Source organism: Lamprocystis purpurea DSM 4197, from assembly GCF_000379525.1.
Classification (GTDB): domain Bacteria; phylum Pseudomonadota; class Gammaproteobacteria; order Chromatiales; family Chromatiaceae; genus Thiodictyon; species Thiodictyon purpureum.
Genome location: NZ_KB902514.1, coordinates 1 through 48,696, shown reverse-complemented (window position 1 = coordinate 48,696; position 48,696 = coordinate 1). Strand labels below are relative to the sequence as shown.

The window sequence follows — 48,696 nt, the reverse complement described above, 5'->3', positions numbered from 1 at the left end:
ACACGATTCCGGCAGGTCACGTCGCCCGCAAGCGGGCTCCTACGGAGCTTGATTCTTGATAGCGTCTTATTCGGAAATCGCCTAAAGTCCGACAGGCTGCTAGGCCACCGAATTCTGCGCCGCCGCTGGTGGACTGCGCTACGCTTGTCCATTCGATGCCCCGTGACCGGAACCGTGCTCAAGGCCCGCGGTCCTATCGCGGCGGGAAGGGGCTTTCAGGCCGCCATGGCCAGGCGCAGATCGGCCTGGGCGTCGCTGCCGGTCAGACGCAGGTCATAGCGCTCCTGCAGGATCGCGAAGACGTTGGGCGTGATGAAGGCCGGCGGGTTGGGGCCCAGGGTGATCCCCTTGACGCCGAGGTGCAGCAGGGTCAGGAAGACCGCGATGGCCTTCTGCTCGAACCAACTGATGACCAGGGTCAGCGGCAGGTCGTTGACACCGCAGTCGAACGCCTTGGCCAGAGCCACGGCGACCGCGATGGCGCCGTAAGCGTCGTTGCATTGACCCATGTCCATCAGCCGCGGCAGACCCAGGTGCTCGCCGTAGTCGTGGTCGCGGATGCGGTACTTGCCGCAGCCGAGCGTCAGGATGAATGAGTCGGGTGGAGTCGCCTGGGCATAGTCGCTGAAATAGTTGCGCCCCTTCTCCGCCCCGTCGCAGCCGCCGATGACGAAGAAATGGCTGATCTGGCCCGCTTTCACGGCATCGACGATGGTCTGGGCGCGGTCCAGCAGCACGGTGCGGTGGAAGCCGATGGTGGACTCACCGACGATCTGTTCCTCACAGGGGGCGCCTTCCAGTGCGGCGGCGATGACCGCGGAGAAATCACCGTCGACCAGGCGCTGACCATTGGGTACGGCCGTGGTGCGGGTGGTGAAGAGCCGTCCGCGATAGCTTTCGGGCGGGATCAGGACACAGTTGGTCGTACCCAAGACCGGCCCCGGAAAGGCGGCGAATTCACGCTTCTGATCCTGCCAGGCGCCGCCGTAGTGGCCGGCCAGGTTTGGGTGGCCGCCGAGTTTGGGGTACATGTGGGCCGGCAGCATCTCACCATGGGTGTAGACTTTGATGGCGGTGCCCTCGACCTGCTGCAGCAGGTCCCATAGGTCCATCAGGTCGTGTCCGGTGACCAGGATGCCGGGGCCGGCCTGGGTGCCCTCCTTGACCTTGATCGGTGCCGGCTTGCCGAAGTTCTCGATATGGCCCGCGTCGAGCAGTTCCATCACCCGCAGGTTCATTTCACCGCACTTCAGACAGAATTCCAGCAGGGATTCGATGTCGAAGTTCACATTGGTCATGGTCGCGAACAGGGCTTCCTCGATGAAGGCCGAGACCGCCTCGTCGCTTTTGCCCAGGCGCCGCGCGTGGTGGGCGTAGGCGGCCATGCCCTTGAGTCCGTAGAGCAGGGTCTCCTGGAGTGACTGGACATCCGCGTCCTTGCCGCAGACGCCGGGTGAGTTGACGCAGGCGGTCTGCCGAAAGGTCTGTTCGCATTGGTTGCAGTGCATGGACTCTCTTCTATCGCGTGGGTTCAGGAACAGGTGCGTCGGCGATCCGCGGAACGAACCGTGGATAACGGGTGACGCTGGGCCGGCAGTATCCGGGGGCCTGGACCAATGAGCCTTGACTCAGGTCAAGCGGGTCGGTGCCGCGATGGAGCGGTCCGCGTGCGGCGGACTCAAGATGATCAGCTGCGACCGCGCAGCCGCAGCCACTGCTGGTGCAACCGATCGACCACAAAGGGCCAGAGCCGTCCCTTCTCCCACAGGATGCGGGCGAACATCCGGCCGCGGTTCTTGGGCGGGGTCCTGGGGTCGGGGCGCGGGATCAGGTGGATCGCGCCTTGCTCGCAGGCTTCGATGCAGGCTCCGCAACCCAGGCAGATGCTGGTATCCACCCCGGCATAGCGCGCGTCCTTGGGCAGGGTGCGGGCGTCCGCGGCCAGCCCAATACATTTCACGTTGCAGGTCTTGAGACAGGCGCCGCAGTAGTTGCAGCGTGTTTCATCCACCTGCGCCAGGAAGGGCGTCTTGGCGATGCCGTCGCTGAAGCCGGCCTGGACCCCGCCCATCAATTCGCAGCAGCAGCGGCAGCAGTTGCAGATGAAGGAGGGCTGCTCGCGGACGTTGTCGGTGACGTGCGTCAGCCCCAGGGCGCGGGCGCGCTCCAGGGTGGCGAGCATGGCGGCCTTGTCCAGTTCATGCGCAAAGCCCCGGCGCACCAGGAACCGCGCCCCCTCGCCCAGCACCATGCAGATGTCCTCCACCGGGGCGCCCTTGCGGCAGGGCTGGTTCTGGTGTTCCTTCTTGTGGCGGCAGTAGCACAGCGTGACGGCACGGTAGTCGGCCTCCTCGATGATCCGCCGGGCGTCCTCATAGGCGGTGATGCGTGAACTGACCGGGATGTGTTCGGGGTAGACCAGGGCGCGCGTCAGTTGCGTCGGGCTGCCGAAGAACTCGCCGCGTTGTCCCGCGCGACCATTCTCGTGCAGATAGTCGGACATCAGCCGGGCCAGATCCGCCACCGGGACAGGCGCGGTCAGGGTCGGTTTGCGGCGCATGAAGGTGAACTCCATGAAGCCGATGAGCCCCGGTACCAGCAGGTAGAAGGTCTGGTCGGCATAGGGCAGGTCCATGACCAGCCCCTTGTCGGCCATCGATTCCAGGATCGCGTGCAATTGCGCGGCGGGCAGCCCGGTCAGGTCACCGAGTTCGCGGGCGGTCGCCTCGTGCAGCGGGAAGCGGGAGGCGACGAAAGCCTCCTGCTCGGTGAACAGCAGCGTCAGGATTTCGCGCAGTTTGGCGCTGTCGACCAGCCCGATGGGATAGCGGTTCAGCCGGTCGATCAGTGGAACCAGGGAGGACTTGGTGCTCAACAGATGGCCCATGGGACCCTCGGGCGTGGCAGTGGGCAGGTGATGCCCGGTGGACTCACCGCTGACCCTTCAACGGGGTCGATTCCTGTAGGATGGGTAGCGCGCGGCGAAATCGGCCTTGATCACGGTTCCGCCCACGGGACATCGTAGGGTGGACAAGCGCAGCGCAGTCCACCAGCGACGGCGCGGGATTCGGTGGACTGCGCTAGCGCTTGTCCACCCTACGGCCGGAACGATGATCAAGGCCGCGAAACCCATCCTCCAGCTCAGTGTATACCGGTCAGCGGCGAGCGGTGAAATATCCCCTCGTCAGCCAGCGGATGCACCACGGCAATCCGAAAAAAAATAGAGTTTTATCAAATCTCTCTAAACCGCGTCCAGCGCGAAATGCGTAATCTAGAAATACACAAAACGGGGTGTCCTCATCTTCGTGATCGAATCCACTATCATCATAACCCAGACAAAAAAGTGGCTCGCCGATGTCGTGATCGGATGTTATTTTTGTCCTTTCGCCAAGAAACCATTCAAGGGTGACAGTATCCATTATGAGGTCACCGACTCCTCCGATGCGGAATCCTGCCTGCGGGACTTGCTGCTGGAATGCCAACGGCTGGATGAGCATCCGGAAATCGAGACAACGCTGCTGATCTTCCCCGATGCATATCCCGATTTCGACGATTATCTGGATCTGGTCGCCATGGCGGAAGATCTGTTGATTGCGCAAGACTATGACGGGGTTTATCAGGTTGCCGGTTTTCACCCGGATTACCGCTTTGGGGATGCGCCGGTGGATGATCCGGCGAACTATACCAATCGGTCCTTGTATCCGATGTTTCATCTGATCCGCGAAGAGAGTATCGACCAGGCGTTGGCCAGTGATCTCGATCCCGACTCGATTCCGGAGAAAAACGTGGCGTTCGCTCGTGACAAGGGGCTGATCTATATGAAAGTGCTGCGGGACGCCTGCTTTTGACGGTGTTGCGGTGTTGGCGTGATTCGGACGTGATTACCGGACGTAGGGGCGGGTTTCAAACCCGCCCCTACACGAAAGTCTGTCTGGATATCAGGTGCGAACGCTATGCCATCAATTACCCCGCAATCATCGGGTCCCGCCTCCCGACACCCGCAGAATCACCCAATCCATCGCCCGGCTGGACAACACCCGTTTCAGGAACCCGAACAGGTGGGTGGGGAAGGTCACGTAGTAGCGGGGCCGCGGGCGGCGGTGCTCCAGGGCATGGATCAGCTTGTTCAAGACTGCCTCGGGCGGCAGGGTGAAGGGTTGGGCCGGACCCTCCTTGAGCAGCCGTGTCTCGGCGCGGCGGTAGGCTTCCCGATGGACGCTGTGCTCGGCGTCGATCCGGGCCTTGAATGCCCGGTGGGCGTTCTCGCGAAAGCGTGAGAGGATGGGGCCGGGTTCGATCAGTGAGACCTGAATGCCGCTCCCGGCCAGTTCCAGACGCAGGGTGTCGGTCAACCCCTCCAGCGCGAACTTGCTGGCCACGTAGGCGCCGCGGTAGGGCAGGGGCATGAGTCCGAGGATGCTGCTGTTTTGGACGATGCGTCCGTGCCCCTGACGGCGCATGATGGGGATAACCCGGCAGGTCAGGTCATGCCAGCCGAGCAGGTTGGTCTCCAACTGGGCGCGCAGGGCCGTCCGGGTCAGGTCCTCGACGGCGCCCGGCAGGCCGTAGGCGCCATTATTGAACAGCGCGTCCAGGGTCCCGCCGGTGTGGACCAGGGTCTGCTCCACCGCCTGCTCGATGGAATGCGGATCGTCCAGATCGAGCTGAAGCGCCGTCAGCCCCTCGTCGCGCAGTCGCGCCACGTCGGCGGCCCGGCGGGCCGAGGCGATGACGCGCCAGCCGCGGCGGGCTAGTCCGTGGGCGCAGGTGTGACCGATGCCGCTGGAGCAGCCGGTGATGAGCACCGAGCGGGAGGCGGTTTGACCGATTCCGGGCATGGATTTCTCGCTGTCGTGATGCACGCGGCGGCGCCTTGACGCGCCAGGGCGCGGCCGGTGCAAAGGTCCCCGGCCGCGGACGACCGGGTTTGATTTCCGCGCTCAAATCCTATAAAGCGCACCCATATCTTTACGGTGATTTTAAGGAGTTCTCGATGCCGATCTACGAATATCGCTGCACGGCCTGCGGCCACGACCTGGAAAAGATGCAGAAGCTTGCCGACGCGCCCCTGACCGACTGTCCGGCCTGCGGCCAGCCCACCCTGAAGAAGCAGATTTCCGCCGCCGGCTTTCGACTCAAGGGCAGCGGCTGGTATGAAACCGATTTCAAACAGGGTGAGAAGAAAAAGAACCTGCACGGCGACAGTGAAAAATCCGACGGCGGGGGCGCGGCGTCCAAGTCCGACACCACGAAGCCGGACACGACGAAGTCGGATACCCCTAAGCCGGCGGACAGCGGCAGCAAGCCGACGCCGCCGAAGCCTGCCGCGAAGTCCGACGCGGCCTGAGCTCAGGTCCATCCGTGATTCCCGCGGTGTTCGTCGGTGCGGCAGCCCCCGCGCCGGGTCGGCAGCGACCGGCGCACCTGCACCAGCAATTCCAAATTTGGGCGGCATCGCGCGACCCCTGGTGGATGCGGCGCGCGCGACCGCCGTGCCGGGTCCCTGACACCGAGCGGCGCGCCTTATCCACCCTACAGCGGTGCCGGTTTTGTAGGGCGGATAAGCGCAGCGCATCCACCGTCAGCCTCGCCGCCGGCGGCCGCCACCCAAATTTGGAACTGCTGCACCTGCACATTGCAACTTGCGCCGCCGGTTTGGGGTCAGTATTCTGATCGGTTTTATCCGGGCGACTCCTGAGCGCTCTGGGCGGTTATTTACGGATTCTGCAAACGGGGCGATCGGCTCATGCGCACGCATTACTGCGGGGAATTGAACAGCGGCCATATCGGACAGACGGTGATTCTGTGCGGTTGGGTGCATCGGCGCCGCGACCACGGCGGGGTCATCTTCATCGATCTGCGTGATCGTGACGGTCTGGTTCAGGTCGTGCTCGATCCCGACCGGGCGGAGGTCTTCAAGCGCGCCGAGCAGGCCCGCAGCGAGTATGTCCTCAAGATCGAGGGCCGGGTCCGGCCGCGCCCGGAGGGGACCATCAACCCCGATCTGCCGAGCGGCGAGATCGAGGTCCTGGGCGCCGAGCTTGAGATCCTCAACGCGTCCGAGACCCCGCCGATCCAGCTCGATACCCATGTGGCCGACGCCTCGGAGGAAGTGCGCCTGCGCTTCCGTTATCTTGACTTGCGACGGCCCGAGATGCAGGAACGCCTGCGCACCCGCAGTCGGGTGACGCGCATTCTGCGCGGTTACCTGGATGACCAGGGCTTTCTGGATATCGAGACCCCGATCCTGACCAAATCCACCCCCGAGGGCGCCCGCGACTACCTGGTCCCCAGCCGGACCCACCCCGGCGAGTTCTTCGCCCTGCCGCAGTCGCCGCAATTGTTCAAGCAGTTGCTGATGATGTCGGGGATGGATCGCTATTATCAGGTCGCGCGCTGCTTCCGTGACGAGGATTTGCGGGCGGATCGTCAGCCCGAGTTCACCCAGCTCGACATCGAAGTCTCCTTCATGACCGAAGATGCGCTGATGAATCTCATGGAGGAGATGATCCGGCGGGTGTTCAAAGAGGTGCTGGACACCGAGTTGCCCAATCCCTTCCCGCGGCTGCCCTACCACGAGGCCATGAGCCGCTTCGGCTCCGACAAGCCGGATTTGCGGGTGCCCCTGGAATTGATCGACTTGGGCGACCTGATGGCCGGGGTCGACTTCAAGGTGTTTGCTGGTCCGGCGCAGGACCCGGCGGGCCGTGTGGTCGCGCTGCGCCTGCCCAAGGGCGGGGAGCTGACCCGCAAGGAAATCGACGAGTACACCAAGTTTGTCGGCATTTACGGCGCCAAGGGTCTGGCCTACATCAAGGTCAACGACTGGTCCGCCAAGGGCCGCGAGGGCTTGCAGTCGCCGATCGTCAAGAACCTGACCGACGCCGCGATCGACGGGATCATGGCCCGCACCGGGGCGCAGGACGGCGACCTGATCTTCTTCGGCGCCGACAAGGCGACCGTGGTCAACGAGTCTATGGGCGCACTGCGCGTCCGGTTGGGCCATGACCGCGGCCTGCTGGAGGGGCAATGGCGCCCGCTGTGGGTGGTGGACTTCCCCATGTTCGAGCACGACGCCGCCAACCAGCGCTGGGCGGCCCTGCATCATCCCTTCACGGCCCCCAAGGAGGAGCAGCTCGCGCTGCTGGAGACCGATCCCGGCGCCTGCCTCTCCCGCGCCTACGATATGGTCCTGAACGGCAGCGAAATCGGCGGCGGTTCCATCCGTATCCATCGCGATACGGTGCAGCGACAGGTCTTCAAGCTCCTGAATATCAGCGAGACCCAGGCCGAGGATCGCTTCGGCTTCCTGCTCAAGGCGCTGCGCTTCGGCGCCCCGCCCCATGGGGGGATCGCTTTCGGTCTGGACCGGTTGGTGATGCTCATGACCGGGGCCGTCTCCATTCGCGATGTCATGGCTTTCCCCAAGACCCAGACCGCCGCCTGCCTACTCACCAGTGCCCCCTCCCCGGTGGACGAGGCCCAGCTCAAAGAGTTGGGTCTGCGGCTGCGGGCGCGGGCCGACGCCGAGGTTTGAGCAATGGCACTCGCGTCCGACGATCATGACCAACCGGCCGGTGCCGCCGCGTCCGGATTGGCGCTGCACGTGAGTGCCGAAACAGCGACCACGCCGCAGGAGATCAGCACCATGACCCCCGCCGTCTACAAGCGTCCCCAGTCGGTGCTGGTGGTCATCTGTACGCGCGGCGGCGAGTTCCTGATGTTGCGCCGCACCCACCCCGGCCAGTTCTGGCAGTCGGTGACCGGCAGCCTGGCCCCGGGCGAGAGCCCCCGCTCCGCGGCCTTGCGCGAGGTGTGGGAAGAGACCGGACTGCGCGTCGGCTCCGCCCTGATCGATCTCAAACACTCGGTCCTGTTCCCCATCGTGCGCGCCTGGCGGGCGCGTTACGCACCCAACGTTTGCTTCAATCGGGAATACTGGTTCGCCCTGGTGCTGGAAACCCGCCGGATGATCCGGCTCAATCCGCTCGAACACCTGGAGTACCGCTGGCTGTCAGCCGAGCGGGCGGCGCGCCTGACCGGCTCATGGACGAATCGAAACGCCATCCGGGCCCTGGCGGCCTGCTGAGCGGGCCTTACGGAAGCAGCGGAGCTGATACTGATGGCTGACCGCCCGGACATCGTGATCGCCGGTTTTCCCAAGGCCGGCACCACGGCGCTCGCCACCCTGCTTGCCGGGCACAGCCAGGTCGCGCTCATCGAGCCAAAGGAACCGCATCGCTTCTCCTGGGGGCTGGAGCCGGATCTCCCCGCGCGGGCGCGGGCCAATGCCCTGAGCGCCTCGGACTATGCGGCAGCCGTGGCGGCGGCGCGCCGCCGCGGGCGCCTGGTCATCGACGCCAGCACCAGCTATACCCACCCCGCCGTGATCGAGGGGACCGCCCGGCGTCTCAAAGAGGCTTGCCCGAACCTGCGCGTCATCCTCACGGTGCGCGACCCGCGCAAACGTCTGGTGTCGGACTGGCGCATGCGCCACGCCGAGGGTTGGGCCGAGTCGCGTCTGAGCGCCGAAGTCCGCCGGAATCTGACCGGTCTGTCCGCCGCGGTCGGGGCCGCGGACGATGCGGACCTCATCGCGCGGCTGGCCGCGAGTCGGGATTGGATAGGACCGGACCGTCCCGCCGGTCGGGGGACCATCACCGTGGTTGCCGGCGGCTTCTATGATCCACTGATCGGGGTCTACCGTCAGACTTTCGGAGACGCCTTGCTGGTCATCCCCCAGGAAGCCCTGCGCCGTCAACCCGAACAGGTGCTGGCGCGCTGCTTCGCCCATCTGGGGCTCGACCCTGAACCCGTGTCCGACACGGATGGTGAGTTCAACGTCGGCGATCACCGGGTCGAAACCGGGCTCTCGCGGCTGCTGCGCCGCACCGGTGTTGCCTGGGCCGCCCGCACCCTATTGCCGCACGCGCTGGTCGCCCGCGTCCGGCACGGACTCACCCGCGCCCCCGAGCCCGGCATTGACGATCTGGCCGGCAGCCCGGAGGCCGCCGTGGTCGAGCAGCTCTACGCGCTGCTCAGTGCGCAGACCGAGACTCGCATGGCGGCCGAATTCGGGGTACGTTGGGGCCTTGGGAACTAGATCAAATCCGGCGTAGCGGGTGCCGTCGGTGAGGTGGGCACCAGTCCGATCTCATCGCCGTCGTGGAGCTTGGTGAAGCCCTCGGTGAACTGCTTGTTCACGGTCACCCGCACCCGTTCCGGGGTGAACAGTACCGCGGCGCCTTTCTTGCGCGCCCCCAACCACTTGAGCAGGCCGTCCACGTCCGCCACCGATGCCGGTACGATCACCTGATCGGACTCCTTGCGCATCTTTCTTGCCAGCCAGGAGAAGTAGAGCAGCCGCACCCGCTTGTCTCCCTGATCCGGTTCCTTGCGCTGGTAGCCGATCTGCTCCAGCCGCGCCAGATAGTCCGCCCAGTTCTGCGCCTGATCCCGGCCCAGGGTGTAGAGGGTGTCCCACGAGTAGATGCTGGTGTCGTGACCGTCGTCGAAGCGGATGCGCACGGCGTACTGGCCTTGCGGCTCGATGGCGCTGATGTTCACGCCCTCCTTGCCGGTGACGGGTTGCGGTGCGCTGCGGACCTCCGCGGCGCGGGAGAAGACCCGCAGATATTCACAGGGCAGTTCGAACAGGGCGCCGTCGTCGAAGCCGATGGTCAGCACGCGCGACTTGGTATGCAGATTGATTTGAGTGGGGTGGCGCTGGGTCGGTTGGTCGGTCATCGGGCTTGGACTCGCGGCTGGTGGGGGAGGCTCGATCGATCAGGATACGGCAGGTCGAGGCTGACGGCATCCCCCGGCCTGGTCGCCAAGCGCTCGGGTACTTCGCCCAAGCGCTGTTCTTGGGTAAGCTGCCGATTGATTATCGCCGTCGGATGTGATGACCGGACGTAGGGGCGGGTTTGAAACCCGCCCCTACACCCAGGGTCTGTCTGGATATCAGAGACGAAGACTATAAACCGCGCCAGCTCCAGCAATCGTCGAGTCTGCCGGGGCCGATCTCATCCAAAAACATCGCATACCGCGCTCGGCGCGGGCGAGTTGTATCGTATCAGGGGTCCGCTATGCCGTCGCACGAGCCAGTTGCAACTATCCAGGGAGGGGCCCAGGTCGGCGCGGCCAGTGGCCGGCGGCGCATCCTGTGTCTGTTCGCCCACCCGTCGATCGACCGCTCCGAGGCCAATCGCCCGCTTTTTGATGCGACCGCAAGGGTCGCGGGCGTGACCCTGGTCGATCTCTATGCCGAGTATCCGACCGGCGAGATCGATGTCGACCGGGAACAGGCGCGTCTGCGCGGCCATGATGTGATCTGCTTCATGCACCCGCTGTATTGGTACTCAACGCCCTCGATCTTCAAGGAATGGCAGGATCTGGTGCTGGAATATGGCTTTGCATACGGGGTTGGGGGGACTGCGCTGCACGGCAAACTGTTCTTCAACGCCTTGACCGCCGGCGGCCCGGAGCAGGCCTACTGTGCTGCCGGCTACAACCATTTCACGATTCGCCAACTGCTGTGCCCGTTGGAACAGACCGCGCGCCTGTGCGGCATGGTCTTCCTGCCGCCCTTTGCCCTGTTCGGTGCCCGGACCGCGGTGGATGAGGGGCGCATCGGCGCTCATGTGACCGACTGGGTGCGGGTGCTCGAAGCCCTGCGCGACCATCGGCTCGATTTGGCGGCGGCCTTGCCGCTGACCAAGCTCAATGCCGACCTCGACGCCATTCTCCGGGAGCCCTGAACTGATGGACGGGATGCTGTTTCACGCTTTCATCTATCTGACTGCCGCGGTGCTGGCGGTGCCCATTGCCAACCGGCTCGGCCTGGGCTCGGTGCTCGGCTATCTGATCGCCGGCATCGTGATCGGACCGACCCTGGGTCTCGTGGGTGCCGAGACCGAGGAGGTCCAGCACGTCGCCGAGTTCGGCGTGGTCATGATGCTGTTCCTGATCGGCCTGGAACTGGAGCCCAAGCTGCTGTGGGCGATGCGTGCCCGCGTCCTGGGGCTCGGCGGCCTACAGGTCATGATGACCGCGGTGCTGATCGCCGCCGCGGCGCTGTTGCTCGGTTACCACTGGGGTCTGGGGTTGGCGATCGGCCTGATCTTTGCCATGTCGTCGACCGCCATCGTGCTCCAGACCTTGGGTGAGAAGGGGTTGACCCGAACGGACGGCGGGCAGGCGAGCTTTGCGGTGCTGCTGTTTCAGGATCTCTCGCTGATTCCCGTGCTCGCCCTGATTCCGCTGTTGGCCGCGCCGGGCCTGAGCGGCTGGTGGGCGGCGGGGCCAGGCGGACCGGGCGAGGGTGCGGCGCATGGGGCACTCAGTCTGGTGGCCGGTCTGCCGGGCTGGGGTTATGCCCTGGTGGTGTTGGGGGCGGTCGCCCTGGTGGTGCTCGCCGGTCACTATTTATCGCGCCCGCTGTTCCGTTACATCGCGGAGTCCCGGCTGCGCGAGGTCTTTACGGCCAGTGCGCTGCTGCTGATCATCGGCATCGCGCTCTTGATGACCCTGGTCGACCTGTCGCCGGCCCTGGGCACCTTCCTGGCGGGGGTGGTGCTGGCGAACAGCGAATTCCGCCATGAACTCCAATCGGATATCGAACCCTTCAAGGGCTTGCTGCTCGGGCTGTTCTTCATCACCGTGGGCGCGGGGATCGATTTCGGGGTCCTGTCCGCGCATCTCGCCGCGGTGATCGTTCTGACCCTCAGTGTCATGTCGCTCAAGATGGCCGTGCTGCTCGGGCTGGCGCGGCTGTTCCGGTTGCAACCCGGCGACCAATGGCTGTTCGCCCTGGGGTTGGCCCAGGCCGGTGAATTCGGGTTCGTCCTGCTGGCGTTCAGTGTGCAGAACGGGGTCATCCCGGCGGATCTCGCGCGGATTCTGTCGTTGGTGGTGGCGCTGTCCATGCTGCTGACACCGGCGCTCTTCATTGTTTATGACCGGCTGATCGCACCGGCGCTACGCACCGGCAGCGCGCCGGCGCCCGACAGCATCGATGAGTGGGGGACCGTGGTTATCGCGGGAGTCGGCCGCTTCGGTCAGATCGTCAACCGGCTGCTGCTGGCAAGCGGCGTGCGGACGGTGGTGTTGGACAACCGTGCGGACCAGATCGACCTGCTGCGCAAGGTCGGGATCAAGGGCTATTACGGGGATGCCTCCCGCCCGGACCTGCTGCATGCGGCCGGCATCAGCCAGGCGCGCCTCTTCGTCATCGCCATCGATGATCAGGATCGGGCGGTGAAGATGGTCGAGCATGTGCGCCGCACCTATCCGACGGTCAAGATCTTGGCCCGTGCCTTTGATGTCAGGCATCTGTATCTGTTGCAAAATGCGGGTGCGGATCTGGTGGTGCGGGAAGTTTTTGACAGTTCACTGACCCTGGGCGTTGCGGCCCTCAAAGCCCTGGGTATGCATCCCTTCAAGGTCGAGCGGATGGCCCGGGCCTTCCGCCGTCACGAGGCCGAGGGTTTGACGAGCATGTACGACCTGTGGGACGAGAACCCGGATATCGCCCGCAACCTGGTTCTGCAAGCGCGTATCCGCGAGCACGTCGGCTCCCTGCAGGACGCGCTCAACTCGGATCGTCTGCAATTGCACGACCGCACTGAACGCGGCTGGACACCGCCGCCACGGGGTTTCAACCGCGAGTTGGACGGGGGTGAGTGAAGGGGCCTGGCTGGTGTGCCAGGCCCCGAGGATACGTTGCGATAGCGGCCTGGGTTCAGTGGTCAGCAACCGCGAGCGGTGCAGAGCGGAACGATATTGTTGCTGTTGAACCTGGCCCCGTACATATTCTGCTGGCCGACATAGAGACCGGAATTGACGCTGTTGGTCTGACCACTAACGACGGTGGGCTTATAGCCGACCAGCCATGAACCGCCGCTGATGCCGGGACCCCAATTGCAGCCCATACCCAAGGTGTCAGTCGTCTGCAGGAAGGTCTCCGCGACACAGGCGCGCAGATACTGTGCCGGGCTGGGGATCGAGGCGAGGTTATAGTCTTGGGCAGGATAGCCGCTGTTGAATACGATCTGGGTATTGGACGCATTCCACAACCGGCCGGCAGAGCCGACCGCGGCGTTCAGCGTCTGCCCGGCGGAGTTATTGTTCATGGAGCAGACCGCCACGTCATGCCGGGTCCAGGTATTGATGCTGTAGCTCCCCGTCAGGTTCATCCAACTAGTGAGAATCGTGCAGGCCTTGGCCGAGAAGGTGCCGTAGGGAGCCGTGCCGTTGCGGTATGCCGGCGTGAAGACCCAGTTACTGTACCAGGTGTTCGCCGTCGAATCGTATACGCAATGAGCGGCGGTGACGATATTGTTGCCGCTGATGGCGGTTGCCGAGCAAGACGCGCCGCCGCCCGGAACATTGAATGTCAATTTGCCCATCCACCGGTGGGGATAGACCGTGGCGAGCGCCGTCACCGTGCCGACATCCCATGACATATAGACGCCGGCGGTTCCAGCCATGAAGTCCGTGGGGCTCTCCGTGCTCAGATCGGAGTCCAGCGCCTCGCTTTCCGCCAAGGCATCCCAATCCGCGGCGAAGGCGGCGCGCGCCAGGTCGGTGGCGCCTGGTGCGGCTGCACCGGCCGGCACGGCTTCTTCCGGCCCCAGTGCCGCTATCTCATCCAGGGCGGCGGCGTCAATCGCACCTGATCCGGTATCGATCGCGAAAGCCAGCGCCGGCGCATCGGCAACCCGCTGGCGGGTCCAGTAGGCTGAAGCCGCCGCTTGCTTTTTCGGTGAGACGGTGATCGTGACGGTTGGCGATTGACCGCCAGTCTGCCGGCCGCCTCCCGCGCTCGCCCCGGCCCCGCTGGATGCCGCGATTGCGGAACACGAGTAGAAGATGGCCAGACTGATTCCTGCCGCGTGCAGGGAGGCATTGAACCGACGCTTGCTTTGGCTGTTCATTACCGATTTCCTCAATTGACGATCACTGGGTTGATGACATGCTTCCTGATCAAGATCCGCGAATCCGGATGTGCCGACCACCTGACCTCGCGGTCACGATGACTCGACAGGCCGGCTCATAACGGAGACTTGAGTCCTGGTGCCTGTTGTTCTCAGCACCGCGGTCACAGCTTCGCTGGACCTGGTGTCATGATCGACCATGATGGAAATTCTGTAATGCGGGAACGGCGGGACAGTCTGTCGGAATATTCTGAGTTTCGTGGTCGAAGATGGCCGTGCCGGGTGTCCCGCGCTCTTCCCCATGGGGTCTATGCTGCGCGGCTGACCACGGTGTGGCGGTCTGATGCCGTGTCCACCAGCCTGGATATCTGTCGAGTGGACAAAGCAAAAGGCCAGACCCGCGAGGGTCTGGCCTTGGTGGGTGCGGCCGGTCGCAACCGGTCCGCGCGGAGGTTTAGAGGATGTAACCGCGCTCGTCGTGCAGAGCGAGGTCGAGGCCCTCGGTCTCCTGCTCCTCGGTAACGCGCAGCCCCATGATCAGGTCGATGACCTTCAGGATGATGTAGCTCATCACCGCCGTGTAGACGATGGTCAGCAGGATCGATTTGCCCTGAACCAGGACCTGACTGAACATGGTCATGCCCTCCGCCAGGCCCTTGCCGCCCAGGCTGGCGTCGGCGAAGACACCGGTCAGGAGGGCGCCGATGATACCGCCGATGGCGTGCACACCGAACACGTCGAGCGAGTCGTCGTAGCCCATGGCGCGCTTGAGCTTGGTCGCGGTCAGGAAGCAGATGCTGCCCGCTGCCGCACCGATGATCAGCGCGCCCAAGGGCCCGGCGGTACCCGAGGCCGGTGTGATGGCGACCAAGCCGGCAACCGCGCCGGTGGCGATGCCCAGCACGCTGGGCTTGCCGTGGGTAACCCATTCCATGAACATCCACCCGAGCGCCGCGGTCGCGGTGGCGATCTGGGTGACCAGCATCGCCATGCCGGCACTGCCGTCGGCGGCTACGGCACTGCCGGCGTTGAAGCCGAACCAGCCCACCCACAGCATGGAGGCGCCGATCACGGTGTAGCCCAGGTTGTTCGGGGGCATGGCGGTGGTCGGGAAGCCCTTGCGTTTGCCCAGCATCAGGGCGGCAACCAGGCCGGCGATACCGGCGTTGATGTGCACCACGGTGCCGCCCGCGAAGTCCAGTACGCCCCAGTCCCACATCAGGCCGCCGTTGCCGCTCCAGACCATGTGCGCAATCGGTGCATAGACGACGGTGAACCAGATCGCCATGAACCACAGCATGGCTGAGAACTTCATGCGCTCGGCAAAGGCGCCGACGATCAGGGCCGGGGTGATGATGGCGAAGGTCATCTGGAAGGTGGCGAAGACCGATTCCGGGATGCCCAACACCAGGCTGTCACGGGTCAGTCCGGCAAACAGCATCTTGTCCAGCGCACCGACAAAGCTGTTGAAGTTGATGACCCCCTGCTCCATGCCGGTGGTCGAGAAGGCCAGGCTGTATCCGTACAGTGTCCACAAGACCGTCACCATGGCGGTGATGGCAAAGCACTGCATCAGCACCGAGAGCACGTTCTTGGAACGAACCAGGCCGCCGTAGAAGAGCGCCAGACCTGGGATGGTCATGAACAGGACGAGTGCGGTGGAGGTCAGCATCCACGCGGTGTCGCCTGAGTTGAGGGTCGGGGTTGCGGCTTCCTGAGCCAGGACCAGGGTCGGCGCCAGGGTCAGAAGACCCGTCAGGGCGATCCGGCCAGGCCAAGTTGTCGGGGAATTGGGTAGCATCATGGGTTCTCCTCCGGCTTGAGGTTTAGAGGGCGTCAATGCCGGTCTCACCGGTACGGATGCGCACGACCTGTTCCAGGTTGTAGACGAAAATCTTGCCGTCGCCGATCTTGCCCGTGCGGGCCGCATTGGTGATGGCTTCGATGACCTTGTCGACCAGGCCGTCGTCCACGGCGATCTCGACCTTGATCTTGGGCAGGAAGTCGACCACGTATTCGGCGCCGCGATATAACTCGGTGTGGCCTTTCTGGCGGCCGAAGCCCTTGACCTCGGTGACCGTGATCCCCGAGACGCCGATATCGCCCAGCGCCTCGCGCACGTCGTCGAGCTTGAAGGGTTTGATGATCGCTGAAATCAGTTTCACGACAGGAATCTCCAAATAGGAACCAGGGCGGGTCCCCTGGTCAGGATGGTTGCCCGTTGAGCGAGAATCTCGGTCAGAAGGTCTTCTTCCAGCCGACCCACACCTTGGGATCGGTGTCCCAAACGTCTTTATTACCGCCGTTTTGGTCGTAGTTGAAGCTGACGGTGCCATAATCACCGACGGCGCGGCTGACGGAGATACCCCAGGTGGCGTAGCTCTGTCCATCGCTGTTGCGGAACATGTAGTAGCCGCCGTGCGCGTTGAAGGCGAAGTCGTAGGGCAGGGCGAAGTCAACGGCGCCGAAGGAATAGAGGTCACCCTCGTACGGCAGAACTCCCTTGTTGTCGTCGCCGCCGTCGGCTTGGCCCCAAACAGTGTATGCTAAGCCTGCGGTGATCCACCGGTAGGTGAGCTTGCCGCCGATCTCGGCGAAGTTTGCGTCACGCCCGTCAGGGTAGGCATAGAGGATGGCGTTGAGGTCCCACTTCCAATCTTCGCCGATCTTGCCGCCGAATCCGGTGTAGACGTCGAGTTCATAGGTTGGTGCGTTCGGGTTGGCGGACCCGGTCGTCTCGTAGATCGGGAAACCGTTGTCGTCGAGAATCGGCAGACCGTCCGCATCGACGATGGCGGTGGCTATCTGCGCCGCGCCCTCGTTGTTGAAGTCGACGTTGGACGCCCAGGTCCCCAAATAGAAGCCGCTCGCATGGGCGTAATCCAGTCCGCCCTGGATGGCCGGGCCGTCCTGCGTTTGGGAGACGCCGCGCCAAATGTAGTTGCTGACCGCGCCGATATTGGCGCTGAAGCTGTTGGGGTCCGCCGCGGTCGCCGTCTGGAGCGTGCCGAGGCTGAGGAACAATGCGCCGCCGGCGCAGGCGATACGGATGTGTGGTGCGTTCATGCGAGATAAACCTCTGAAATCCTGTAGTGTACGTTACGGCTCCGCGGGCAGGTTGAGACCACGGTCACTTGCTGGGCTGGTGTGCCAGGTTCACGACAATCACTGAAAGCAGCTAGTGTGCCAACCCGGACTGTTCCGAATACACAACGGCATTGGGGTCGATTGTGCGGAAATCGCAACAGATGGTTGCACCAGATGTGACCTGATCCGTGGTCCTCTGATCACCTTTCTGCACTCTTATGGTGCGGATCGCCGAAAAGACGGGTTCGACCCCAAGCCCTTATAATGAAGGTTCAAACCCAAGCCCCCCGCGGACGCCTGTCGTGCCGGGGCCTACACCGAGGACCCCCTGTCATGTTGGATCCGAAGCAACTCGACGATCTCGTACAGCGCCTCTCAAGCGCCTTGCCCAAGGGCATTCAGACCCTCCAAGAGGACTTGGGTCGTAACCTCCGAACGTCACTGGAGGCGGGTCTCAACCGTCTGGATCTGGTCACGCGCGAGGAATTCGACGTGCAGTCCGCGGTGCTGGCCCGGACCCGTGAGAAACTCACCCAGTTGGAAGCGCAAGTCGCTGAACTGGAGCGGTCGCTCGGGGCGCCGTCGCGGTCGGGCTGATCCAGGCGTTCACGGTGTCGCTCTGACAGTCCGGCCGGTCAGCCAAGCGCGCCCGTGGCTCTTTGCGTTCTGCATAGTCGTGCCCGGGTGGGGATCGCGGCCCCGCTGGTGACGGTCGAGGTCCATCTCGCCGGCGGCTTACCCGCCCTGTCGATCGTCGGACTGCCCGAGTTGGCGGTCAAAGAAAGCAAGGACCGGGTGCGTGGGGCGTTGCTCAACGGGCGTTTTCAGTTTCCGCTGGGGCGCATCACCATCAACCTGGCGCCGGCCGACCTGCCCAAGGAGGGCGGTCGCTTCGACCTCGCGATTGCCCTGGGTATCCTGGGCGCCTCCGGTCAAGTCCAGGCCGGGAGGCTTGCTGCCTGTGAGTTTCTGGGTGAGTTGGCGCTGTCCGGGGACCTGCGGCCGATCGCCGGCGTGTTGCCGGCGGCCCTGGCCGCCCGCGACGCCGGCCGTGAACTGATCCTGCCGACTGAGAATGCGGCGGAGGCGGCCCTGGTCAGTGATCTCAGGGTCCGTCCGGCGCCTCACCTGTTGGCGGTGTGCGAGCACCTGAACGGAGCCGTGAGTTTGCCGATCGGCTGTCCGGACCATGCCGCGGTCTGTGCTCCGGACTATCCGGATCTCGCGGAGGTGCGCGGTCAGGAGCAGGCCAAGCGCGCCCTGGAGGTTGCCGCGGCGGGTGGCCATAGTCTGTTGCTGATCGGTCCGCCGGGGACCGGTAAGTCGATGCTCGCGAACCGGTTACCGGGATTGCTGCCGCCGCTGACCGAAGCCGAGGCGCTGGAGACCGCGGCGATCCGCTCGATCAGTGAACGTGCCGGGTTCGATCCGGCGACCTGGCTGCAACGGCCCTTTCGGTCGCCGCACCATACCGCTTCCGGGGTCGCGCTGGTGGGCGGGGGGAGCAACCCGCGGCCGGGTGAGATCTCGCTCGCGCACCTGGGGGTGCTGTTCTTGGATGAGTTGCCGGAGTTCGATCGCCGGGTGTTGGAGGTGCTGCGCGAGCCACTGGAGTCGGGGCGGATTCACATCTCGCGTGCCGCGCAGCAGGCCGAGTTCCCCGCACGCTTTCAACTGGTGGCGGCGATGAACCCCTGTCCCTGCGGCTATCTGGGTGATAGCGGCGGGCGCTGTCATTGCACGGCGGATCAGGTTGCGCGTTATCGGGGGCGCATCTCGGGTCCGTTGCTGGATCGCATCGACATGCACGTGGAGGTGCCGCGATTCGATCTGTCGGTGCTGGACGGCCCGGCACCCGCCGGCGCCTCGACCAGCGCGGCCGCGCGGGCGCGGGTGGCCGCCGCGCGCGCGCGCCAGCAGGCGCGGGCCGGCAAGCCGAACTGTGCACTGCACCCGCGGGAGGTCGAGCGGGATTGCGCACTGGATGACAACAGCCGTCGCCTGATGCAGCAGGCGCTGGCCCGGCTCGCGCTGTCGGCGCGCGCCTATCACCGTATCCTCAAGGTTGCCCGGACCATCGCCGACCTGGCGGGGGCCGCCGCGATCGCCGTGCCGCACCTGAGCGAGGCGATCGGCTACCGGCGCCTCGACCGCGGGTCGGCTTGATTCCCTCCCGATGATGAAGATACCTTTCGACGATGCTGCAACTCACTGATCTTTCTTTTCGCCGCGGTCCGCGGCTGCTGCTCTCCGGGGCCTCGCTGACCATCTATCCAGGCTCCAAAGTGGGCCTGGTCGGCGCCAACGGGTGCGGCAAGTCCAGTCTGTTCGCCTTGCTGCTTGGCGAACTGCACGCCGATGCCGGCGCCTGCAGCCTGCCGGCGGACTGGCAGCTGGCCCATGTGGCTCAGCACACGCCGGATACCTTGGCCCCGGCGATCGAGTTCGTCCTCGACGGAGACGCGGAGTTGCGCCGAATCCAGCACGCACTCGCTGCCGCCGATGCGGCCGGCGATGGGCTGCGCCACGGTGAACTGGCCGGCCGTCTGGAGTCGATCGACGGCTATGGTGCGGAGAGCCGTGCGGCGCGGCTGCTGCACGGCCTGGGCTTTGCGCCGGGCGATGAGCGACGGCCGGTGAACAGCTATTCCGGCGGCTGGCGGATGCGGCTGGCCCTGGCGCGCACCCTGATGTGCCGCTCGGACCTGCTGCTGCTCGATGAGCCGACCAACCATCTGGATCTGGACGCGGTGATCTGGCTGGAGGGCTGGCTCAAAGCCTATCGCGGTACCCTGATCCTGATCTCCCACGACCGCGATTTTCTTGACGCGGTGGTCGGCCACACGCTGCACCTGGAGCGCGAGCGCCTCACGCTCTACGCGGGTAACTACTCGGCCTTCGAGCGCCAGCGTGCCGAGCGCCTGGCCCAGCAGCAGTCGGCCTATGAGCGTCAACAGCGCGAAGTCGCCCATATCCACAAGTTCGTGGAGCGGTTTCGCGCCAAAGCGACTAAGGCGCGCCAGGCGCAGAGCCGGCTGAAGGCGCTGGAGCGCATGGAGCTGATCGCCCCGGCCCATGTCGACTCGCCCTTTCATTTCGGTTTCGCGCCGGCCCTGCACCTGCCCAACCCGCTCCTGCGCCTGGAGTCGGCCGCCGCCGGCTACACGGACCGGCCGATCCTGGCCGGTGTGAACCTGAGTCTCAACCCCGGTGACCGCATCGGGCTCCTGGGCCGCAACGGGGCCGGCAAGTCCACGCTCATCAAGGTTCTGGCCGGGGATCTCGCCCCGAGCGGCGGCTGTCGGCAAACCGCTCAGGACCTGCGGATCGGTTATTTTGCTCAGCACCAGCTCGATCAGTTGCGGCGCGATGACAGTCCGCTCCAGCATCTGCAGCGCCTGGATCCCAAGGCGACCGAGCAGTCCGTGCGCGATTACCTGGGTGGTTTCGGGTTCGCCGGGGAACGCGCCCTGGGTCCGGTCGCGCCCTTGTCGGGTGGCGAAAAGGCCCGGTTGGTACTGGCCCTGTTGATTTATCAGCGGCCCAACCTCTTGCTGCTCGACGAGCCGACCAATCACCTGGATCTGGAGATGCGCCATGCACTCAGCGAGGCGCTGCAGGACTACGACGGTGCCATGGTCCTGGTCTCGCATGATCGTCACCTGTTGCGGGTGACCGCCGATACCCTGTTGCTGGTGGATGGCGGTCGGGTCGAACCCTTCGACGGCGACCTGGACGATTACCCGGCCTGGCTCGCCGCCCGTGATCCGGATGCGGCGGGGCCTGGTGTCGTCGCCGATGTTCGGGATGGCACCGACCGCAAGCAGCAGCGGCGTGCCGCCGCGGAGGTCCGCAAGGTCCTGCAGCCGCTGCGCAACCAACTCAAGGCATTGGAGCAGCAGTGCGAGGTCCTCACGGCCCGGCGGACGGCGTTGGCGACGGCGCTGGCCGACCCGGAACTCTATGCCGCCGATGCCAAACCACGACTGCTGTCCTTGCTGGAGGAGCAGCGCCGGGTCGCCGTCGACTTGGCGGCGGCCGAGGGGCAGTGGCTGACGGTCGGCGAGGACTTGGAGCAACGGCAGGCAGAGTTGGAATGAAGGAGATCCGTCCGGTCGCACTGTCGCGGGCCTGGCGGGCGCACGGTCGGCGGCGTCTCGGCCGGCTCCTGGTGTTATTGACCCTGTTGATCGGTTATCTGATCTGGCCCTACGTGACCCTGTGGCGGCTGGATCGCGCCCTGGTGCGGAATGATCAGATCGTTCTGGCCCGTCTGATGGACTTGGATGCCATTCGCGATGAACTCCGCCGCCGGCTCAACAAGGACGTCGACAGCGCCAGCGGTCCGCCCTCGGATGCCTTCATCGTCTGGTTGGAAGAGGCGATCCGGCGCGACGGTACCGCGGCACTCGAGACTCAGGTCGATCTGGCCTGGGTGCGCGACCGGATGCTCGCCTACTCCCCGCCGGGTACGGGCTTGCGCCCGGCGCTGGCGCGGGCCTTTTTCGACGGTCCGGGGCAGTTTTCGCTGCGTCTTAACGCGGATTGCGGCGGGCCGGTGTTCGTGCGCCTGGGTTTCACCGGCAGCGGTTGGCGGGTACAGGCGCTCTACTACTGAGCCCCGCGAGCGTTCAGCGGTCAAGCTCCAGTCGGATGGTTGCCGCCTGACCGGTTTGGGCTCAAGCCCCAGATCCTTGGCGACTGGCGACTGGCGACCGACGACCGGCGGCCATCTCATTGACTCAAGCTCGCTCGTTGCCTGTAGAATCCCAGCCGCAGCCACCAATCGCCGTGTTCCGATAACAAGAGGATAAGCATAAGCCCATGTCTCCATTTAAAGATCTGAGCCGTAGCCAACCAAACGACGCGTTTTACGATCTCCCTCCCCTGGGGATGGACGCGACGGCGATCGCCGCCGATGTGCGTCATTATTTCGCCCACACCATGGGGCAGGATCGGAATTCACGCTCCGCCTACTACCCCTACGAGGCGCTGGCGATCACCCTGCGTGATCGGCTGATGGAGCGTTGGAAGCGGACCCGCCAAGCCCATAACGATGCGGATTGTAAGCGGACCTACTATCTGTCCCTCGAATTTCTCATGGGGCGGACGCTGTGCAACGCCTTGCTCAACCTCGGCGTCCACGATGCCGCCGAGCAGGGGCTGTACGACATGGGTCTGGTCCTCGAAGAACTCGCGAGCGGCGAGCGCGATGCCGGTCTCGGCAATGGCGGTCTGGGTCGGCTCGCCGCTTGCTTCCTCGACTCCTGCGCGACCCTGGAATTGCCCGTCAAAGGCTATGGCCTGCGGTACGAATACGGGATGTTCCGGCAGTTGATCGAGGACGGCCACCAGTTGGAGGAGCCTGATCACTGGATGCGTGACGGCAGCCCTTGGGAGTTGGAGCGGCCGGAATATACTCAACGCATCCAGTTCGGCGGTCGTACCGAGCGCTACAAGGATGCCACCGGCCGTCCGGCGGCACGCTGGGTCGATACCCGTGATGTGTTGGCGGTACCCTACGATGTGCCGATTCCCGGCTACCGCAACGACAACATCAACACCTTGCGCCTCTGGAAGGCCGCCGCGACCGACGAGTTCGATCTGGGCGAGTTCAACGCCGGCAGTTATCCGGAGTCCGTGGCACAGAAGAACGCGGCGGAGCACATCACCATGGTGCTCTACCCCAACGACGCCAGCGAGAGCGGCAAGGAACTGCGCTTGCGCCAGCAGTTCTTCCTGGCGAGCGCCAGTATCAAAGACGTGATGCGCGAGTGGGTGCGCCTGAAGGGCAAGAACTTCAGCGAATTCGCTGCCAAGAACTGCTTCCAGTTGAACGATACGCATCCCGCCATCTCGGTGGCGGAGCTGATGCGCCAACTGATGGACGAACACGATCTGGATTGGGGGCCGGCCTGGGCCATCACCACCAAGACCATGGCCTATACCAACCACACCCTGCTGCCGGAGGCCTTGGAGCGCTGGCCGGTCCGGCTCTTCGAGCAACTCCTGCCGCGCGTCCTGGAGATCATTTACGAGATCAATGCCCGTTTCCTCGCCGAGGTGGCCAGCCGCTGGCCCGGCGACAGCGAGCGGCAGCGTCGCATGTCACTGATCGAAGAGGGACATGAGCGCCAGGTCCGGATGGCCTACCTGGCCATCGTCGGCAGCTTCTCCGTCAATGGCGTCGCCGCCCTGCACTCGAAGCTGCTGGTGGAAGGGCTGTTCAAGGACTTCTACGACCTCTGGCCGCATAAGTTCAATAACAAGACGAATGGGGTGACTCAGCGGCGTTGGCTTGCACTCTGTAATCCCGGGTTACGTGAGTTCCTCGACGAGACGATCGGCGACGGTTGGGTGCGCGATCTGGATCAGCTCGAACGGCTCGCTCCCTATGCCAACGACGCGGTGTTTCGTCAGCGCTGGCGTGCCATCAAGCAGGAGAACAAGCGTCGGCTCGCGCAGACCGTGAAGCAGCTCGTTCATGTCGAGTTCCCCGAGGAGGCCATGTTCGATGTGCAGGTCAAGCGCATCCACGAGTACAAGCGGCAACTCCTGAACATCCTGCACGTCATCCACCTGTACAACCGCATCAAACGCGGGGATACGCGTGACTGGACGCCGCGGTGTGTGCTGATCGGCGGAAAGGCCGCGCCCGGCTACTATATGGCCAAACAGATCATCAAATTGATCAACAATGTAGCGCGGGCGGTCAATCGCGATCCGGATACCGAGGGGCGGCTGCGGGTTGCCTTCCTGCCCGACTACCGGGTGTCGCTCATGGAAGTGATCGCGCCCGGCACCGACCTGTCAGAGCAAATCTCGACGGCCGGCAAGGAGGCGTCCGGCACCGGCAACATGAAATTCATGATGAACGGGGCCGTCACCATCGGCACGCTGGACGGGGCCAATATCGAGATTCGGGAACAGGTGGGCGATGAGAATTTCTTCCTGTTCGGGCTCACGGCCGCCGAGGTCGAACAACGTCGCGGTCACTATGATCCCAATGCCGTCATCGCCCGCGACAGCGCCCTTCAGGATGTGATGAACCTCCTGGAGTCCGGTCATTTCAATCAGTTCGAAGGGGGTATTTTCGACGCGATCATTCACACGATTCGCAGCCCGCATGATCCGTGGATGACCGCCGCGGATTTCCAGGGGTATTGCGAGGCTCAGGAGCGCGCCGCGGCGGCCTACCGCGATCAGGAACACTGGACACGCATGAGCATCCTGAATACCGCCCACAGTGGATTCTTCTCGTCCGACCGGACCATCGGTGAATACAATCGGGACATCTGGCATCTGGACGCGGTCCCGCCGGTGCCGCTCTAGGTCGGGAGCGGCGGTCAGGCGCGCGACACCGGCCGGGGGTCGGTGTCGCGCGGCCCCCAGGAACGATTCAGGAATAGTTCACTAAATAAGTTGAACAAGTCCATTAAACCGCGCCCAGCGCGGTATGCGATGTTCTTGGATTGGCTCGGCCCCGGCAGACTCGACAATTGATGGAGTTGGCGCGGTTTAAAGTTTTGAAGAGCATCAATTTTAAACCGCGTCTCCACCGAGGTTGGTTAAATCCCCAAGGCCGAACACACAATGAAAATTACGCATTTCGCGCCGGACGCGGTTTAGGAGGCGCCTTTGGCGTCTCGGTCGTTGTCGTTGTCGTAATCGTAATCGAGTTCGGTTTATTATCCCCGCGAGGGCCACCTAGCGGCGTCGGGGCCGGAACAGTCAGGGCTGGAAGCCCTGACTACGCAGCCTCGCACGCCGGCAGTAGCATCAGTGGTCGCAAGGACTTTCATGTTCCGGGGTTGCGCGGGCGCCATGGCCGTTAGCCGGTCGACCTCGCGTCTGGGCGGCCCTCGTCCGGTTAAAGCCTCGACCTCCAGTGCGGGTGCCCGTCTGTCGGCCGGCACAACGATCAAGACCGCCTACAGATTACAGGACTACCCAATCGCTTATCCGAATCCGAATCCGATTACGACAACGACAGCGACAGCGATGGTATTCGTCGTATAACCTATAGTTTTGACTCCTTCCCTAATTCACAGAAGTCCGGCCCAAATAGGCCCCGAGGGCGTCGGCATCCATCGGTGCGCCGAACAGATAGCCTTGCGCCAGCCGGCAACCGGCGGCCTGAAGGAAGGCGGACTGGTCCTCCCGCTCGACGCCCTCGGCGATCACCGCGAGCCCCAGGTCGCGACCCAGGCCGATGATGGCGCGGGTGATCGCTTCTTCGCTCTGGCCGCGCCCGATGCAGCGGATGAAGGAGCCGTGGATCTTGAGCCGATCGATCGGTACGCGGTTGATCCGTCCCAGTGCGCAGGAACCGGTGCCGAAATCGTCCACCACCAGGCTGATCCCCAGGCTGCGCAGGTCACTCAGTGCGGTAATCACCCGCGCATTGTCACCTACGATCACTGACTCGGTGATTTCCACTTCCAGATCCTCCGGGGCCAGCCCGGACTCGACCAGGCAGCGTTGGAGCGTCGGCAGCAGGTTGGAGCGCGCGAGTTGCTGGATCGACACGTTGACGGCGATGCGCGGCACGGCGAAACCGGCGGTGCGCCAGCGGACCAACTGCCGACACGCCTCGGTCAAGACCCACTCACCGAGTTCGCCGATCAGCCCGATGCGCTCGGCAACGGGGATGAAGCGTTCCGGCGCGACCGCCCCGAGGTCCGGGTGGGTCCAGCGCGCCAAGGCCTCGACCCCCCACAGATGACCGGTTGCGAGTTCGATCTGCGGTTGATAGAGCAATCCCAGTTCACCGCGGGCCAGGGCGCCGCGCAGGGCAGTTTCGAGTGCGTGGTGCTCTTGGGCGGCGATGCTCATCTCCGGGGCGTGGAACTGGTAGTTACCGCGGCCCAGCTCCTTAGCTTGGTACATCGCCAGATCGGCGCTGCGGATCAACGTCTCCGCGTCCATGCCGTCGGCCGGATAGAGACTGATACCGATGCTCGCCGAGAGATGAATCTCGTGAGTGTCGATCTGGAGCGGCGTTCGCAGCAGGTCCAGGCAGGCCTGGGCCGCCGCCGCCGCCCCGGCGGCCGAGGAGTTGCCGTCCAGGAGGATCAGGAATTCATCCCCGCCGAGTCGTGACAGGGTGTCCGCGCCGCGCAGCCGCTCGCCGAGTCGGCGCGCGACCGCTTCGAGCAGACGGTCTCCCACCCCGTGCCCCAGGGTGTCGTTCACTTCTTTGAACCGGTCCAGATCGACGAACAGCAGGGCGAGACGGCCGCGTTCCCGCTGGGCGCGGCGAATGGCCTGGCCGAGTCGGTCCTGGAGCAGGATGCGGTTCGGCAGTCCGGTAAGCGCGTCGTGGTGTGCGAGGAAGTCCATACGTTCTTGGGATTGTTTGAGTTGGGTGACGTCGCTGAACACCGCGACATAGTGAGTGGTCTGCCCGGTCGCGTCATCAACCGCGCTGATGGTCAGCCACTCGGGGTAGATTTCGCCGTCCTTGCGTCGGTTCCAAATCTCGCCGCGCCATTGGCCGGCGTCGCGTAAGGCACTCCAGAGTTCCTCGTAGAAAGCGCGGTCATGACGCCCTGAGCGCAAGATACGGGGTGTCAGGCCGAGCACATCCGACTCCGCATAGCCGGTGATGCGGGCGAATGCTCGGTTGACCGCGAGGATGTGCCCTTGCGCGTCGGTCACGATGACGCCCTCGGAGGTGCTCTCAAAGACGCGGGCGGCCTGACGCATGGCCTGTTCGGCCCGCACGGTCTCCAGCCGTTCCATGACCATGGCGGCGATGTCGGTCACGGCCGCCCGATCTGCCGCGGTGTAGTCGCCGGGTTTACCGGCAACCGCCAGGATGGCCGTTAATTGTCCATCACGTTCAACCTGGACCACCAGCGGGTGTTCCAGCGCCTGGTGTCCCTCCGGCAGACCCTGGCGATGGGGGAGTGTTTCGATGCAATGGAAATACCCGGCCTGGCTGTTGGTCAGGCGTTTGGCGGCATCCAGCCCAATCCGCAGCAGGGTGCCCGGGTCCCCCGCCGCGGCGCCCGCCGTCAGGGACAAACGGGTCTCCATCAGGGCCTGGTCGCGTCGGGTCCGGGTGACGTCGAGCAGGGTGGAAACGACGCCGCGCGACAGGTCCGCGGGGTCCAGCGCCGCGCTGGACAAGACAACATCAATGACTTGGCCGTCACGGCGCCGCATGCGCGCATCGATTTGGGCATTGCTCACCTGCGTCGCCCGCGGGTAAATCGCCGCGCCGACGCGCTTGAACTCGGCGTCGTTGAAGTAAAGGATGCGGGTGGATTGACCGAGCAGTGACTCACGGGTGTGCCCCGTCATCTCGCACAGCCGGTCGTTGACCTCGACGAAGATACGCGCTACGACCGTGGCGATACCCACCGGCGCGCAGCGGACCACGGCTTGCAGATGAGCCTCGCTCCGGGCCAACGCCGCCGCGGCTGACTTATGGGTTGTAATGTCGTGATTGACTCCACGCCAGCCCAGATCGGTCCCGTCGCTGTCATAGACCCGTCGGCAGCGATGTTCGATCCAACGCACCCCGTTCTCACGGGTACGGATGCGCAGATCAAGTGCCTGGTGGGGGAGGTGTGACACGCCGGTAGTGGCCGTTGCGACCAAGTGTGCGTTCCAGGCGGCGCGGTCCTCCGCCAGCAGGAGACGTTCCATCAGCCCGGGATCGGCAAGGAAGGCTTCCGGGGGGTACCCGCACACCGCCTCGCAGGCCGCGGAGACATAGCGGTAAACGCCGTCGGGGCCGACCCAGTAATCCCAGTCCGGCGCGTGGTCGGCGAGGACACGCAGACACAGATCCCGTGCCGCGGCGTCGGGCCCCGTGGTTCGTGTTGGATCAGCGGTGCTCTTCACGGGTAGTGGGTGAACGGCGGCTCTGGATATTCTGGTATCATTCTACGGTTTAGGGGATGCGCGGCGATCGGCGTCGGGCCAACCCGCGAGATGCGGTCGCCGGCGATCCTTTGCCCGCGATTGAGCCCTACGCGGAGCTTACTCCTGGGCGTCGCCGACAACCAGACACTGCACGCTCCCGATTGGTCATTTGGTGCCGCCGCGCGGTCGCTGTGAGCCGGTGCCGTGCGGCAGCGGTCGGCGGATATCGCGCCGCTCGATCAACAAGGACCGTGCGTGCGCCCCAGGCGCTGTCCTACAATCCACGTTTGGCACGACTGTTCCCGATCGGGGCGGTCGGACGGGCTTGACCGGGGGCCGGGTCGCATCAGCCGCGACCGGTGTCTCCGCCGCGTCCGGTTGCCGCGACCCGATGCCCTTATCACGCAACCCTGACTTGCAGGCGATTCAGTATCATGATCCCGAGACGTTTCGGACTCTTGCCTCTTTGTGCGGCCCTTTCCTTCACGGCACTGGCGATCACCGGGAATGTCCTGGGCGAGGTCGAAACCGGCTCTGCCGTCCCAGGTGCGGAGCAGGGTGTGCCGGGTCATTTCACTTTCGCCTCCGTGGTGCGCCGCGCCGACGAACTGGCGGCCGGGCCTTATCAGCCGGATCAGCCCGCGCTGCCCCCCTTTTTCGCCAATCTGGACTATGACCAGTATCGCGATATCCGGTTCCGCCGCAATCAGTCCCTCTGGCGGGCCGAGTCCCTGCCGTTCCAGGCTGAACTCTTCCCGCGCGGGTTCATGTTCAAGGACCGGGTGACCTTCAACGTGATCGAAGAGGGGAAAGCGGTCCCGGTGCTGTATCGCAACAGTCTGTTTGATTACGGCAAGAATACGGTCCCGCCGGATCTGCCGGAGGACCTGGGGTTCGCCGGCCTGCGGTTGCTGTATCCGCTGAATCGGGACGACGTGTTTGACGAGGTGGCCGTGTTCCTCGGGGCCAGCTATTTCCGCGCGGTCGCCAAGGGGCTGCTCTACGGCTTGAGCGCGCGGGGCCTGGCTATCGACACCGGGCTGCCGAGCAAGGAAGAGTTCCCGGTCTTCCGTGAGTTCTGGATGGAAAAACCGGATCGGGACGCGACCTCCATCACCCTCTACGCCTTGCTGGACAGTGCGAGTGTGGCCGGCGCCTACCGCTTCCTGATCTCCCCGGGACGGGAAACGGTGATCGATGTGAAGGCCCACCTCTTCCTGCGCGAGCGAGTGAAGAAGCTCGGGATTGCTCCCCTGACCAGCATGTTCTTCCACGCCGAGGATACCGACCGCTTCATGGACGACTTCCGTCCCGAGGTCCACGACTCCGATGGTTTGCTCGTGGTCGACGGCACCGGCGAGCGCATCTGGCGTCCGCTGTTCAATCCCAAGGGGTTACGCATCAGCGCCTTCCGGGCCGAGAATCCGAAGGCGTTCGGTCTGCTGCAGCGCGACCGTGACTTCCGCAGCTACCAGGACCTGGAGGCGTCCTACCAGAGTCGTCCGAGCGCCTTGGTGGAGCCCATTGGCGACTGGGGCAAGGGTGCGGTTGAACTGGTAGAGATTCCGAGCGATTCGGAGCAATACGACAATATCGTCGCTTTCTGGATCCCGGAGCGGACCGCCGGCGCCGGCGAGCAGTTCGAGTATGCCTACCGGTTGCGCTTCGCCGGCGATCCGGAGGCCAAGTTGCAAGGTGGACGGACCCTGTCCACCCGTATCGGTGCCGGCGGTACCGCCGTGCTGGATGCCGAGAAACGCAAGTTCGTGCTCGATTTTGGCGGCGAGACGCTGGCTGCGCTGCCGACCGACACCCCGGTGGAGGCCTTCGTCTCGACCTCCTCGGGTACCTTGTCCACCCCGACGGTCCAGCCGAATCCCGAGACCAAGGGTTGGCGGCTGTTCTTTGAACTCACTCCCGATGGTTCAGGTCCGATCGACCTGCGGGCCTTCCTGCGCAACGGCAATGATGTGCTGAGCGAAACCTGGAGTTTCCAATGGATTCGGGAATAGCCATGGCGGGGCAGTCCGGCGTCACGTTCGCGGCGGCCGACCGGTCCCCGGCGGCCTGGGTGCGGGTATCGGAGCGTGTCGCCCTCTATCTGCGAGCCCTGGGTATCGAAGACCCGCTGCACCGCGAGCGGCTGCTGGTGCGCATCCAGCAGCGCTGGGAGGCGCGGGTGAGCGCGGTGCCCCTGGAGGATCCGGTCGAGGCCGGTATCGAGGAGGCCTATACGCTGCTCGATACCTGGCTCTGTGCGGAACTCGATATCACGGGTGAGGTCGACGCATTGTTCACCGCCCGTGCTGCCGTGCTGAGTGGTGCCGTGCCGAACTGGACGGGGCGCTTCGCGGGGGTCTCCGGCGAGTCGATCGCCGCCCAGGTACGGGCTGCCGGCGTCCAGCCGGAGCCTGAGCCGGCCCCGCTGGACATGGAGCCCAGTACCATCAATCTGTGCTGTCACGACCTGGGGCGGCGCATCACCGGCGCCCTGCGGGTGCTGGCCGGCAACGAACCGGCCGCCGCGCCGCCGCGTAAGGAGCAACCGCGATGACCAGTGAGTCCCGGATCGGCATCATGGGCCACCATTACCGCCGTATCCTCTTTTTCCTGTTGGTGCTGCTGACGACACTGGGCGCCATGTCCCTGCTCAGCGTCGCGTTCCAGGACGGCGGAACCCGGCCGCATGAACTCGTCATGCTGGGCCTCTACGCGATCCTGACGCTCTGGATCAGTGCCTCATTCTGGACCGCGACCATCGGCTTCGCGATGCTCGTGACCGGGCGGGATCACTATGCCATTGCCAACGCGGATACCCGCGCCGTGGGCGCCGCACCGAGCGGTCCATTCAAGACGGCATTGGTGATGCCGGTCTACAACGAGGATCCGGTGCGGGTCTTCGCCGGGCTGCGGGCCATGTGGCAATCCCTGGTGGAGACCGGTCAGCAGGACGGTTTCGAGGTCTTTGTCGTCAGCGACACCCGCGACCCGGATATCTGGGTGGAAGAGGAGTTGCTCTGGCGCCGCTGGGCCAAGGAGATGGGACATCCGGCGCGGGTTTTCTATCGCAACCGGGTGGAGAACACCAGTCGCAAGAGCGGCAACATCGCCGATTTCTGCCGCCGCTGGGGTGGGCGTTACCGCTATATGATCGTGCTGGATGCCGACAGCATCATGGCCGGTGACACCCTGGTGGAGATGGTCGCACGCATGGAGCGTAACCCGAAGGTGGCCCTGATCCAGGTCCCGCCGGTCCCGGTGAACCGCTCCTCGTTGTTTTCCCGGATGCTCCAGTTCGCCGGCAGTCTCTATGGGCGGATGTTCACCGCGGGCCTGTCCTACTGGCAGCTCGGCACCAGCAACTTCTGGGGCCACAACGCCATCATCCGGGTCAAACCCTTTGCCGATCACTGCGGATTGCCGAAGCTGCCGGGCCGTGAGCCCTTCGGCGGCGAGATCCTGAGCCACGACTTCGTGGAGGCGGCTTTGCTGCGCCGCGCCGGCTGGCGGGTCTGGCTGGCCTACGATCTGGGTGGGAGCTACGAAGAGATTCCGCCTACCCTGATCGACTATGCCAAGCGCGACCGCCGCTGGTGCCAGGGGAATCTTCAGCATAGCCGACTGGTGTTTGCACGCGGGTTCAAGCCGCTGAGCCGTATCCACTTTGCCATGGGTGTCATGTCCTACATGGCATCACCCCTGTGGTTGATTTTTCTTGTGGTCACCGGCGTTGCCGCTTATTTCCAGAGCCTGGTCGAGCCTGTCTACTTTTTCGGCAATAACATTTTGCCGGTCTGGCCGGAAACCTACACGGTGGAAATGACCACGGTGCTGTGGGTGACGCTGACCATGCTGTTCCTGCCCAAGATCCTGGCGCTGGTGCTGCTTGCCGCCAAGCCCGCTCTGAGCCGCCAGTTCGGCGGCCTGGTGCGTGCCACCCTGAGCGTGCTGACCGAGAGTCTGTTCTCCGTCCTCCTGGCGCCGGTGTTGATGCTGTTCCAGAGCAAGTTCGTGCTCGCCATTCTGCTGCGTCAGAACGTCGGCTGGCCGGCGCAGCAACGCGGTGATCACCAGACCGGGTTCGCCGAGGCGTTCGGGACCCATCTCTCGCACACACTCATCGCGGTGGTCGTCGGGTTCCTGTCCTATCGGTATGTCCCGTCCTTCTTCTGGTGGTTCACGCCGGTGTTGGCCGGATTGGCGCTCTCGATCCCGGTGTCGATGATCACCAGCCGGGTCTGGCTCGGCCAACTCGCCCGGCGCGCCGGCATCTTTCTGACCCCCGAGGAGACCGCGCAGCCGCGGGTGCTGCAACTGTTGGAACAGAATCTGGAGCGTGCCGGTACGCCGTTGTGCACCACCGCCACCGGCGGCGACCTCTGGTATCGGGCCGTCGTCGACCCCTGCGCCTATGCCCTGCACGCCTCTCTGCTGCCGGACGAGACCCCGAACCGCCGGCGCCGCCACTACCTGGAGGGCCTGATCTTCCAGCTTCAGGACGAGGGCCTCGGCAGCCTCAAGCCCAATGAGAAGCGGGCGCTGGTGTCCCATCGCGACGGGTTGTTCGAGCTGCATACCCTGCTATGGGCGGCTGCGCAGCCGCCGAGTGCGGGGCAGATCGCCGGGGTCGCGGCGAACTCAGGAACCGTTCACCAATAAGAAAAACGAATCCATTAGGGGACGCCTATGGCGTCTCGGTCGTTGTCGTAATCGGGAGGTTATGCCCACGAGGATTCCCACATACCACGTCGTTTCGCTGTCCGAGCGTTGCGCGCATAGAAACGATGCGTTGATCCCGTGCCTGGCGAATCGAAACCCGATCGACATCGGGCCGCTCATGCCCAAATTGAATCGCTTATCCGATTACGACCACGACAACGACAACGACAACGAGTGTAGTCGCTGTTTCGCGTAGACCGGAGGCCGAGGCTCTGCCGTGAAAGTCGCGCAGCGACTCCGTGGGAGCGGCGTCCCGCCGCGACGGGGCCAGACGCGCAGCCGCAGCGTTCGAGGTCACCGCGGCACCGCATCGCGGCGGGACGCCGCTCCCACGGGGACTTTCATCTTCCGGGGTGGCTTATACTTCCATGGCTGTTCGCCGGTCGATATCGCGTTTGCGTGGCCCTCGTTAAAGCCTCGACCTCCAGTGCACGACGCCCGCGCACTGGCCGGAACGATGATCAACGCCGCCTAAGCTGATGCCTCCATCCGTGCCGCCTTCTCCAGCACCATGGCTTCCAGATCGCGCTTGAAGGCGGCGACCCGCGCGCGCAACGCGGGGTCGGCGGTGCCCAGGATCTGGGCGGCGAGTATGCCGGCGTTCTTGGCGCCGTTGATGGCGACGGTGGCGACCGGTACCCCGGCGGGCATCTGGACGATGGACAGCAGCGAATCCTGGCCGGAAAGGGCCGAGGTCTTCACCGGCACGCCGATCACCGGCAGAGGGGTGATGGCCGCCGCCATGCCCGGCAGGTGGGCGGCACCGCCGGCACCGGCGATGATCACCGCCAGCCCCCGATCCACCGCGTTTCGGGCATAGTCATAGAGTCGCTGGGGTGTGCGGTGGGCGGAGACGATGGTCATCTCGAAGGGGACGCCAAGGTCGCGGAGGATGTCCGCGGCCTCTTGCATCACCGGCAGATCGGAGTCGCTGCCCATGATGATCCCCACCAGGGGCTTGATCTGTGCGCTGCTCATGGATGGTCCTCCCCGGTGATCTCGATCAATGCGCGAACCTGTTCGGCCTTGCGCCGTGCGTTCGCCAGATCCTGATCGAGCACGGTCACATGGCCCATTTTGCGGTAGGGTGAGGTGGAAGCCTTGCCGTAGATGTGCACGCAGACCCCGGGGATCGCCAGGGCCGCGGCCATCCCCTTGATGACCGGCCGCCCGCGGTGTCCGGGGGCGCCGAGCAGGTTGATCATGGCCGCCGGCGAGAGCTGGTCGGTGGCCCCGAGCGGGAAGCCGACCACGGCACGCAGATGCTGCTCGAACTGATCGGTCATGTTGGCCTCGATGGTGTGGTGCCCGGAGTTGTGCGTGCGCGGCGCGACCTCGTTGACCAGCAGTTCACCCGTGGTCGTCAGGAACAGCTCGATCCCGAAGATGCCGACCCCGCCCAGCGCCTCTACGGTACGCCGCGCCAGGGCGGCGGCGGCGGCGGCGGTCGCCGTATCCAGGTCAGCCGGGGCAAGCAGCAGATCCAGCACGTTTTGCTTGGGTCTGAAACACATCTCGACCGCCGGATAGCAGCGGCAGTCCCCATCGCGGCCGCGCGCCACCAACACCGCCAGTTCTTTGGCGGCGGGGATGAAGCGCTCCAGGAGCGACGGTACGGGCAGCCGCTCGGGGTAGTCGGCCGCCGTGCTCATGATCACCACGCCGCGGCCGTCATAGCCGCCGCGGCAGGCCTTCTGCACCAGCGGATAACCGAAGGCGGCGAAGGCCTCCGGGTTGGGCTCCGGCATGGGGATGAAGGGCGAGGTGGGGATGCCGGCATCGCGCAGTGCCTGTTTCTGCGTCAGTTTGTCCTGGATCACGGCCAGCACGCCAGGAGCCGGAAAGATCAGATTGCCCTCCCGCTCCAGTTCGATCAGGGTATCGCTGTCGATGTCCTCGATGTCGAAGGTGGTGACGTCGCACGATTCGCAGAGTTCACGCAGTCGCGCGGGATCGTGGTAGTCACCGACGATCTGGTGTCCGGCCACCTGACCGGCGGGCGAGCTGCGGGTCGGGTCCAGCACCACGCAGGTGCACCCCAGACGTTTAGCGGCCTTGACCATCATGCGGCCGAGCTGACCGCCGCCGATGATGCCGATACGGGCAATTGGGTAGGGATATCTGTCCATCCGCTCATCATGTCCGTTTAGGCTGGAATTGGAAAGGCCCGTTGATTCCAGAACCGATCCAGGACCGCGCGGGTCGCCGCCGGGTGCTCCCATTGCGGCAGGCCGAGCTGCGGTGCCAGGGTCTCATGCCGCCAGTTCGGATGGGCGGCGACAAAGTCGGGGAGCGCCGCGAAATCGACATAGGGGTCGCGGTCCGCGATCACCAGCACCGGCAGGTCCTTAAGCCCGGCGTAGAGCCGATCGGCGGCCTGGGGCGTGAACAACTGCGTCGAGAGAAAATACAGCGGGGCGTGGCGGGCGCCGGGTTGATGAGAGGTCGCGTAGGCGTAGTCGATCAGATCGTCCGGCGCCTTGGTCGTGAACGACTTGTTGAGGAAATAGCGGATGCTGGGCCGCGACGCGACCAGATCGTACAGCCATTGGCTCAGCCCCGGCGTGGTCAGCACCCGATGCACCCCGCGCGCCGCGGCCGCGGACGGGAGCGGGCGGCGGCTGAAGCCGGTCGGCGAGATCAGCACCAGCGAGGCAACTAAGTCCGGCACGGCCGCTGCCGCGCGGGCGGTGAACTCGGCGCTGAGCGACAGCGCGACGACCGCGGCCGGTTGCGCGACCACCTGCGTCAGAAAATCGCCGATCGCGTCGGCGAAGAGTCCCGGCGTATAGGGGCCGGCCGGTCGCTCGGACTGGCCGAAGCCGGGCAGATCCAGACTGTAGACCGGCCGTTGCGCGCGGTAGTGGTCGAACAGCGGTTTCATCTCGTAACTGCTCGGTGCCGCATTGATGCTGTGGATCAGCACCAGCGGCGTCCCGGCTGCCGGGCCGTCCACATAGTAAGCGAGCCGCTGGCCCGCGCGGGTCGAGAAGGTCTTGCGCGGGGCATCAAGAGCGTCGGCGAGCGGATGCACAGTGGCCGGCGTGCGCTGGTGGCGCAGATCGCCCAGGCTGGAGTTCGATTGATCGGTCGTCATGAGGGCTCTGGTGTCGCAGCAGCGGTTGGTCCGCGGGAAGGGGATTATCCTCCAAAGCCTGGGCTGTTCGCGATCGGCGGGCCGCTGCGGTCTTGATCATCGTGGCGGCTGGCCGCGATCGGTAAGTACCGCGGTCGGTACGGTATAGCCTTCGTACCTGATATCCAGACAGACCCTTGTGTAGGGGCGGGTTTGAAACCCGCCCCTACGTCCGGTTATCACGTTCGACAGCTATAACGCCATGATCTGGAAAGTCCGCTGTGCGGACCGACGACCGCGCAGATCGCGAGGTGACCGGGTTTATCACCAAGGCCCCCCTCCTGGCCCCTTAGCCCTTCAAAATCCCCGCCTTTTCAACGCGCCCTGGTACGACACGACGGGCAGCGTCCATGATGCTTGCAAAATGGGGAGTGAGATCTGCGACTCGGTTGGAGCGAGCGCGCACAAGCACGATACCGAAGGGCAGTACCTTGATGTTCTGCTGAAACTCAAGATTGCGATCAAGAGTGACGAAAACATCACAGACGCTACGTGCGCGACGCAAAAGATCGCCGTTCTTGATGCCGGACCAACCAAGACGATGTACTGTCGCTATGTCATGCCCAACAAATAGATTCGCGAAGTCAGCCGGAAAATTTTCGTCAAGCAAGATGCGCATTGGCAATCACGGACTCGTAGGCCGCATCGAGCAAAAAAATCGCCTGTTCACGTTTAACAGACGGAAACTGATGAAGAAATTCTTCTAAAGTGTCTCCTCCTTCTAAATAGTCGAATAGCGAGCGCACCGGAACACGGGTGCCAAGAAATACCGGCGTACCGCTAAGTATGTCGGGGTCGCAGCGCGTAAAATCAGAAAGCACGGTCATTCACGTTCTCCAAATGCTAAAGCGGTTTATGATCGATTGTCCCTATTTTCATTATCAGAGCGAATACCGTAGTCCGTCCCTTGTTTTCGCCCGTCCCTGTTTTCCAATTATTGGGAGATAAAGTGTTCTTGGCCGGATGTCGGTGTTGGGTGTGCTAGACAGATCCTGTATCTGCGGTATCAGATCGATTTCACCTGTTTTCCACACTGCCACCGTTGAATACCCCCGTCCCGCCGCCCGTAGTTCCTCCCTGTCCTGGTTAAGACGAGCCTAGTCCATGCCGAACAACCCGTCAACCCAAGAGCCGGAAATCCCCTCGTTCTGGGGTCGCTATATCAAAACGTTCACTAAATCAAAAATGATCAATGAAATGGTCGAGCCAATCACCGCGCGGGTGACTTGCTCGACCGACCTATCGCGTTGAAGTTCTTCGTGTCTTCGTGTCTTTGTGAGAGAACAGATCTTTTCAGGTTCAGGCGCGGACGATGCTCCGCCTCCGGTCAATGGACCGCGGCATGCTCGTGTTCATGGTCTTCGCGGATCGGCGGGCTCGGTGCTTTCAGTCGCACATAGACCGAGGCCAGGAACAAGAGCACATTGAGCACGCCGACCACGATGAAGGGTGCGCGCGGGTCCACATGGTCGAACAGTCGTCCGCCGGAGGAGGTGATCAACAGGATGCCGATGGCGCCGGAGACGTTGAAGGCACCGATGACCGAACCGCGTTCGCGTTTCGGTGCTTCCTGACCGATGAGTGACTGGCCGCCGAGATAGACGCTGATCTGGCCGATGCCGAGCAGAATGAAGAAATAAGTGGCATTGCTCCCCAGCGGATCATCCAGGAACAGCAGGGCGAGATTGCCGATGGCCGCCAGGGCCATGCACAGCGCCAGTGCCGAGACCCGATCCATGCGGTCGATCACCGGACCCAAGACCGGCGCCCACAGCAGGGCGGCGATCTGCGCGGTGACGAAAATAAGCGTGCCGGTCTTGATCGCCTCGGCGCTGCCCATGCCGGCGGCGATGCCGGCGGTCGAGCCCCAGAGTACCAGGAAGGTGGCGTTGACCGATTGGTCGCCGCGCGCAATGAAGGCGCTGGCATAGGAGAGCAGGATGCGCGGATTGCGGGCCTGGGCAAAGCCGCTGAGAAAGAGTGCACGGATGCCGGGGCGGTCTTTCTTATGGACCGGGGTGCCGCCTTTGAGTCCCAAAGCGACCAGCAGGGCGACCCCCAGGGCGATCCCGGCGATCACCAGATGGGTGTAGAGCCCGGCCTCCTCGCCGCTGAATCCAGCCTTGGTCAGTGCCTGAGGCAGGGCGCCGAGACCCTGGTTGGTCACCACGATCCCCAGTCCGCCCAGGACGCCGACGATCGCCACCATCTTGCCGCGCGAACGCTCGGCCGGATAGTCCACCAGCACGGTCGAGAGTGCGCCGGCCACCGTGACCACCCCGCAGGCATAGAGGATGCGATAAAGGTAGAGGTCGCCCACCGACTCGGCCAGCGGATACATCACATAGGTCAAGCCCAGCAGCACCAGACCCACCGCGTAGATGGAGCGGCGGCCGATACGGTCGATCAGGATCCCGGCGGGGATGAAGAGCGCCAGCGTGATCAGCTCGGTCCAGAACACCAGATCTCCGCTGATCGATCCCTGCTGGGCGGTCGGCACCTTGAGATGCTCGGTCAGCACATAGGTCTGGCCGATGGCGATGAAGGTCACCAGACCGATGGAAAAGAAGGCGGCACCAAGGAAGCTCCACCCGTGCCGCGGCAGAATGCCGGGCGCGAGATGAATGGGACCGATGCGGTAGGCGGGATGCTCAACTGTCATGAACGGTGCTCGTCATTGGACCTGAAAAAGAGAGGATGTACGGCGGAATCGCCACGCCGCAGTCATTCGAGAATGCGCCGCTTGCCGTCGAGTAGAAAGGTGATCGCGCGTTTGAAATCGGCCATGGAAACGACTTGTTCTTCGCCGTGGCGCAGCGAGGCATATGAGGCCGCCAGCAGCACGGCGTTCTGGATATCGCCGCCGGCCGCGTTCTCGGAATACTGCGCCAGGAGTTCAAAATCCACATCGGCACGGATCGGCAGTTCCACCGGGCAGTGACCCCGCCACAATTGCCGACGCTGTTCGGTGGCCGGCAGACGGAACTCGACATGGGCCAGTACCCGGCGCAGGAAGGCGGTATCGTAATTCTTCACCAGGTTGGAGGCGAAGATCACGGCCCCGTCGAAGTTGTCCAGCTCGATCAGCGTGGTGCTGCGTGCCACGTTGATCGAATTGTCCGCCGCCTGCGAAACGCTGGTCAGGCGCTTGCCGAGGATGGAATCGGCCTCGTCGAAGAACAGCAGGGCCCCGGTGTCGGTGGCGCGCCGGAAAGCGGCGCGGATGTTCTTGGGCGTCTCGCCGACATACTTCGATTCCAGTTCAGCGTAGCTGATGACGAGGATCTCGCGCTCCAGCATGGCCGCAATCGCCTCGGCAGCCAGGGTCTTGCCGGTCCCCGGCGGGCCGTAGAAGTTCAGCGCCACCCGCCGACCGGTGCGCGCGACCGACCCGAGATTCCAGCAGCCGAACAGCAGGTCTTGCGACAACAGTACATTCACCGCTTCGCGGATGCGCGTCAGGGTCTCGGCGTCCAGCACCAGTTGGTCGAGCCGATGGCGGGGCGGGCGTGGTCGGAAGCTTTCGAACTCCGTTTCCGGGGGCTGCTCCGCGTCGGGGTCCGGGCCGGGGGCCGCCGGACCGGACGGGCTCGCCGTCACCTGATAGAGCGGCTGTTGTCCACCGGTCGGCAGGCCATCCGGCACCGCCCGCCCCGGATTGAAGTCCACGCGGATGCGCGGCCGGCCCAGTTCCGGTGGAAACTCGCATCCGTCGTAGAGCCGGATCAGCTTGCGCAGGAAGGCATTGGACGCCTCGGCCGCGACCTCCACCGAGGTATCGGTGCCCCGTTCATGACACGCGGGACAGTAGAGGATGGGCGCGCCTTGGGCCTCGATCCAGTAGTGTCCCAGGTTGGACTTCTTGCCGTGGTGCGACAGGATCAGTTCGCAGCCATGGATCGGGCAGGTGGGTTTCTTTTTCAGCATCGACATGGGGGCGCAGTATACCGGCGGAGGGGCCGGCTGCCAGCGTTCCGCTTGCTGCCATGGCGATGTCGGACCCCGTTGGGGGCGTTCTGAAGGTAAGATGGCGGTTTTGCCCGGGGTCAAGGCCGTACTCGCCCGTGGGACGCCGTTGCAACCAAGGTCCGCGCTTCATGAACTACACACCTGTCCAACACATTACGCTCAAGAACGGTCCGCTCGCTTACCGGCAGGCCGGGACCGGCCTGCCGCTGCTGCTCATTCACGGCTGGCGGTGTTCGTCCCGCCACTGGCAGGGCACCCTGGATTACCTGGCCGATGCCCGCGAGGTTTTTGCTCTCGATCTGCCCGGCCATGGCGAGACCCCGCCCTGGCGCGACCCGATCACCACCGCGTTGCTGGCGCGCGAGGTGCTGGAGTTCGCCGATCGGCTGGGGTTGGAACGTTTCGACCTGGTCGGACACTCCTTCGGGTCGGCGGTCGCGGTCGGAGTGGCCGCCCTGGTGCCGACGCGGGTGCGCCGACTGGTGCTTACCAGTCTGGGCACGGCGCGGAATGTGATGGAGCGTGTCACCCTGACCCAGGCCCATCAACAGATGGATCTCGGCTTATCCTTGTGGCGGCCCCTGCTTGCCCTGTCGCGCGATGGGCATGCGCTGTGGAAGCCCTGGATCGAGTGGGCGGCCAATGACCCGGTCATCAGCCGCGCGGTCGCCGGCGCTTTCGTGGAAAACCTGCCGGAGGACGAGACCGCCATTCGCGACGGCGTGGTCGAGTTTTTCAGCACGGACCCGCTCTCGGCCCTGGAGGTCGCCATCACCGCCGGCAGCCCGGAGTTCTTTCCGGCGCTGACCAAGGTCACGGCCCCGGTACTGCTGGTCACCGGTGATCAGGATCCGCTGATGCCGGTGTCCGCCGTCGAGGCAATGGCCGAACGTCTGACCGATTGCCGCCTGGCCTGTCTCGACCGCTGCGGTCATCTCCCGATGATCGAGCAGCCGGAGGCCTTCCACCGCCTGGTGCGCGAGTTCCTGCTGAACGGGGAATGACCGCCAGGTCATTGTGATCCTGATCACGGCCGGAGCGGTTTCGACCGGACGCCGGGGCGGGGTCATAAGAAAACCGGAGGTCGGGGCTTACCGTGAAAGTCGCGCAGCGACCCTGTGGGAGCGGCGTCCCGCCGCGATGGGGTCGGGCGTGTCACCGCCCGTTCGAGGTCACCGCGGCATCGCATCGCGGCGGGACGCCGCTCCCACGGGGGNCATTCATCGTCCGGGGTGGCTGATGTTCTTTCCATGGCCGTTAGCCGGTTGACCTCGCGTCCGCGCGGCCCTGATCCGGCTAAGGTGATTTCCGGAATATCGGATATCACCCACCATCGGCTCGGATGTAGGTGCGACTGAAGTCGCCCCTACACTGACCATCGCGCTGGGCGCGGTTTAGTTCGGGTCGGCAACCACGCAGTAGTTCATCGCTGCTCCCTGATAGCATTGCTGGTAATAGACGCCATTATCGACCCAATAGGGCTGATCGGCGATCATGACGCGTTCGGCAGCCATCGGCAGCGAGGCGACCGCGGCGCCCACGGCCAACCCGGCGACGGCGCCCGCGGCGACCGCACCGCCGTTCCAGCCCGGACCGTAGTAGTGTCCCCAATTGGCGTCTCCGCCATAGACCACGCCGCCGCGATCCGGCCCGCCCACCACGACGTTGCCGTCCGGGCCGCGCGCCGCAAAGTCGCCGCCCGGTCCGCGGACGGCTGCCAGGTCGCCATCCGGTCCGCGGGCTGCCGCGAAGTCACCGCCGTCCGGTCCGCGCGCTGCCGCGAAGCCATCGCCATCCGGTCCGCGCGCCGCCGCGAAATCACCGCCATCCGGTCCGCGCGCCGCCGCGAAATCACCGCCATCCGGTCCGCGCGCCGCCGCGAAATCACCGCCATCCGGTCCGCGCGCCGCCGCGAAATCACCGCCATCCGGTCCGCGCGCCGCCGCGAAATCACCGCCATCCGGTCCGCGCGCCGCCGCGAAGCCACCGCCGTCCGGTCCGCGGACTGCTGCGAAGTCACCGCCATCCGGGCCGCGCGCCGCCGCGAAGTCGCCGCCGTCCCGGAAGCTTCCGCCGCTGAATCCATCATCGTGGAAACTGCCGTCGCCGCCATGGAATCCGCCGAAACCGCCCCCGCCGCCGAAGTCACCGCCGCCCCGGAAGCCGCCGCCGCCGAAACCACCCCCGCCAAAACCGCGGGCTGTCGCCAGCGTGCCGAAGCCAACCAGGCCCAGAGCCGCCGCGACCAGCACGGCGTTACGCATCAGGATCAAGCGACGGGTGTTCATGGCTGTGCTCCGGTCTGGGCAGGTTGAACGACAGGCGCAGCCGGTGTCGCGGGCGGTGCGAACTTGATCTGCTGTGCCCCGGCCGGCGCCTTGAAAGTGAAGGTGCTCGCCTTGAGTGGCGGTGCGGTCTTCCAGTCCTGCAGGTATGCGGTCCATTGCGGCGAGGCCGGCAGGTTTTTCTGATTGATCAGGATCTTGACCGGTACCGGCTTGGCGCCTGTGGCGACCCACACCTGGACCTGGACATCGTCCCGGTCGAACGCCAGATGATCGGCGGCGACCCCGCGCACCTTGCCGGTTCCGACGAACAGGGCGTGGCGCTGGCCCTTGCCCAAATGCTCGCACAGCTTGGGGCTGGCCAGATCGGCAAGCGCCACCCGGAAGTGCAGGTTCTGATCGACGTGCGCCAGGGCGCCCTCGATATCCGCGGGGACCTCGGCGGTGGCATAGACCTTCGCTGACGGGTCGAACAGGGTCATAGTCTTGCCGTTGAGGAAGAACTGCTTGTCGAGCAGATCGCCCGCGGCGTTGACCCGCAGTTTGTCGGGGCGCTGCACGAAGGTCTCGGTCGCGAAGCTGAACTGCAGCTTCTTGCCGCCGGCATAGACCCGGTCGTCGGTGACCTCCGCGCTGAAAGAGAATCGGTCGAGTGATTTCAGGTAGTCGCACATGCGTGCGACGATCCGGTTCGGATCCGGCGCCGCCGCCTGTTGCGACGGCTCGGCGGCCGTCGCCGGGCCGGTCAGCAGCAGCAGGCCGCTCAGGGCCAAACCGCTGATACGCTGTAGATTCATCGTCGTTCTCCTGTGATTGAAGGAACTCTCGGGAACATCCCGGCTGGCCCGGTGCAGGGCCGCCGCGGCACGGATCGGCACCGATCCAGTCGGATTCCGGCACGAACCGCTGACGCCAGGTTTCATGGCGCCGCTTGATCGCGGAATCGCCGCATTTACACTCATCCTCGCGTTCCGATCTGCCGACCGGATCGCAATCGGCGGATGTGTCGCCACGGACTGGAACGCAGCCCGGTTGAGATCGCTTGATTTATAAATAAGTTGCATCGATTATCCGACAACGACAACGACAACGACAACGACTGGGGTCGTGTTTCGCTTGTTGTTGACGCGCGACGGCCTCGATCAAGATTCCGGCCACTTGGACTCGTCGGGTGCGTAGTCAGGCCATCCTGGCCTGATACCGTCAGGGCTGGAAGCCCTGACTACGCACGCCGCCGGCCGGGATTACGATCAAGGTCCGCGCGACTTATCCCAGACGCAGGTCGACCCGGCAGGCGCCGCCGCCGTCCGGCAGCCTGACCCGCGCGACGCCATCGCTGACCGGCACCGTGCGCCCGTTCAAACTGACGGCGACCACCTGGCCGGCACCGGCGCCGTTCGCGACGACGATCTCACAGGAGGTCCGGCCGTCCGGTAACCGGTAAGTCATCCGGTAGCCGGGCCAGTCGGCCGGGATGCAGGGTTTGAGGATCAGGGTGTGGCCGTGCTCCAGGCGTAGGCCCAGCACCGACTCGACGCCGACCCGGTACAGCCAGCCGGCCGAGCCGGTGTACCAGCTCCAGCCGCCGCGGCCGATGTGGGGCTCGGTGCCGTAGATGTCGGCGGCCACGGCGTAAGGCTCCAGCCGGTAGGTTGCCACCTGTTCGGGGGTCGCCGTGTGGGTGACCGGGCTCAGCATCTCCAGCAACCGGGCGGCGCGCTCGCCGCGCCCCAGTTCGGCCATGGCCATCACCGCCCAGCAGGCGGCGTGGGTGTATTGGCCGCCGTTCTCCCGCACGCCGGCCAGGTAGCCCTTGATATAGCCGGGGTCCTTGGGGGTGTCGACGAAGGGCGGGGTGAGCAGGCGGATCAGGCCCTCGGTCTCGCTGATCAACTCGGACTCCAGCGCGTCCAGCGCCTGTTCCGCCCGTTCCCGCGGGACCGCCCCCGAGATGGCCGCCCAGGCCTGCGCCAGGGCGTCGATGCGGCACTCGGCGTCGGCGGTGGAACCCAGCGGGGTGCCGTCGTCATAGTAGGCGCGGCGGTACCAGGCGCCGTCCCACGCGGATTGCTCCAGCGACTCGACCAGCGCGGTCCGGTAGTCGGTATAGCGTTCGAGGCGGGCGTGATCGGCGCGCGCCGCGCACAGCGGCAGGAAGTCACCCAGGATGCGGTAGAGGAAGAAGCCCATCCAGACGCTTTCCCCCGTTCCCTCCCGGCCGACCCGGTTCATGCCGTCGTTCCAGTCGCCGGTGCCCATCAACGGCAGGCCGTGGGTGCCGCGGGTGAGTGAGCGGTCCAGGGCGCGGCAGCAATGGTCGTAGAGGTCGCCCGCAGTGCCGCTGGGCTCCGGCAGCAGATAGGCCTCGTCTTCACCGGGCGCCAAGAGCCTGGCGCTGAGATAGGGGACCTCGGCGTCGAGGATGGCCTGGTCGCCGGTCGCCTGAACATAGTGGCAGGTGACGAAGGGCAGCCACAGCAGGTCGTCGGCGAAGCGGGTGCGCAGCCCGCGCTCCATGGGTGCCGCGTGCCACCAGTGGAGCACATCGCCCTCGACGAACTGGTGGGCGGCATGCAGCAGGATCTGGGCCCGGGTCAGGTCCGGCCGCAGGGCCGTCAGGGCCGCCGCGTCTTGCAATTGGTCGCGGTAGCCGTAGGCCCCGCCGGACTGATAGAAGGCGGAGCGCGCCCAGATCCGGCAGCTCAGGTTCTGGTAGACGAGCCAGCCGTTGAGCATCAGGTCGATGGCCGGGGAGGGGGTCTCGACCTGCAGTCGGCCGACCAGATCGTCCCAAAAGGCCCGGGCTTGGGCCAGCGCCTGATCGACTGCGCCAGGTGCGCGGTAGCGTGCGACCGTTGCGTCCAGTTCGGCCTGGTCCAGACACTCGCCGAGCAGGAAGCTGTACTCGGCCGATGCACCGGGTGCCAGCGTCAGGGTCGCTTGCCGGGCGAAACAGGGGTCCAGCCCAGCGCCGCAAGCGCCGTCCAGCAGGGCGGTTCCGCGCAGGGCCAGGGGATCGTCCAGGTCGCCATGGCGGCCGATGAAGGCGGCCCGATCGCAGGTGAAGGACTGCGGTCCAGGGGTTCCGCCGGCCCGGATCAGCGCCGCGAACGCGATGCCGTCGGCAAAATCGTCGGCCGCCGGGTTGACGGCGGTGAGCAGGTCGCGGGCGGGGTCCCAGGCCGTTTCGATCGGGCTCGGCAGGGCCGGCTGGTTCCCCATGACCAGGCGCTGGTAGGAGAAGAGTGCCAGCGTCCGCGGCCGGGTGCCGTGGTTGGTCAGGCGCAGCCGCAGACAGCGCAGCGGGTCCGTGCGGGGCACAAAGACGGTGCTTTCCTGGGTCAGATCCGCGTAATCGCAGCGAAAGACCGAATAGCCGAGGCCGTGCCGGACCTCATAGTCGCAGGGCGCCGGCCGCGGTCCGGGCAGCGGCGACCAGGACTCGCCGGTGGCCTCATCCCGGATATAGAGGGCCTCGCCGTGGGGATCGCTCACCGGGTCGTTGGACCAGGGGGTGAGGCGGTTGGCCTGGCTGTTGCGCGCCCAGGTATAGCCGGCGCCGACCTCGCTCACCAGGCAGCCGGCCCGTTCGTTGGCGATGACGTTGATCCAGGGCAGCGGCGGGCGGGGCAGGGCGCCCCCGTCAGTGCCCGAGCGGCGCAAGGGCAGGACATAGTCGCGCCCGTCCGCGGAGAAGCCGCCGAACCCGTTGAACAGCCGCAGCGGTTCGCCCGCGAGGTCCAGGGCGGCGGCCGGCGCACCGGGGGCGCCGACCGCATGTCCGGTCGGTCCCGCGCCGACCGCCGGACCGGTCGCGGGGGCCGCTTCCGGGCGCTGGTAACCGTCCAGCAGCGCCAGCGCGCCCGCCCGGTCCGGGGCCACGCCGGTCAGGAACAGCACCTCGACCACGGCGTCAGCCGCCAAGGCGACTGTCGCGCGCAGGCTCAGACAGGGGTCGAGCACCTTGCCGACCGTGCCGGAGAGCGGCCCCGGCGCGATCAGGGCCGCGGGTGCGGCCGGGGTGCATCCGCGCCCGAGGAAGCGCATCCGGTCGGTCTCCCACTCGGCCGCCGCGGCACCGGTGACCGCGTGCACCAGCCAGGGCCAATGCTCGTCCTGCGCTCGCGGGCGGCGGCGCGCCAGCAGGGCGCCGGCCGCCGCGTCACGTTCGGTCTGCACGAACAGCTTGGCAAAGGCCGGGTGGGCGGTGTCCGCATCCACGTAGAAGAGCACGACCTCGAGATAACTGGTGATCTCGATCCGGCGCGGCCGTCCGGAGCGGTTGCTCAGGGTCACCCGTCGCAACTCCAGGTTGGCATCGACGGCCACGCTGACCTCCAGCCGCGATGCGATGCCGAAATCCTCATGCTCCAGGACGAAACGCCCGTCCGCGTACTCGGTCCGGTAGATCGGCGTCGGCGTGCGGGTCGGCTGGTACCCCAGGGACCAGAAGCGGCCGTTGTCCAGATCGCGTAGATACAGCAGGCTGCCCAGGTCATCCTGGAGCGGATCGGCGCGCCACCGGTTCAGGGCCAGACCGTCGCAGGACGACTGCCCGGCCCCGGTGGCCGAGATGCGCACCTCATAGCGGCCGTTGGACAGGGTGTACAAGGGAGCCGCGGGGGCCTGGGGGTCGGTGAAGGAATCGGTGATCATCCGGTGTGGTGCTCGTCAGATGGACTGCTGGGTGCCCGGGTCGCCGGTCGGGCAGGTGTCGGGAGCGAGTTTAGGTGATTTCCGGCGCTAACCGAATCTGCTTGCTTGATGTCAGCTTCAGCCGGCGGCATGTCGACCGCGACGGGGTGGCCCCGGCGAACCGCATCCGGCTGAAGAAGCACGCCCCCCAACCGGAGGCCGAGGCTTTAGCCGGTGGCCCCCACTCAAGGCAAGACACCCCGCGCAACGCGGCCTCCCAGGTTGCCTCTTTGGCGCGGATCTCCGGAACTGCGCCCCTTGTCGCATCGACGACGCCTGCCTACACTGCCGCCATGCGCCATCCCATCGATCCCAAGGTTGACTGCGTCTTCAAGGCCCTGCTGGGGGCAGAGTCCAATCGTGACCTGCTGCTCCATTTTCTCAACGCCATCCTCGGCGCGGAGCTGCCCCGGCCCATCACCGCGGTGGAGATACAGAATCCCTATAACGAAAAGGAATTCCTCGACGACAAGCTCACCGTGGTCGATGTCAAGGCCCGCGACGCCACTGGGCAGATGTATCAGGTCGAGGTCCAACTTCTCAATCACCGCGACCTGCCGGCGCGCATCCTCTACGGTTGGGCTGATCTCTACAGCGCGCAGATCAAGGCGGGCGAGAGCTACCGCAAGCTGCGCCCCACCTATGCGATCTGGCTGTTGGGTCAGACGCTGTTGCCGGATGCTCCGGAGTATGCTCATGAGTTCCGGTTGCGCGACCCGCACGGTCGCGTCTTTCTGGACCACGGCGGTATCTGGCTGCTGGAGCTCAGCAAATTCGCTGCCGACGCGGTCGAAACCGAGCAGCAGCGGTGGCTGAAGTTCTTCACCGAGGCGGAGCGTCTGGACGCGGACGCCCTGCCGGCCTGGATGCAGACCCAAGAGATGAGGCGAGCCATGAACACCCTGAAGGCCTTCTCTGAGAAAGAACACGCCTACCATGCCTACCAGGCGCGGCAGGACTTTCTGCGCGAACAGCAAAGTATCCAACTCGAATTCGACGATTTGCGCGCGGAGGTCGAGCAGGCGCGGGCGGACGTGGAGCAGGAGCGGGCGGCGAAGGAGCAGGAGCGAGCGGCGAAGGAACAGGAGCGTGCGGCTAAGGAGCAAGCGCAGGCGGATGCGGAGCAGGAGCGGGCGGCCAAGGAGCAGGAGCGAGCGGCGAAGGAGCAGGAGCGGGCCGCCAAGGACGAAGCCTTGGCCGAGAACGCGCGGCTGAAGCGCTTGCTCGCTGACAAGTCGGGACCGTCTGACCGCGGGACGGGGCAGTGATTTCGGCCTATCGTCACGTCCCGCTTCCGCAGCAAACCCGGTCGAGTGCGTGACGCGGAACGCGCGTCGGTTGGTTCCGCGCGGGAGGCGGTCCGCGCTAGCTCGGGCGACCGCCGCGCACCTCACACCTCTTGTGGCACCATTTGCAGACGAGGGATTTCCGAGTTCCGGGGACAGGACACTTAATTCAGCCCGCGATTGAGTAAACTGTCCCCGGAATCCCCGCGGTCTTCGTCTATCCTTTTGGAAATAGAGCCGACGATGAGATCGTCGTTGCTTACCTGGACCTAACTTGAGTGGGAGAAGGTTCCGATGCCCACCGCCGTCGCCATCCCGATCGAACTGCCGGCTGTTCCGGTCCCCCGGCGCCACCCCATCACCGTGACCGAGTATTTCCGCATGGGCGAGACCGGCGTCTTGGACCCGCAGGCGCGGGTCGAACTTATCGAGGGGGAGATCATCGATATGCCGCCGATCGGAGCACCCCACGCGAGCAAGACCAATCGACTGTTCGATCTGCTGACCGCTGCGGTCCGCGGTCAGGCCATCGTCTCCGTCCGGAACCCGGTCATCCTGGGCGATCTGTCCGCCCCGGAGCCCGACCTTGCCTTGTTGCGTTACCGGGATGACTACTACGTGCAGGCGCACCCCCGCCCCGATGACATCCTGCTCCTGATCGAGGTGGCGGACACAAGCCTTGTCCATGACCGTAACACCAAGCTGCC

At 65.1% G+C, this 48,696-nt stretch carries 38 protein-coding genes; 19 read left to right on the top strand and 19 right to left on the bottom strand.

Translation table 11 applies throughout. The features are described 5' to 3' along the window. Nucleotides 1-215 precede the first annotated feature (215 nt). A complete protein-coding gene (hcp, locus tag A39O_RS0120280) occupies nt 216-1,508 on the bottom strand; it encodes a hydroxylamine reductase (protein ID WP_020506500.1) in 1,293 nt (430 codons plus the stop codon). A gap of 179 nt (nt 1,509-1,687) precedes the next feature. Then, the gene (locus A39O_RS0120275; protein WP_020506499.1) at nt 1,688-2,887 is read right to left on the bottom strand and encodes a 4Fe-4S binding protein; all 1,200 of its coding nucleotides are present in this window, start codon (nt 2,885-2,887) and stop codon (nt 1,688-1,690) included. A gap of 418 nt (nt 2,888-3,305) precedes the next feature. Between A39O_RS0120275 and A39O_RS0120270 the strand changes: the two genes are divergently transcribed. Next, complete coding sequence (locus tag A39O_RS0120270) at nt 3,306-3,848, top strand: DUF1415 domain-containing protein (protein WP_020506498.1); 543 nt, start codon at nt 3,306-3,308, stop codon at nt 3,846-3,848. A 126-nt stretch (nt 3,849-3,974) separates the two neighbouring features. On the opposite strand, the gene A39O_RS0120265 is transcribed toward A39O_RS0120270, so the two are convergent. Next, complete coding sequence (locus tag A39O_RS0120265) at nt 3,975-4,838, bottom strand: SDR family oxidoreductase (protein WP_020506497.1); 864 nt, start codon at nt 4,836-4,838, stop codon at nt 3,975-3,977. Nucleotides 4,839-4,993: 155 nt separating this feature from the next. Between A39O_RS0120265 and A39O_RS0120260 the strand changes: the two genes are divergently transcribed. The 4 genes from A39O_RS0120260 to A39O_RS0120245 all read left to right on the top strand — a co-directional run bounded on the left by A39O_RS0120260 (nt 4,994) and on the right by A39O_RS0120245 (nt 9,103). Continuing rightward, nucleotides 4,994-5,347, top strand: coding sequence for an FmdB family zinc ribbon protein (locus tag A39O_RS0120260; RefSeq protein WP_026199574.1), 354 nt, complete (start codon nt 4,994-4,996; stop codon nt 5,345-5,347). Between the two features lie 399 nt (nt 5,348-5,746). Beyond that, nucleotides 5,747-7,537 (top strand): aspartate--tRNA ligase, encoded by a 1,791-nt coding sequence (gene aspS, locus A39O_RS0120255; RefSeq protein WP_020506495.1) that lies wholly within the window; start codon nt 5,747-5,749, stop codon nt 7,535-7,537. Nucleotides 7,538-7,648: 111 nt separating this feature from the next. Then, nucleotides 7,649-8,089 (top strand): dihydroneopterin triphosphate diphosphatase, encoded by a 441-nt coding sequence (gene nudB / locus A39O_RS34390; RefSeq protein ID WP_040528291.1) that lies wholly within the window; start codon nt 7,649-7,651, stop codon nt 8,087-8,089. Between the two features lie 33 nt (nt 8,090-8,122). Next, nucleotides 8,123-9,103 (top strand): sulfotransferase, encoded by a 981-nt coding sequence (locus A39O_RS0120245; protein WP_020506493.1) that lies wholly within the window; start codon nt 8,123-8,125, stop codon nt 9,101-9,103. Here A39O_RS0120245 and A39O_RS0120240 read toward each other — a convergent pair. After that, nucleotides 9,100-9,747 carry a gamma-butyrobetaine hydroxylase-like domain-containing protein gene (locus A39O_RS0120240; protein ID WP_020506492.1) on the bottom strand — a complete coding sequence of 216 codons (648 nt, stop codon included), beginning with the start codon at nt 9,745-9,747 and terminating at the stop codon, nt 9,100-9,102. The genes A39O_RS0120245 and A39O_RS0120240 overlap by 4 nt on opposite strands. A gap of 341 nt (nt 9,748-10,088) precedes the next feature. Here A39O_RS0120240 and A39O_RS0120230 point away from each other — a divergent pair, with 341 nt between their 5' ends. Both A39O_RS0120230 and A39O_RS0120225 read left to right on the top strand, forming a co-directional pair. Next, nucleotides 10,089-10,760, top strand: coding sequence for an NAD(P)H-dependent oxidoreductase (locus A39O_RS0120230; protein WP_020506490.1), 672 nt, complete (start codon nt 10,089-10,091; stop codon nt 10,758-10,760). Further along, entirely contained in the window at nt 10,726-12,687 is a 1,962-nt protein-coding gene (locus tag A39O_RS0120225; RefSeq protein ID WP_245561941.1) for a monovalent cation:proton antiporter-2 (CPA2) family protein, read from the top strand. The genes A39O_RS0120230 and A39O_RS0120225 overlap by 35 nt, the downstream gene beginning before the upstream one ends. Before the next feature lie 62 nt (nt 12,688-12,749). Here the strand turns inward: A39O_RS0120225 and A39O_RS36875 are convergent, their stop codons facing one another. From A39O_RS36875 to A39O_RS0120205, 4 genes are all read right to left on the bottom strand, one after another. After that, a complete protein-coding gene (locus A39O_RS36875) occupies nt 12,750-13,937 on the bottom strand; it encodes a trypsin-like serine peptidase (RefSeq protein ID WP_020506488.1) in 1,188 nt (395 codons plus the stop codon). Between the two features lie 454 nt (nt 13,938-14,391). After that, nucleotides 14,392-15,741, bottom strand: a complete 1,350-nt coding sequence (locus A39O_RS0120215; protein WP_020506487.1) for an ammonium transporter — start codon at nt 15,739-15,741, stop codon at nt 14,392-14,394. Between the two features lie 22 nt (nt 15,742-15,763). Continuing rightward, nucleotides 15,764-16,102 (bottom strand): P-II family nitrogen regulator, encoded by a 339-nt coding sequence (locus tag A39O_RS0120210; protein WP_020506486.1) that lies wholly within the window; start codon nt 16,100-16,102, stop codon nt 15,764-15,766. Between the two features lie 73 nt (nt 16,103-16,175). Further along, nucleotides 16,176-17,003 carry a TorF family putative porin gene (locus A39O_RS0120205; protein ID WP_020506485.1) on the bottom strand — a complete coding sequence of 276 codons (828 nt, stop codon included), beginning with the start codon at nt 17,001-17,003 and terminating at the stop codon, nt 16,176-16,178. Between the two features lie 354 nt (nt 17,004-17,357). Here A39O_RS0120205 and ubiK point away from each other — a divergent pair, with 354 nt between their 5' ends. From ubiK to A39O_RS0120180, 5 genes are all read left to right on the top strand, one after another. Further along, complete coding sequence (gene ubiK / locus A39O_RS0120200; protein WP_020506484.1) at nt 17,358-17,621, top strand: ubiquinone biosynthesis accessory factor UbiK; 264 nt, start codon at nt 17,358-17,360, stop codon at nt 17,619-17,621. Between the two features lie 54 nt (nt 17,622-17,675). After that, nucleotides 17,676-19,190: a YifB family Mg chelatase-like AAA ATPase gene (locus A39O_RS0120195; RefSeq protein ID WP_026199571.1), complete on the top strand. Its 1,515-nt coding sequence runs from the start codon at nt 17,676-17,678 to the stop codon at nt 19,188-19,190. 32 nt (nt 19,191-19,222) lie between these two features. After that, nucleotides 19,223-21,124, top strand: coding sequence for an ATP-binding cassette domain-containing protein (locus A39O_RS0120190; protein WP_020506482.1), 1,902 nt, complete (start codon nt 19,223-19,225; stop codon nt 21,122-21,124). Then, nucleotides 21,121-21,642: a DUF2939 domain-containing protein gene (locus A39O_RS0120185; RefSeq protein ID WP_020506481.1), complete on the top strand. Its 522-nt coding sequence runs from the start codon at nt 21,121-21,123 to the stop codon at nt 21,640-21,642. The genes A39O_RS0120190 and A39O_RS0120185 overlap by 4 nt, the downstream gene beginning before the upstream one ends. 206 nt (nt 21,643-21,848) lie before the next feature. Next, entirely contained in the window at nt 21,849-24,356 is a 2,508-nt protein-coding gene (locus tag A39O_RS0120180) for a glycogen/starch/alpha-glucan phosphorylase (RefSeq protein WP_026199569.1), read from the top strand. A 708-nt stretch (nt 24,357-25,064) separates the two neighbouring features. Here A39O_RS0120180 and A39O_RS36870 read toward each other — a convergent pair. After that, nucleotides 25,065-27,878, bottom strand: coding sequence for a sensor domain-containing protein (locus A39O_RS36870; protein ID WP_020506479.1), 2,814 nt, complete (start codon nt 27,876-27,878; stop codon nt 25,065-25,067). Between the two features lie 455 nt (nt 27,879-28,333). Here A39O_RS36870 and A39O_RS0120170 point away from each other — a divergent pair, with 455 nt between their 5' ends. Genes A39O_RS0120170 through mdoH form a run of 3 tightly spaced genes read left to right on the top strand, consistent with a single transcriptional unit; the run spans nt 28,334 to nt 32,558 of the window. Then, nucleotides 28,334-29,911, top strand: coding sequence for a glucan biosynthesis protein (locus tag A39O_RS0120170; RefSeq protein ID WP_020506478.1), 1,578 nt, complete (start codon nt 28,334-28,336; stop codon nt 29,909-29,911). Continuing rightward, a complete protein-coding gene (locus A39O_RS0120165) occupies nt 29,896-30,453 on the top strand; it encodes a hypothetical protein (RefSeq protein WP_157640292.1) in 558 nt (185 codons plus the stop codon). Before A39O_RS0120170 ends, A39O_RS0120165 begins: the two co-directional genes overlap by 16 nt. Then, on the top strand, nt 30,450-32,558 hold the full coding sequence (gene mdoH, locus A39O_RS0120160) for a glucans biosynthesis glucosyltransferase MdoH (protein WP_020506476.1): 2,109 nt from the start codon (nt 30,450-30,452) through the stop codon (nt 32,556-32,558). Before A39O_RS0120165 ends, mdoH begins: the two co-directional genes overlap by 4 nt. Nucleotides 32,559-33,089: 531 nt before the next feature. On the opposite strand, the gene purE is transcribed toward mdoH, so the two are convergent. The 5 genes from purE to A39O_RS38885 form a co-directional block, all read right to left on the bottom strand. Then, nucleotides 33,090-33,596: a 5-(carboxyamino)imidazole ribonucleotide mutase gene (purE, locus tag A39O_RS0120155; RefSeq protein ID WP_020506475.1), complete on the bottom strand. Its 507-nt coding sequence runs from the start codon at nt 33,594-33,596 to the stop codon at nt 33,090-33,092. Further along, complete coding sequence (locus A39O_RS0120150) at nt 33,593-34,747, bottom strand: 5-(carboxyamino)imidazole ribonucleotide synthase (RefSeq protein ID WP_020506474.1); 1,155 nt, start codon at nt 34,745-34,747, stop codon at nt 33,593-33,595. The genes purE and A39O_RS0120150 overlap by 4 nt, the downstream gene beginning before the upstream one ends. Nucleotides 34,748-34,764: 17 nt before the next feature. Continuing rightward, nucleotides 34,765-35,715: an alpha/beta fold hydrolase gene (locus tag A39O_RS0120145; protein ID WP_020506473.1), complete on the bottom strand. Its 951-nt coding sequence runs from the start codon at nt 35,713-35,715 to the stop codon at nt 34,765-34,767. 328 nt (nt 35,716-36,043) lie between these two features. After that, nucleotides 36,044-36,373, bottom strand: coding sequence for a DUF5615 family PIN-like protein (locus A39O_RS41030; RefSeq protein WP_157640291.1), 330 nt, complete (start codon nt 36,371-36,373; stop codon nt 36,044-36,046). Then, nucleotides 36,357-36,581 carry a DUF433 domain-containing protein gene (locus A39O_RS38885; protein WP_083924805.1) on the bottom strand — a complete coding sequence of 75 codons (225 nt, stop codon included), beginning with the start codon at nt 36,579-36,581 and terminating at the stop codon, nt 36,357-36,359. Before A39O_RS38885 ends, A39O_RS41030 begins: the two co-directional genes overlap by 17 nt. A 277-nt stretch (nt 36,582-36,858) precedes the next feature. Between A39O_RS38885 and A39O_RS42255 the strand changes: the two genes are divergently transcribed. Continuing rightward, complete coding sequence (locus A39O_RS42255; RefSeq protein ID WP_211211644.1) at nt 36,859-37,005, top strand: hypothetical protein; 147 nt, start codon at nt 36,859-36,861, stop codon at nt 37,003-37,005. A 76-nt stretch (nt 37,006-37,081) separates the two neighbouring features. Here A39O_RS42255 and A39O_RS0120135 read toward each other — a convergent pair whose 3' ends face one another. Together A39O_RS0120135 and A39O_RS0120130 are read right to left on the bottom strand one after the other, a co-directional pair. After that, a complete protein-coding gene (locus A39O_RS0120135) occupies nt 37,082-38,416 on the bottom strand; it encodes an MFS transporter (protein ID WP_020506471.1) in 1,335 nt (444 codons plus the stop codon). A 62-nt stretch (nt 38,417-38,478) separates the two neighbouring features. Then, nucleotides 38,479-39,681, bottom strand: a complete 1,203-nt coding sequence (locus tag A39O_RS0120130; RefSeq protein WP_245561940.1) for an ATP-binding protein — start codon at nt 39,679-39,681, stop codon at nt 38,479-38,481. A 170-nt stretch (nt 39,682-39,851) separates the two neighbouring features. Here A39O_RS0120130 and A39O_RS0120125 point away from each other — a divergent pair, with 170 nt between their 5' ends. Further along, the gene (locus A39O_RS0120125; RefSeq protein ID WP_020506469.1) at nt 39,852-40,727 is read left to right on the top strand and encodes an alpha/beta fold hydrolase; all 876 of its coding nucleotides are present in this window, start codon (nt 39,852-39,854) and stop codon (nt 40,725-40,727) included. A gap of 390 nt (nt 40,728-41,117) precedes the next feature. Here A39O_RS0120125 and A39O_RS0120120 read toward each other — a convergent pair whose 3' ends face one another. From A39O_RS0120120 to A39O_RS0120110, 3 genes are all read right to left on the bottom strand, one after another. Continuing rightward, nucleotides 41,118-42,011, bottom strand: a complete 894-nt coding sequence (locus tag A39O_RS0120120; protein ID WP_026199567.1) for a collagen-like domain-containing protein — start codon at nt 42,009-42,011, stop codon at nt 41,118-41,120. Next, nucleotides 42,008-42,805: a DUF2092 domain-containing protein gene (locus A39O_RS0120115; protein ID WP_020506468.1), complete on the bottom strand. Its 798-nt coding sequence runs from the start codon at nt 42,803-42,805 to the stop codon at nt 42,008-42,010. Before A39O_RS0120115 ends, A39O_RS0120120 begins: the two co-directional genes overlap by 4 nt. A gap of 469 nt (nt 42,806-43,274) precedes the next feature. After that, on the bottom strand, nt 43,275-46,664 hold the full coding sequence (locus A39O_RS0120110) for a GH36-type glycosyl hydrolase domain-containing protein (protein ID WP_020506467.1): 3,390 nt from the start codon (nt 46,662-46,664) through the stop codon (nt 43,275-43,277). Nucleotides 46,665-46,996: 332 nt separating this feature from the next. On the opposite strand from A39O_RS0120110, the gene A39O_RS0120105 reads away from it, so the two are divergent. Beyond that, entirely contained in the window at nt 46,997-47,971 is a 975-nt protein-coding gene (locus tag A39O_RS0120105; protein ID WP_040528283.1) for an Rpn family recombination-promoting nuclease/putative transposase, read from the top strand. A gap of 312 nt (nt 47,972-48,283) precedes the next feature. After that, a partial coding sequence (locus A39O_RS0120100; RefSeq protein WP_020506465.1) for a Uma2 family endonuclease occupies nt 48,284-48,696 on the top strand: 413 nt, incomplete at its 3' end.

What these genes read in the sequence shown, in the direction of transcription:
- A39O_RS0120135 (WP_020506471.1), bottom strand. Translation starts at nt 38,416, where the DNA reads ATGACAGTTGAGCATCCCGCCTACCGCATCGGTCCCATTCATCTCGCG.
- nudB (WP_040528291.1), top strand. Translation starts at nt 7,649, where the DNA reads ATGACCCCCGCCGTCTACAAGCGTCCCCAGTCGGTGCTGGTGGTCATC.
- A39O_RS0120265 (WP_020506497.1), bottom strand. Translation starts at nt 4,838, where the DNA reads ATGCCCGGAATCGGTCAAACCGCCTCCCGCTCGGTGCTCATCACCGGC.
- A39O_RS0120125 (WP_020506469.1), top strand. Translation starts at nt 39,852, where the DNA reads ATGAACTACACACCTGTCCAACACATTACGCTCAAGAACGGTCCGCTC.
- A39O_RS0120205 (WP_020506485.1), bottom strand. Translation starts at nt 17,003, where the DNA reads ATGAACGCACCACACATCCGTATCGCCTGCGCCGGCGGCGCATTGTTC.
- A39O_RS0120225 (WP_245561941.1), top strand. Translation starts at nt 10,726, where the DNA reads ATGCCGACCTCGACGCCATTCTCCGGGAGCCCTGAACTGATGGACGGG.
- A39O_RS0120120 (WP_026199567.1), bottom strand. Translation starts at nt 42,011, where the DNA reads ATGAACACCCGTCGCTTGATCCTGATGCGTAACGCCGTGCTGGTCGCG.
- aspS (WP_020506495.1), top strand. Translation starts at nt 5,747, where the DNA reads ATGCGCACGCATTACTGCGGGGAATTGAACAGCGGCCATATCGGACAG.
- A39O_RS0120145 (WP_020506473.1), bottom strand. Translation starts at nt 35,715, where the DNA reads ATGACGACCGATCAATCGAACTCCAGCCTGGGCGATCTGCGCCACCAG.
- A39O_RS0120115 (WP_020506468.1), bottom strand. Translation starts at nt 42,805, where the DNA reads ATGAATCTACAGCGTATCAGCGGTTTGGCCCTGAGCGGCCTGCTGCTG.
- A39O_RS42255 (WP_211211644.1), top strand. Translation starts at nt 36,859, where the DNA reads ATGCCGAACAACCCGTCAACCCAAGAGCCGGAAATCCCCTCGTTCTGG.
- A39O_RS41030 (WP_157640291.1), bottom strand. Translation starts at nt 36,373, where the DNA reads ATGCGCATCTTGCTTGACGAAAATTTTCCGGCTGACTTCGCGAATCTA.
- A39O_RS0120180 (WP_026199569.1), top strand. Translation starts at nt 21,849, where the DNA reads ATGTCTCCATTTAAAGATCTGAGCCGTAGCCAACCAAACGACGCGTTT.
- hcp (WP_020506500.1), bottom strand. Translation starts at nt 1,508, where the DNA reads ATGCACTGCAACCAATGCGAACAGACCTTTCGGCAGACCGCCTGCGTC.
- A39O_RS38885 (WP_083924805.1), bottom strand. Translation starts at nt 36,581, where the DNA reads ATGACCGTGCTTTCTGATTTTACGCGCTGCGACCCCGACATACTTAGC.
- mdoH (WP_020506476.1), top strand. Translation starts at nt 30,450, where the DNA reads ATGACCAGTGAGTCCCGGATCGGCATCATGGGCCACCATTACCGCCGT.
- ubiK (WP_020506484.1), top strand. Translation starts at nt 17,358, where the DNA reads ATGTTGGATCCGAAGCAACTCGACGATCTCGTACAGCGCCTCTCAAGC.
- A39O_RS0120170 (WP_020506478.1), top strand. Translation starts at nt 28,334, where the DNA reads ATGATCCCGAGACGTTTCGGACTCTTGCCTCTTTGTGCGGCCCTTTCC.
- A39O_RS0120130 (WP_245561940.1), bottom strand. Translation starts at nt 39,681, where the DNA reads ATGCTGAAAAAGAAACCCACCTGCCCGATCCATGGCTGCGAACTGATC.
- A39O_RS0120260 (WP_026199574.1), top strand. Translation starts at nt 4,994, where the DNA reads ATGCCGATCTACGAATATCGCTGCACGGCCTGCGGCCACGACCTGGAA.
- A39O_RS0120185 (WP_020506481.1), top strand. Translation starts at nt 21,121, where the DNA reads ATGAAGGAGATCCGTCCGGTCGCACTGTCGCGGGCCTGGCGGGCGCAC.
- A39O_RS0120240 (WP_020506492.1), bottom strand. Translation starts at nt 9,747, where the DNA reads ATGACCGACCAACCGACCCAGCGCCACCCCACTCAAATCAATCTGCAT.
- A39O_RS0120110 (WP_020506467.1), bottom strand. Translation starts at nt 46,664, where the DNA reads ATGATCACCGATTCCTTCACCGACCCCCAGGCCCCCGCGGCTCCCTTG.
- purE (WP_020506475.1), bottom strand. Translation starts at nt 33,596, where the DNA reads ATGAGCAGCGCACAGATCAAGCCCCTGGTGGGGATCATCATGGGCAGC.
- A39O_RS36875 (WP_020506488.1), bottom strand. Translation starts at nt 13,937, where the DNA reads ATGAACAGCCAAAGCAAGCGTCGGTTCAATGCCTCCCTGCACGCGGCA.
- A39O_RS0120150 (WP_020506474.1), bottom strand. Translation starts at nt 34,747, where the DNA reads ATGGACAGATATCCCTACCCAATTGCCCGTATCGGCATCATCGGCGGC.
- A39O_RS0120245 (WP_020506493.1), top strand. Translation starts at nt 8,123, where the DNA reads ATGGCTGACCGCCCGGACATCGTGATCGCCGGTTTTCCCAAGGCCGGC.
- A39O_RS0120215 (WP_020506487.1), bottom strand. Translation starts at nt 15,741, where the DNA reads ATGATGCTACCCAATTCCCCGACAACTTGGCCTGGCCGGATCGCCCTG.
- A39O_RS0120190 (WP_020506482.1), top strand. Translation starts at nt 19,223, where the DNA reads ATGCTGCAACTCACTGATCTTTCTTTTCGCCGCGGTCCGCGGCTGCTG.
- A39O_RS0120275 (WP_020506499.1), bottom strand. Translation starts at nt 2,887, where the DNA reads ATGGGCCATCTGTTGAGCACCAAGTCCTCCCTGGTTCCACTGATCGAC.
- A39O_RS0120165 (WP_157640292.1), top strand. Translation starts at nt 29,896, where the DNA reads ATGGATTCGGGAATAGCCATGGCGGGGCAGTCCGGCGTCACGTTCGCG.
- A39O_RS0120105 (WP_040528283.1), top strand. Translation starts at nt 46,997, where the DNA reads ATGCGCCATCCCATCGATCCCAAGGTTGACTGCGTCTTCAAGGCCCTG.
- A39O_RS0120230 (WP_020506490.1), top strand. Translation starts at nt 10,089, where the DNA reads ATGCCGTCGCACGAGCCAGTTGCAACTATCCAGGGAGGGGCCCAGGTC.